The sequence below is a fragment of the Arthrobacter sp. TJ-170 genome, assembly GCF_058269305.1.
On the sequence record NZ_JBZCNL010000011.1, the window covers coordinates 1 to 55,903 of the forward strand.

Annotated in this window: 56 protein-coding genes and 1 pseudogene (1 of these 57 cut by a window edge); 37 read left to right on the plus strand and 20 right to left on the minus strand. The window is 63.4% G+C overall.

The window, feature by feature from the left end:
• The 4 genes from AC4D1W_RS15705 to AC4D1W_RS15720 all read right to left on the minus strand — a co-directional run.
• Positions 1-584 (minus strand): VOC family protein (locus tag AC4D1W_RS15705; protein WP_490899360.1); only part of this gene is annotated, 584 nt, incomplete at its 3' end.
• A gap of 34 nt (positions 585-618) precedes the next feature.
• Positions 619-2,160, minus strand: coding sequence for a 5-carboxymethyl-2-hydroxymuconate semialdehyde dehydrogenase (gene hpaE, locus AC4D1W_RS15710; protein ID WP_490899361.1), 1,542 nt, complete (start codon positions 2,158-2,160; stop codon positions 619-621).
• Positions 2,161-2,188: 28 nt separating this feature from the next.
• On the minus strand, positions 2,189-2,872 hold the full coding sequence (locus AC4D1W_RS15715; RefSeq protein ID WP_490899362.1) for a GntR family transcriptional regulator: 684 nt from the start codon (positions 2,870-2,872) through the stop codon (positions 2,189-2,191).
• A complete protein-coding gene (locus AC4D1W_RS15720) occupies positions 2,865-4,337 on the minus strand; it encodes a fumarylacetoacetate hydrolase family protein (protein ID WP_490899363.1) in 1,473 nt (490 codons plus the stop codon). Before AC4D1W_RS15720 ends, AC4D1W_RS15715 begins: the two co-directional genes overlap by 8 nt.
• Before the next feature lie 198 nt (positions 4,338-4,535).
• Between AC4D1W_RS15720 and AC4D1W_RS15725 the strand changes: the two genes are divergently transcribed.
• The 3 genes from AC4D1W_RS15725 (at position 4,536) to AC4D1W_RS15735 (ending at position 8,478) form a co-directional block, all read left to right on the plus strand.
• Positions 4,536-5,429, plus strand: a complete 894-nt coding sequence (locus AC4D1W_RS15725) for a VOC family protein (protein WP_490899364.1) — start codon at positions 4,536-4,538, stop codon at positions 5,427-5,429.
• Positions 5,430-5,711: 282 nt separating this feature from the next.
• Positions 5,712-6,977, plus strand: a complete 1,266-nt coding sequence (locus AC4D1W_RS15730; RefSeq protein ID WP_490899365.1) for an MFS transporter — start codon at positions 5,712-5,714, stop codon at positions 6,975-6,977.
• 193 nt (positions 6,978-7,170) lie between these two features.
• Positions 7,171-8,478, plus strand: a complete 1,308-nt coding sequence (locus AC4D1W_RS15735) for an NtaA/DmoA family FMN-dependent monooxygenase (RefSeq protein WP_490899366.1) — start codon at positions 7,171-7,173, stop codon at positions 8,476-8,478.
• A gap of 22 nt (positions 8,479-8,500) precedes the next feature.
• On the opposite strand, the gene AC4D1W_RS15740 is transcribed toward AC4D1W_RS15735, so the two are convergent.
• Positions 8,501-9,436 (minus strand): LysR family transcriptional regulator, encoded by a 936-nt coding sequence (locus tag AC4D1W_RS15740; protein WP_490899367.1) that lies wholly within the window; start codon positions 9,434-9,436, stop codon positions 8,501-8,503.
• Between the two features lie 147 nt (positions 9,437-9,583).
• Between AC4D1W_RS15740 and AC4D1W_RS15745 the strand changes: the two genes are divergently transcribed.
• Both AC4D1W_RS15745 and AC4D1W_RS15750 read left to right on the plus strand, forming a co-directional pair.
• Complete coding sequence (locus AC4D1W_RS15745; RefSeq protein WP_490899368.1) at positions 9,584-11,176, plus strand: FAD-binding oxidoreductase; 1,593 nt, start codon at positions 9,584-9,586, stop codon at positions 11,174-11,176.
• Positions 11,177-11,722: 546 nt separating this feature from the next.
• Positions 11,723-13,231: a 4-hydroxyphenylacetate 3-hydroxylase N-terminal domain-containing protein gene (locus AC4D1W_RS15750; protein ID WP_490899369.1), complete on the plus strand. Its 1,509-nt coding sequence runs from the start codon at positions 11,723-11,725 to the stop codon at positions 13,229-13,231.
• A gap of 309 nt (positions 13,232-13,540) precedes the next feature.
• Here AC4D1W_RS15750 and AC4D1W_RS15755 read toward each other — a convergent pair whose 3' ends face one another.
• Positions 13,541-15,169, minus strand: a complete 1,629-nt coding sequence (locus tag AC4D1W_RS15755) for an FAD-dependent monooxygenase (RefSeq protein ID WP_490899370.1) — start codon at positions 15,167-15,169, stop codon at positions 13,541-13,543.
• Between the two features lie 57 nt (positions 15,170-15,226).
• A complete protein-coding gene (locus AC4D1W_RS15760; RefSeq protein ID WP_490899371.1) occupies positions 15,227-16,078 on the minus strand; it encodes a fumarylacetoacetate hydrolase family protein in 852 nt (283 codons plus the stop codon).
• Between the two features lie 399 nt (positions 16,079-16,477).
• Here AC4D1W_RS15760 and AC4D1W_RS15765 point away from each other — a divergent pair, with 399 nt between their 5' ends.
• The 7 genes and pseudogenes from AC4D1W_RS15765 (at position 16,478) to AC4D1W_RS15795 (ending at position 24,299) form a co-directional block, all read left to right on the plus strand.
• Entirely contained in the window at positions 16,478-17,077 is a 600-nt protein-coding gene (locus tag AC4D1W_RS15765; protein ID WP_490899372.1) for an NUDIX domain-containing protein, read from the plus strand.
• Positions 17,078-17,283: 206 nt separating this feature from the next.
• On the plus strand, positions 17,284-19,938 hold the full coding sequence (locus AC4D1W_RS15770) for a trehalase-like domain-containing protein (RefSeq protein WP_490899373.1): 2,655 nt from the start codon (positions 17,284-17,286) through the stop codon (positions 19,936-19,938).
• 668 nt (positions 19,939-20,606) lie between these two features.
• Positions 20,607-20,971 (plus strand): annotated as a pseudogene (locus AC4D1W_RS15775) (carboxymuconolactone decarboxylase family protein); the annotation flags it as partial.
• Positions 20,889-22,109 (plus strand): thiolase family protein, encoded by a 1,221-nt coding sequence (locus tag AC4D1W_RS15780; RefSeq protein WP_490899374.1) that lies wholly within the window; start codon positions 20,889-20,891, stop codon positions 22,107-22,109. The pseudogene AC4D1W_RS15775 and the gene AC4D1W_RS15780, both read left to right, overlap by 83 nt.
• 3 nt (positions 22,110-22,112) lie before the next feature.
• A complete protein-coding gene (locus tag AC4D1W_RS15785) occupies positions 22,113-22,796 on the plus strand; it encodes a 3-oxoacid CoA-transferase subunit A (RefSeq protein ID WP_490899375.1) in 684 nt (227 codons plus the stop codon).
• 1 nt (position 22,797) lies between these two features.
• Positions 22,798-23,472 carry a 3-oxoacid CoA-transferase subunit B gene (locus tag AC4D1W_RS15790; RefSeq protein WP_490899376.1) on the plus strand — a complete coding sequence of 225 codons (675 nt, stop codon included), beginning with the start codon at positions 22,798-22,800 and terminating at the stop codon, positions 23,470-23,472.
• Positions 23,473-23,495: 23 nt separating this feature from the next.
• Complete coding sequence (locus AC4D1W_RS15795) at positions 23,496-24,299, plus strand: IclR family transcriptional regulator domain-containing protein (RefSeq protein WP_490899377.1); 804 nt, start codon at positions 23,496-23,498, stop codon at positions 24,297-24,299.
• A 544-nt stretch (positions 24,300-24,843) separates the two neighbouring features.
• Here the strand turns inward: AC4D1W_RS15795 and AC4D1W_RS15800 are convergent.
• Positions 24,844-25,185 carry a hypothetical protein gene (locus AC4D1W_RS15800; RefSeq protein ID WP_490899378.1) on the minus strand — a complete coding sequence of 114 codons (342 nt, stop codon included), beginning with the start codon at positions 25,183-25,185 and terminating at the stop codon, positions 24,844-24,846.
• A gap of 249 nt (positions 25,186-25,434) precedes the next feature.
• On the opposite strand from AC4D1W_RS15800, the gene AC4D1W_RS15805 reads away from it, so the two are divergent.
• The gene (locus AC4D1W_RS15805; RefSeq protein WP_490899379.1) at positions 25,435-26,064 is read left to right on the plus strand and encodes a TetR/AcrR family transcriptional regulator; all 630 of its coding nucleotides are present in this window, start codon (positions 25,435-25,437) and stop codon (positions 26,062-26,064) included.
• Between the two features lie 5 nt (positions 26,065-26,069).
• On the opposite strand, the gene AC4D1W_RS15810 is transcribed toward AC4D1W_RS15805, so the two are convergent.
• Positions 26,070-26,315, minus strand: a complete 246-nt coding sequence (locus tag AC4D1W_RS15810; RefSeq protein ID WP_490899380.1) for a hypothetical protein — start codon at positions 26,313-26,315, stop codon at positions 26,070-26,072.
• 105 nt (positions 26,316-26,420) lie between these two features.
• On the opposite strand from AC4D1W_RS15810, the gene AC4D1W_RS15815 reads away from it, so the two are divergent.
• From AC4D1W_RS15815 to AC4D1W_RS15850, 8 genes are all read left to right on the plus strand, one after another.
• On the plus strand, positions 26,421-27,758 hold the full coding sequence (locus tag AC4D1W_RS15815; RefSeq protein WP_490899381.1) for an MATE family efflux transporter: 1,338 nt from the start codon (positions 26,421-26,423) through the stop codon (positions 27,756-27,758).
• 43 nt (positions 27,759-27,801) lie between these two features.
• Positions 27,802-28,392: a hypothetical protein gene (locus AC4D1W_RS15820; RefSeq protein WP_490899382.1), complete on the plus strand. Its 591-nt coding sequence runs from the start codon at positions 27,802-27,804 to the stop codon at positions 28,390-28,392.
• Positions 28,393-28,431: 39 nt separating this feature from the next.
• Positions 28,432-28,767 carry a hypothetical protein gene (locus AC4D1W_RS15825; RefSeq protein ID WP_490892944.1) on the plus strand — a complete coding sequence of 112 codons (336 nt, stop codon included), beginning with the start codon at positions 28,432-28,434 and terminating at the stop codon, positions 28,765-28,767.
• A 15-nt stretch (positions 28,768-28,782) separates the two neighbouring features.
• A complete protein-coding gene (locus tag AC4D1W_RS15830) occupies positions 28,783-29,214 on the plus strand; it encodes a DUF1761 domain-containing protein (RefSeq protein WP_490899383.1) in 432 nt (143 codons plus the stop codon).
• Between the two features lie 187 nt (positions 29,215-29,401).
• Positions 29,402-30,460, plus strand: a complete 1,059-nt coding sequence (locus AC4D1W_RS15835; protein WP_490899384.1) for a TerC family protein — start codon at positions 29,402-29,404, stop codon at positions 30,458-30,460.
• 9 nt (positions 30,461-30,469) lie between these two features.
• Positions 30,470-30,838 carry a helix-turn-helix transcriptional regulator gene (locus AC4D1W_RS15840; RefSeq protein ID WP_490899385.1) on the plus strand — a complete coding sequence of 123 codons (369 nt, stop codon included), beginning with the start codon at positions 30,470-30,472 and terminating at the stop codon, positions 30,836-30,838.
• A gap of 21 nt (positions 30,839-30,859) precedes the next feature.
• Entirely contained in the window at positions 30,860-31,438 is a 579-nt protein-coding gene (locus AC4D1W_RS15845) for an HhH-GPD-type base excision DNA repair protein (protein ID WP_490899386.1), read from the plus strand.
• A gap of 105 nt (positions 31,439-31,543) precedes the next feature.
• Positions 31,544-32,521 carry an EamA family transporter gene (locus tag AC4D1W_RS15850; protein ID WP_490899387.1) on the plus strand — a complete coding sequence of 326 codons (978 nt, stop codon included), beginning with the start codon at positions 31,544-31,546 and terminating at the stop codon, positions 32,519-32,521.
• A 4-nt stretch (positions 32,522-32,525) separates the two neighbouring features.
• Here the strand turns inward: AC4D1W_RS15850 and AC4D1W_RS15855 are convergent, their stop codons facing one another.
• The 3 genes from AC4D1W_RS15855 to AC4D1W_RS15865 are packed head-to-tail and all read right to left on the minus strand — an operon-like array spanning position 32,526 to position 35,449.
• A complete protein-coding gene (locus tag AC4D1W_RS15855; protein WP_490899388.1) occupies positions 32,526-34,823 on the minus strand; it encodes a heavy metal translocating P-type ATPase in 2,298 nt (765 codons plus the stop codon).
• 48 nt (positions 34,824-34,871) lie between these two features.
• Complete coding sequence (locus AC4D1W_RS15860) at positions 34,872-35,096, minus strand: heavy-metal-associated domain-containing protein (RefSeq protein WP_490892951.1); 225 nt, start codon at positions 35,094-35,096, stop codon at positions 34,872-34,874.
• A gap of 35 nt (positions 35,097-35,131) precedes the next feature.
• Positions 35,132-35,449, minus strand: coding sequence for a metal-sensitive transcriptional regulator (locus AC4D1W_RS15865; RefSeq protein ID WP_490899389.1), 318 nt, complete (start codon positions 35,447-35,449; stop codon positions 35,132-35,134).
• Positions 35,450-35,580: 131 nt separating this feature from the next.
• Between AC4D1W_RS15865 and AC4D1W_RS15870 the strand changes: the two genes are divergently transcribed.
• Both AC4D1W_RS15870 and AC4D1W_RS15875 read left to right on the plus strand, forming a co-directional pair.
• Positions 35,581-36,234: a DUF305 domain-containing protein gene (locus AC4D1W_RS15870; RefSeq protein WP_490899390.1), complete on the plus strand. Its 654-nt coding sequence runs from the start codon at positions 35,581-35,583 to the stop codon at positions 36,232-36,234.
• Positions 36,235-36,294: 60 nt separating this feature from the next.
• Positions 36,295-36,939: a thioredoxin-like domain-containing protein gene (locus AC4D1W_RS15875; protein WP_490899391.1), complete on the plus strand. Its 645-nt coding sequence runs from the start codon at positions 36,295-36,297 to the stop codon at positions 36,937-36,939.
• Positions 36,940-37,007: 68 nt separating this feature from the next.
• On the opposite strand, the gene AC4D1W_RS15880 is transcribed toward AC4D1W_RS15875, so the two are convergent.
• Positions 37,008-38,552, minus strand: a complete 1,545-nt coding sequence (locus tag AC4D1W_RS15880; protein ID WP_490899392.1) for an MFS transporter — start codon at positions 38,550-38,552, stop codon at positions 37,008-37,010.
• 63 nt (positions 38,553-38,615) lie between these two features.
• Here AC4D1W_RS15880 and AC4D1W_RS15885 point away from each other — a divergent pair, with 63 nt between their 5' ends.
• From AC4D1W_RS15885 to AC4D1W_RS15900, 4 genes are read left to right on the plus strand one after another with little or no spacing between them, the layout of a single operon-like run.
• Positions 38,616-39,182, plus strand: coding sequence for a TetR/AcrR family transcriptional regulator (locus AC4D1W_RS15885; RefSeq protein WP_490899393.1), 567 nt, complete (start codon positions 38,616-38,618; stop codon positions 39,180-39,182).
• A gap of 51 nt (positions 39,183-39,233) precedes the next feature.
• Positions 39,234-39,770, plus strand: a complete 537-nt coding sequence (locus AC4D1W_RS15890) for a dihydrofolate reductase family protein (protein ID WP_490892957.1) — start codon at positions 39,234-39,236, stop codon at positions 39,768-39,770.
• A gap of 54 nt (positions 39,771-39,824) precedes the next feature.
• Positions 39,825-40,157, plus strand: a complete 333-nt coding sequence (locus AC4D1W_RS15895) for an ArsR/SmtB family transcription factor (protein WP_490892958.1) — start codon at positions 39,825-39,827, stop codon at positions 40,155-40,157.
• Between the two features lie 26 nt (positions 40,158-40,183).
• A complete protein-coding gene (locus tag AC4D1W_RS15900) occupies positions 40,184-40,684 on the plus strand; it encodes an SRPBCC family protein (RefSeq protein ID WP_490899394.1) in 501 nt (166 codons plus the stop codon).
• Between the two features lie 59 nt (positions 40,685-40,743).
• Here AC4D1W_RS15900 and AC4D1W_RS15905 read toward each other — a convergent pair whose 3' ends face one another.
• From AC4D1W_RS15905 to AC4D1W_RS15920, 4 genes are read right to left on the minus strand one after another with little or no spacing between them, the layout of a single operon-like run.
• Positions 40,744-41,136: a universal stress protein gene (locus AC4D1W_RS15905; RefSeq protein WP_490892960.1), complete on the minus strand. Its 393-nt coding sequence runs from the start codon at positions 41,134-41,136 to the stop codon at positions 40,744-40,746.
• On the minus strand, positions 41,133-42,692 hold the full coding sequence (locus AC4D1W_RS15910) for a tripartite tricarboxylate transporter permease (protein ID WP_490899395.1): 1,560 nt from the start codon (positions 42,690-42,692) through the stop codon (positions 41,133-41,135). The genes AC4D1W_RS15905 and AC4D1W_RS15910 overlap by 4 nt, the downstream gene beginning before the upstream one ends.
• A complete protein-coding gene (locus tag AC4D1W_RS15915) occupies positions 42,685-43,233 on the minus strand; it encodes a tripartite tricarboxylate transporter TctB family protein (RefSeq protein WP_490892962.1) in 549 nt (182 codons plus the stop codon). The genes AC4D1W_RS15910 and AC4D1W_RS15915 overlap by 8 nt, the downstream gene beginning before the upstream one ends.
• Before the next feature lie 5 nt (positions 43,234-43,238).
• Entirely contained in the window at positions 43,239-44,243 is a 1,005-nt protein-coding gene (locus AC4D1W_RS15920; protein WP_490899396.1) for a Bug family tripartite tricarboxylate transporter substrate binding protein, read from the minus strand.
• Between the two features lie 222 nt (positions 44,244-44,465).
• On the opposite strand from AC4D1W_RS15920, the gene AC4D1W_RS15925 reads away from it, so the two are divergent.
• The 5 genes from AC4D1W_RS15925 to AC4D1W_RS15945 all read left to right on the plus strand — a co-directional run bounded on the left by AC4D1W_RS15925 (position 44,466) and on the right by AC4D1W_RS15945 (position 48,589).
• Positions 44,466-46,085 carry an ATP-binding protein gene (locus AC4D1W_RS15925; protein ID WP_490899397.1) on the plus strand — a complete coding sequence of 540 codons (1,620 nt, stop codon included), beginning with the start codon at positions 44,466-44,468 and terminating at the stop codon, positions 46,083-46,085.
• The gene (locus AC4D1W_RS15930; protein WP_490892965.1) at positions 46,082-46,804 is read left to right on the plus strand and encodes a response regulator; all 723 of its coding nucleotides are present in this window, start codon (positions 46,082-46,084) and stop codon (positions 46,802-46,804) included. Before AC4D1W_RS15925 ends, AC4D1W_RS15930 begins: the two co-directional genes overlap by 4 nt.
• 109 nt (positions 46,805-46,913) lie before the next feature.
• Positions 46,914-47,159: a hypothetical protein gene (locus AC4D1W_RS15935; RefSeq protein ID WP_490899398.1), complete on the plus strand. Its 246-nt coding sequence runs from the start codon at positions 46,914-46,916 to the stop codon at positions 47,157-47,159.
• Positions 47,160-47,162: 3 nt separating this feature from the next.
• Positions 47,163-48,068, plus strand: coding sequence for an FHA domain-containing protein (locus tag AC4D1W_RS15940; protein ID WP_490899399.1), 906 nt, complete (start codon positions 47,163-47,165; stop codon positions 48,066-48,068).
• An 11-nt stretch (positions 48,069-48,079) separates the two neighbouring features.
• Positions 48,080-48,589 (plus strand): 2'-5' RNA ligase family protein, encoded by a 510-nt coding sequence (locus AC4D1W_RS15945; protein WP_490892968.1) that lies wholly within the window; start codon positions 48,080-48,082, stop codon positions 48,587-48,589.
• On the opposite strand, the gene AC4D1W_RS15950 is transcribed toward AC4D1W_RS15945, so the two are convergent.
• Positions 48,581-49,501: an AEC family transporter gene (locus tag AC4D1W_RS15950; protein ID WP_490892969.1), complete on the minus strand. Its 921-nt coding sequence runs from the start codon at positions 49,499-49,501 to the stop codon at positions 48,581-48,583. The genes AC4D1W_RS15945 and AC4D1W_RS15950 overlap by 9 nt on opposite strands.
• A gap of 27 nt (positions 49,502-49,528) precedes the next feature.
• Positions 49,529-50,968, minus strand: a complete 1,440-nt coding sequence (purB, locus tag AC4D1W_RS15955) for an adenylosuccinate lyase (RefSeq protein ID WP_490899410.1) — start codon at positions 50,966-50,968, stop codon at positions 49,529-49,531.
• 168 nt (positions 50,969-51,136) lie between these two features.
• On the opposite strand from purB, the gene AC4D1W_RS15960 reads away from it, so the two are divergent.
• Positions 51,137-51,433: a hypothetical protein gene (locus AC4D1W_RS15960; protein WP_490899400.1), complete on the plus strand. Its 297-nt coding sequence runs from the start codon at positions 51,137-51,139 to the stop codon at positions 51,431-51,433.
• Entirely contained in the window at positions 51,430-52,695 is a 1,266-nt protein-coding gene (locus AC4D1W_RS15965; protein ID WP_490899401.1) for a hypothetical protein, read from the plus strand. The genes AC4D1W_RS15960 and AC4D1W_RS15965 overlap by 4 nt, the downstream gene beginning before the upstream one ends.
• On the opposite strand, the gene AC4D1W_RS15970 is transcribed toward AC4D1W_RS15965, so the two are convergent.
• Positions 52,657-53,061: a phage holin family protein gene (locus tag AC4D1W_RS15970; RefSeq protein WP_490899402.1), complete on the minus strand. Its 405-nt coding sequence runs from the start codon at positions 53,059-53,061 to the stop codon at positions 52,657-52,659. The genes AC4D1W_RS15965 and AC4D1W_RS15970 overlap by 39 nt on opposite strands.
• Before the next feature lie 103 nt (positions 53,062-53,164).
• Between AC4D1W_RS15970 and AC4D1W_RS15975 the strand changes: the two genes are divergently transcribed.
• The 3 genes from AC4D1W_RS15975 to AC4D1W_RS15985 all read left to right on the plus strand — a co-directional run.
• Positions 53,165-54,304: a histidinol-phosphate transaminase gene (locus AC4D1W_RS15975; RefSeq protein ID WP_490899403.1), complete on the plus strand. Its 1,140-nt coding sequence runs from the start codon at positions 53,165-53,167 to the stop codon at positions 54,302-54,304.
• A 121-nt stretch (positions 54,305-54,425) separates the two neighbouring features.
• Entirely contained in the window at positions 54,426-55,598 is a 1,173-nt protein-coding gene (gene pdhA / locus AC4D1W_RS15980; RefSeq protein ID WP_490892974.1) for a pyruvate dehydrogenase (acetyl-transferring) E1 component subunit alpha, read from the plus strand.
• On the plus strand, positions 55,598-55,903 hold the 5' portion of the coding sequence (locus AC4D1W_RS15985) for an alpha-ketoacid dehydrogenase subunit beta (protein WP_490892975.1). It continues 669 nt past the right edge of the window; only the first 306 of its 975 coding nucleotides appear in the window; its start codon is at positions 55,598-55,600; the stop codon falls past the right edge of the window. The genes pdhA and AC4D1W_RS15985 overlap by 1 nt, the downstream gene beginning before the upstream one ends.

Sequence of the window (55,903 nt, forward strand, 5' to 3'; positions counted from 1 at the left end):
CGGTGCATCCACGCAGCGTAGGTGACGCCGTCGGAATCCTGGATGTCCTCGGAAACCCGGAAGCCCAGGTCCTCGAGGTACTTCCGGCCGCGGGGCACGTCCGGGGTGACCTGGTTGAAGTGGTCAAGGCGCACCAGCTCGCCGGCGGAGTAGAGGTCGTAGCGCTGGGTGAGGCGCTCGACGTGCTCCACCTCGTAGAAGAACTCGTAGGGGAAGCCCAGCGGATCCTCGACACGGACGGAATCGCCGATGCCCTTGGTGAAGCCTTCCTTACGGCGCTCGGTCCGGCAGCCGAGTTCCTGGTAGTAGGCCTCGGCGGCGTCCACCTCGGCGGGGGACTTCACCCGGTACGCGAAGGCCGCCACGGCGGCGACCGGCCCCTTGCGCAGCACCAGGTTGTGGTGGATGAACTCCTCAAGGGGGCGCAGGTAGATGTTGTTCTCGTCTTCCTCGGTGACGTGCAGGCCGAGGACGTCGACGTAGAAATCACGCGACTTGGCGAGGTCGGTGACCACAATCTCCATGTACGCGCAGCGGACAATGTCCGGAGCCGGGAGTGAAGGGGTAGGTACAAAGTTGGTCATGATGTTCTCTCTTCTTCAAAAGTTTCGGGAGGGGCTAGCCGTCGCTGGTTGCTGCAGCGTCATCGACGTTGCCGAACTTGGGCGAGTGGGCCTCGTTGAGGGTGATCTGTACCGACTGCTGAGTGGTGTAGAAGTCGACTGAGCGGTAACCGCCCTCGCGTCCGAGGCCGGAGGCCTTCACTCCACCGAACGGCGTGCGCAGGTCGCGCACGTTGTTCGAGTTCAGCCACACCATGCCGGACTCGATGGCGTGTGCGAAGTTGTGGGCCCGCTTCAGGTTCGAGGTCCAGACGTAGGCCGCCAGGCCATACCTGGTGTTGTTCGCGAGGGCGAGCGCTTCGTCGTCGTTCTCAAACGGGGTGATGGCGACAACGGGACCGAATATCTCCTCCTGGAAGATCCGTGCCTCAGGAGCGACGTCGGCAAAAACGGTCGGCGCGATGTAGTTGCCCTCCAGCAGGTGCCCGGGACGGCCGCCGCCAGCCAGAAGCCGGCCCTCGGACTTGCCAAGCTCGATGTAGCTCATGACCTTGTCGAAGTGGTTCGGGTGCACGAGTGAGCCGACCTCTGTTGCGGGATCGCTCGGGAGGCCCACCTTGACGTTCTTCGCGCGCTCGGCGAAGCAGGCCACGAAGTCGTCGTAGATGGCCCGCTCCACGAGCACGCGGGACCCGGCGGTGCAACGCTCGCCGTTCAGGCTGAACACACCAAAGACCGTGGCATCGAGGGCGGCCTCGATGTCAGCGTCGGCGAAGACGATGGCCGGGCTCTTACCGCCGAGCTCGAGCGAGAGGCTCTTGAACTGGGGAGCGGCTGCGGTTGAGATGGTGGCACCGGTCGAGCTGTCACCGGTGAAGGAAACGATCGGCACGTCGGGGTGCTTCACGAGATAGTCGCCCGCGACGCCGCCGGATCCAAAGACCAGGTTGAAGACTCCGTCGGGGAGGCCGGCCTCGCGAAAGATCTCGGGCCACAGCACGGCAGAGAGCGGGGTGTAGCTGGCTGGCTTCATGACGACGGTGTTGCCGGTCGCAATGGCCGGGGCGAGCTTCCACGACTCCTGCATGAAGGGGACGTTCCACGGCGTGATGAGGGCAGCGACGCCGATCGGCTTGCGGTTCACGTAGTTGATCTGGCGGCCGGGGACCTTGAATGCGTTGTCCTCCTGCCCGACGATGAGGTCGGCGAAGAAACGGAAGTTCTCAGCGGCGCGGCGCGCCTGGCCCTTCGCCTGCGTGATGGGAAGGCCGGAGTCGTAGCTTTCAAGGAGGGCCAGTTCGTCGTCACGAGATTCGACGATGTCGGCGATCTTGTGCAGCACGCGCGAGCGTTCGCGGGGCAGCATCTTCGACCACGGGCCCTCCTTGAAGGCCCGCTTGGCAGCGGCGACTGCGAGGTCGACGTCTTCCGGCTGGGCTGCCGCGGCTGTGGCGTAGTTGTTGTTGGATACCGGATCCAGCACATCGAACGTTTTGCCGGACACCGAGTCAACGAACTCTCCGTCGATGAAGTGCTGGAGATGCGTGGGCAGATTCGCTGGAATGTGGTGCTGGGTGGTTTCTACTGAGGTCGTCATCATTGAGGTCCTAACTGTTGTCGGCGTGCTAATTAGATTGGGCGAGATAGGCGTCCAGCGTGGCGGAGCGGTGGACTCGCGCGGTCTTTTCGATGGTGTCGGCGTCGGCGCCAGTTTCGATCAGCTGCAGCAACGCTTCGTGCTCGTTCACTGAGGCGTGGGCCCGGCCGGGGACGAAGCGGAAGGTGGAGGACCGCAGGGATGCCAGCCGGTTCCAGCCGCGGTGGACGAGGTCGAGGATGTGCGGGTTGGGGCAGTGTTCGAACAGGACGCCGTGGAAGTCCTGGTTAAGTGCGGTGAAGCGCACCGGGTCGAAGTGCTCGAGACAGTCCCGCATCTTCTCATTCACGGCACGTGCCCGGGCAATGGCCGCGTCATCGATCAGCGGTGCGGACAACGCAGTCGCCGCACCCTCCACAAGGCTGAGCGTTTGCATCGTGTGGAGGTACTCGGTGGGGTCGATTCCGGCCACGGTGGCGCCGACGTTGCGTTCGAACTTCACGAGCCCTTCAGCTTCCAGGCGCCGGATCGCTTCGCGCACCGGGACCACGCTGAAGCCGAGTTCCTTGGCAATGATGCTGAGGACCAGCCGGTAACCGGGGGTGTAGGCGCCCTCCACAATCCTGGTCTTCACCGCGTGGTAGGCCTGCTCGGACTTGCTGCTGGGAGCGGCGGTCACCTCGGGGAGGTCGGTCAGCACTGTCTCAGTCATCGGCTTGGTCTGCTTCCCATTCCTGGTACTTCGCCTGCCACTCTGCGTTCATCGGGTAGAGCCCGTCCACGCTGTGGCCTTGCCCGACCATTTCGAAGATGAAGGTCTCCTCCTTCTCCTGCCGGATGCAGTCCTCCACGAGCTCCTCGGCGATGGCCGGCGGGATCACCAGGATGCCGTCGGAGTCGGCCACGATGATGTCGCCGGGCTGCACTGTGGTTCCGCCGCACGCGATGGTGATGTCGGTGTCCCACGGGACGTGGCGGCGGCCGAGCACCGCGGGATGGGGGTTGGCAAAGTAGGTGGGCATGTCGAGGTCAGCGACGGCCGAGTAGTCGCGGACACCGCCGTCGGTGATGATCGCGGCCGCTCCCCGGACCTGGGCGCGCATGGCGAGGATGTCGCCCACTGTTCCTGTGCCCTTCTCGCCGCGTGCCTCCATGACGAGGATTTCGCCGTCGTTCACTGAATCAATGGCACGTTTCTGGGCGTTGAATCCGCCGCCGTGGGTCTTGAAAAGGTCTTCCCGATTGGGGACGTAACGCAGGGTGCGTGCCAGGCCGACCACGCGGCGGTCCGGGCGGGTGGCATGCAGGCCGTCGATGCTCACGTTGTTCAGTCCTCGCTTGCGCATCTGCGAAGACAGGGTGGCGGTGGCCACGGACTCCAGTTTGGCCTTCAACTCCGGGGAGAGGGTGGGCGCGGGTGCGGCCAGCCCGGCGGCCTCACGGGATCCGTACGCTTCCTCCCGCTGCAGGTCATCAACCTCAGGGCCGGCGCCGAAGTCAGCGAACGGCGTCGTGCCTTCCTCCACCCTGGTGACCAGGCGGCCGGTGGTGAGGTCTCCGGCGGAAACCTCCACTTCGAGGACGTCGCCCGGCTTGGCGACGGAGGCGCCGGCGGGGGTGCCGGTGAGGATGATGTCGCCCTCCTCGAGGGTGAGCAGCTGGGACAGGTCGGCCACCAGCCGGACAAACGGGAAGAGCAGGTCCTCCGTGGTGTCGTCCTGCACCAACTTGCTGTTGTGCCAGGTGCGGATGCGCAGTTTGGCGGGATCGACGGCATGTGCCGGGAGAAGCGCCGGGCCCACGGGGGTGAACCCGTCGCCGCCCTTGGACCGGAGGTTGGAACCCTTGTCAGCCCAGCGCAGGTCGTACACACCAAGGTCATTGCTGGCGGTCACAGCGGCCACATGGCTCCACGCGTCCTCGAGCCCAACCCGCCGGGCGGCCTTGCCAATTACCAGGGCGATCTCGCCCTCATAGCCGAGCAATTGGCACCCCGCGGGGCGTTCAACGCTTGAGGGAGCTTCCGCCGAACCGACCACCAGTGAGGACGAGGGTTTCAGAAAGTACGACGGCTGGGCCGGAGTGCGGCCCCGCTGCGCTGCACGGCTGGGGTAGTTGATGTGCACCGCAATAATCTTGCGCGTTGCGTGCAATACGTGGTCGATGACCTGTTCCAAGTGCTACTCCTCATCGAGTACGAAATCGTATACGAACTATGCAGGACGTTGGCGCCCAAGTCAAAGGAAGCTTACTCTGTTTCGACTTTTTTGTTTTTTCAGTAGATTATGGATTCTGACTCAGATAGTGTTTTCTGTTGATGATGAAGCGGGTATCACGCTATCCGTAAGAGCCGTGCGAACGAGTAGGAGACAAGGATGTCTTGGGGATTGATAAGCGCGATGGGCCACGTAAGCATTCAAACGACGGACCTCGCTAACTCGGTATTTGACGCGACCCAGATCCTTGGACTCCGTGAAACGGAACGAACCTCCGATGCCGTGTACCTCGCTGCCGGTAACGTCCACCACGAGCTGGTTTATGTCGAGTCCGATGTCAACGGCGTTGATGGTTTCGGCCTAGTTGCGGCGAATGGCGATGCGCTGCGGGAGATCCGGCGGCGTGTGGAGAACGAGAACATGACGATCCTCAGCAACAAGCCCCGCGGTGTTGGCATCGAAGACGGTTTTTCCTTCATCGGGCCCGAGGGCTTCTTGTTCGAAATCTACGTAGGCATGCAGGAGAACATCGCCCTCCAGCAGTCCTTCGGCCCGGACCGGTACGGCCACTTCAACTTCCACCCTCGGGACGTCGGTGGCATGATGCGTTTCCTTCGCCGGGTGCTGGATTTTCGCCTTTCGGACGTCATCGGTGACGACTTTGCCTATTTCATGCGCTGCAACCCTGACCACCACGGCATTGCCCTGGTCCGCGGCGAGGGAACCCTGCACCACCACGCATGGCAGACGCAAAGCATCTCCGATCTCGGAAAGCTCGGTGACCGGCTGAACAAACTGGGCCGGGAATTGATCTGGGGCCCGGTCCGACACGGTGCCGGCCACAATATCGCCGCATACTACGTGGAGACCTCCGGAGCCGTCGTGGAGCTTTACACGGACCTGGAACAGATCTATGATGACTCCCGCCCCCCGGTCGTGTGGGGCGAGGACGAAAATTGGTACAACATGTGGAGTGCGTACCGTCCCTTGGACTTCCGCAATTTCGGGCTCTCGCCCGTGGATCGCCGCTCCCTCAGCAGCCTCCACCGCTGAGCGTTTCGCCATTCCGGCTGTTCCAGCCTCCTCCTGGGCAGCTAAGCACTCTCGCCGGGCTTATGCTTTCTTGAGTAGCCTCACCCTGTGATTTGCGCCATGCTTACGTGAGCGGAGGAGGTTGCTTCGGGACATAACAACAACAATGCCGTCGGAACGAACGCTCTCAGCTTTCGAAAAGAGATCATGTTGCACCCGAGAACCACCCGGAAAAGCCAGATGACGGTGGACGTGTCTTCAGACAGCAAGGTACCTGCCGCCGACTCACTGAACACTAAAGACATGCGCCGCGTGCTGGGTTCCAGCCTCATCGGCAGCATCATCGAGTACTACGACTTCATCCTTTACGCCACGGCTGCGTCCCTGGTATTTGACCGGGTTTTCTTTGCCAACCTGGGCCCCGGCCTATCCTTGTTTGCCTCCTTTGCGACCCTTGCAGCCGGATACGTTGCCCGGCCTCTCGGTGGCATCGTCTTCGGTCACTTCGGCGATCGCCTCGGCCGGAAAAAGATGCTGGTGCTGTCGATGCTCATGATGGGCGGCGCCACCGTCCTTATCGGGCTCCTGCCCACCACAGCACAGATCGGCGTTGCGGCGCCTATCATGCTGGTCCTCCTGCGCGTCATCCAGGGCATTTCCGTTGGCGGAGAGTGGGGCGGCGCCACTTTGATGGCCCTGGAGCATGCCCCTGCGAACAAGCGCGGCCTCGCCGCAGCGTTCGCCAACGCCGGCGGACCGGCGGGCGGGCTGCTGGCGACGCTAGTGGTTTCCGCCGTTTCCGCGCTGACCGGGGACCAGTTCCTGGTCTGGGGCTGGCGGATACCGTTCCTGCTCAGTGCCTTCCTGATCCTCATCGGCATGGTCATCCGCCTCAGGGTGGCAGAGACGCCCGTCTTCCAGAAGCTCGAAGCGGAAGCCGTTAAAGTTAAGCACCCGCCTCTGCTTGAGGTGCTCCGGCATCATCCGCGTGTCGTCGTGGTCACCCTCGTGGCGACGTTGGGATTCTATGCCTGCCAGGGGCTGCTGACGGTGTGGGGCGTCTCCATGGCTGTTGGAAGCGGCGTGGACCGCTCCGGCGTCCTGAACTGGAAGGGAGTCGCCGCCGTGGTGACGGTGGCGGTCTGCTTTTACTCCGCCCGCCTGAGTGACCGGATTGGCCGGCGCGCTGTCCTTACCGGCGCAGGCGTGGCGGGCATCCTCCTCGCCTTCCCCCTCATCTTGCTGCTTACGAACGGGACCATGTGGGGGTTTGCCGTGGCAGTGGTGGTCGGCAATGGCTTGGTCCAGGGGGCCCTTGCCGGACCAATCGGCGCCTACATCTCCGAGCAGTTCCCCACCGGCGTCCGCTATACCGGGGCGTCCCTGTCCTACCAGGGCGCCTCAATGATCGGCGCCGGCTTCACCCCCATGATCGCCACGGGCCTGGTTCTCGCAGCCGGCGGCAGCGTATGGATGGTAGCCGTGTTCTGGATCGTCATCTTGGCAGCAGGTCTCGCCGCAGTGCGCCTCACGCGTGAGGGCTCGCGACTTAGGCTCAACGCGGTCTAAACATACGCAAGGAACGGCTTCCAGAGGCGCAACGTAATGCCGAGAGTGCTTCCGGCCTCACGCCCGACCAGCATTGTCAGTTTCCTTGAAGTTATTGTTCTGATACTTCTGCCTTTACGGTGGTACCGCTGACCGCCATGCTGGAGACAGCGAGGGCGCTCGGATTGGCGCGCATAACGAAAGGAACCAGGCAATGAAGCCTAAGAATCACATGGTGCTCACTACCTTCATGCTGCCAGCGGGCTATCACAAGGACAGCTGGCGGATGGAAGGAAGTCGGGCAGAAGAGCTGGGCAACCTGGACTTCGTGGCAGACCTTACAGCGATGGCCGAGGCCGCAAAACTCGACGCCGTCTTTTTCGGCGACATTGTGCACGCCAACACGGTGATGCGGGGCGACATCAAGATGAACGGGTTCTACGAACCCATGACCGTGCTCGCAGCCTTGGCGGCCAGGACAAAGAACATCGGCCTGATGGGCACCATGTCCACCTCCTTCTGCGAGCCGTACAACCTGGCCCGGCAGCTGTGCGGCCTGGACCACGTGTCCAATGGCAGGGCCGGCTGGAACATCGTCACGTCGTCGGACGGTTTTAGTAACTATGGCGTGGAGGACGTTCCGGACCCGGCGGTGCGTTACCGGCGGGCCACGGAGTTCGTGGACGTGGTGCAGCGTCTCTGGGACAGCTGGTCCGATGACGCAATCATCGTGGATAGGGAATCCGGTGAGTATGTGGACCGGAGCAAGCTCAAGGCCATCCGGCATAAGGGCGAATTTTTTGAAGTTGAAGGGCCCATCAACATGCCGCGGTCACCGCAGGGGCGCCCCGTGCTGGTCCAGGCGGGATCCTCAGGCCCCGGCATGGACCTGGGTTCCTCGGTGGCGGACGGGATTTACACCGCCCAGCCGTTCAAGGAACCATCCATCGAGTTTTACACCAAGTTCAAGAACATGGTGGCTGAGAAGGGCCGAAACCCCGACGACGTCAAGATCATTCCAGGCATCCTGCCCATTCTCGGCGACACGGAAAAGGAAGCGCAGGACCTTGCCAACGAGCTGGCCGGCTACGTGCACCTCGGTAACGGCCGCAAGCAGGTGGGTGCTGACCTCAAGATGGACCTGTCCGAGTTGGAGTTCGATGAGTCGATCCCAGCCGAGTGGTTTTCCGATGACCCCCGGCTGGGCAGCAGGTACCAGATCTACCGCAAGAAGAGCGTGGACATGGGCATGACGCTGCGCGAGCTGATCGTGGACCTGGCCCGGTCCACCGGACACCAGTGGATGGCCGGCACTCCCTCGCAGGTGGCTGACCGCATGGTTGACTGGTTCGAGTCGAAGGCTTGCGACGGTTTCAACCTCAACGCTCCCTTCAACCCGGGCGGATTCAAACTCATCTGCGACAAGCTCGTCCCGGAGCTTCAGGACCGCGGCTACTTCCGGTCCGAGTACGAGGGCACCACCCTGCGTGAGAACCTTGGGCTTTCGCGCCCCTCAGCGTAGAGGGCGGCGCGGGGCGGGCCGCTTAGGAGTCGGCAGACCCAAAACGTTCGACGGCCACATCCACCCAGGCCTGGGCGCGGGCATTCAACCGCATGCTACGCGTCCAGGCCAGCGACACAGTGGCCTGGGCACGGGTATGGGTCGGCGGCTCGGTAACCCGCTTGAGCACAACCTTTAGCTCCTCGTATGGCGCGTCCAGCATGGGTTGCTGGAAGAGCACGGCAACGCCACGGCCACTCGCTACCAGCGATCGGACTGTGGCGTAGCTTCGGGAGCGGTGCCGGATGTCCGGCGTCAGGCTGGCATCGCGGTACATGTCGAGGATGCGCGTAGAGATGGGTGGTGCGTCGAAGAAAATGAGCGGACTGGCGGCTACGTCCCTGAGCGCAACTACCTCCGCTTCGCGCTGGGGATGGTCTGCCGGAAGCAGGATGTACGGCTCCACGGATAGCAGCGGCGCCGTCTTGAGGGCAGGGGAAATGTCCATGTCGTAGACGAAGGCGGCGTCGATGGAACCGTTGAGCAGGTGCGCCTGCAGATCCTCGTGGTACCCCTCAATGAAGTCCACTTCCACGTGCGGGCACTGTTCCGCAAAGTCGGTCAGCATCGGCGGGATGATGGTGGGCCCCAGCGGCATGAAGCAGCCGACGGTCAGCGGACCTCGGATGTCTGTCCTGTCCCTCTTGGACAGCGACGCGATCTCATCCGCGAGATCAAGCAATTGCCGAGCCTGCCGGAATACAACGATGCCCGTCGATGTTAGGGTGAGCCCCTTGGACTTGCGCTTGATGCACAGCTGGGCCCCGACAATCCGCTCCAGTTCCGCGATGGACATGGAAATGGCAGACGGCGCCATGTGCAGCCGCCTTGCTGCCTCGCTCATCGTTCCCGTTTCGGCCGCCACCACAAAGTGCAGGGCCTGGCGCAACGTAATCGAAGGGTTCAGGGTGATGTTCATATTATCAATATTACTGACGACGAAGAGCGGAAACAGGCGATTTACTTGAGCAGTTCAGCTTGCCATCATAAAAAGAAACGGCGCCGATGACGGCATCCCGGCCATCGCCGCAGCGGCAGCACCCTCCCCGAAAGTGACGTAACGTAAATGGACGCCCAAGCCACATTCCTAGACCGAGCAGAAGCAATTGTCGGCCCCGGCCATGTTGTCCGTGCCACGCCTAAAGACGGCTACATCGACCCGTATCCCCTGAATCCCGGGCGGGCTAAGTGGCCTGGCGTGCGTCCCGGGAGCGTGGAGGAGGTCCAGGCCGTGGTCCGGCTCGCCAACGACACCGGCGTCCCACTCTGGTCCTTCTCCAAGGGCAAGAACCTGGGCTACGGGGGACCGGAACCCCGCAGCCGCGGCATGGTAGCGCTGGACCTGAGCCGCCTCAGCAGGATCATCGAAGTGAATGACCATCTCAACTACGCCGTTATCGAGCCCGGTGTCAGCTTCTTTGACCTCTTCGAACACATCCAGGAAAAGGGGCTGAAGCTCTGGATGTCCGTTCCCGCCCTCGGCTGGGGATCGATCCTTGGCAACGCCCTGGACCGCGGCTACGGCATGACCCCGATGGGCGACCATGTGCAATCCATTTGCGGTATGGAGGTGATCCTGCCGGACGGTGAGCTGGTACGTACAGGAATGTGGGCCATGGACGGAACGGAACTCGGGCCCATCTTCAAAGGCGGATTCGGCCCCACCCTGGACGGTATCTTCACCCAATCAAATCTCGGGATAGTCACCAAGATCGGCCTCTGGCTGATGCCTTGGCCGGACGTGTACATCAACGGCGACGTCGTGGTGGAGCGCGAGGAGGACATGCCCAAGCTGGTGGACATCCTGACCCAACTCCGGCGCGAGGACGTCATCCAGAACAACGCCCTCTGTGGCAACGTTGTTCGGGCGGCCACCATGAACGGCCCGCGGTCACGCTGGTACCAAGGGGAGGGGTCCATTCCGGACGACCGCCTGGAGGAGATGCGCCAGGAAATGGGCATTGGCCAGTGGAACGCAAAGTTCGCGATCTATGGCGACAAAGGGCTCGCCCAACGCAGGCTTGAGATCATTCGGGAGCGCTTCGCCGGGCTTGAAGGGTTCACCGTCAAAGCCAGGCTCTATGACGGTGATGAAGGCGTACAGGTCGCCTATGACGACATTGCGGACATGGACCGCACCCAAATGGCAGGAGTGCCCACCCTGAAGCCCTTGTCCACGGTGGCATGGGCGGCGGAAAACGGCGGGCACATTGACGCCGCCCCCATCATTCCCGCGCGCGGGGAGGAAGTGTGGGCGTTCTATCGGGAAGCCAAGGAACTGTACCGCCGGTTCGGCTTTGACCTGTACATCGGCTACCACCTCTACCCGCGCCATATGGTGCACGTGACCATGATTTTCTTCGAAAACGATAATCAAGAGCAGTTGGCGCGCGCACGGGCTCTCTACTCAGCGCTGCTGGCAGCGGCCCGCAGCCACGGGTACGCGCCCTACCGCAGCCATGTGGACTACATGGATGTCATCGCCGACGGCTTCGACTACAACAACAACGCCATCCGTCGGCTCCAGGAGACATTGAAGGACGTGCTGGATCCCAACGGCATTCTGGCGCCCGGAAAGCAGGGGGTCTGGCCCCGGCGGTACCGCGAGGTTGGCGCGGAGGCCCGGGACGGCGTCGCCGAATCGGCTGGCCCGCTTTAGGACGCCTGTCCTGAGCAGCTTCCGACAGGTGGGCGGCGACGGAAGCCATCACGGACAAGGGGCCGGACGCTGGTAAAGCAAACCAGCGTCCGACCCTTTTCGCCGTCAGGATCCCTACGTTATTTGGCTCGGCATCCCTGTGGCGGTCAGGCGCTGCTGATATTGACCGCGATTGGTGGGCCCGGGGCGCGTCCTCGTCCAGATCGTTGAGGAGAGCCCATCGCCGCGCAGCGGCGTATCCAAGCGTGTATATGGGATCGACTCCGGGATATCCCCCTTTACGCCGGGCTGTACCCGCCGAGTCGCCTTGACCTCGACGATTTGATCGCCCAAGAGATGCTGCTCGAGGAGATCGATGATGCCTACCGGCTCCAAGAGTCAGGTGCGATCGGCGACAGCCTTGTCACGTCGTTCTCCTCAGCTGTGCGCAGGGGATTGTCAATTCCTCGTCATGTATATAAAATTTGCTGCGAAATGCATTTTTCCATAACAATATGGTTTGATGCCTGTGTGCCACCACGGGCGCCAGCCGAGAAGGAGTTCGAAGTGACAGCACGCACCGGAGCAGAGTACAAGCGGGGCTTGGATGACGGCCGCGAGGTGTGGCTCGGATCGGAGCGCATCTCCGTCCTTGAGCACCCGGCCTTTAAGGGCTCGGTCGAAGGAATGGCCGGCTACTTCGACTACCAGCACAAGTACGCGGCAGATTGCCTGACCACCCGCCCGGAGACCGGCGAGGCCATGAACGTGAGCCACTCGCTGCCCAGAAACGCGGAAGACATCGACCGCCGCCACCGTGCCTTCGACCGCCTGGCCCGGTACTCCAATGGCATGCTCGGCCGCACGCCGGACTATGTCAACGTGGTCCTGGCCGGGCACGTGTCCCGCAAGGATATCTTCGACCGCTCCGGGGACGAGGTGTACCACCAGCGGCTCGCGGCGTACCAGCGCGAAGTCATCGAGAAGGACCTCGCCCTGACCCACACCATCGTGCACGCCGCGATCGACAAGAGCGTGGGCGAACTGCAGGGCATGAACGAGGAACTCACCTTGCGCGTAGTGGAACGGACCGAGCAGGGTCTGATCGTTAAGGGCGCTAAGATGCTCGCCACCCTCGGGCCGATCGCCGATGAGCTGTACGTCTACCCGGCAGTGCCCATCCAAAAGGGCTTCGAGGAATACGCAATCTCCTTTGCCATCCCGGTGGCCACCCCCGGCGTCGTCGCCATCTGCCGGGACCACTACGGGGTGGACGCTGCCCTGGAGGACAAACCCTTCTCCTCACGTTTCGACGAACAGGACGCTGTCATCATCTTCGACGACGTGCTGGTTCCATGGGACCGCGTGTTCATCGACGGCAACCTGGACGTCTACAACTCCATCAATGCAGGCACCGCCTCCGGCAACACCCAGCAGCAGACGGCCATCCGCGCGGCCGTGAAGCTCGAGTTCGCCTACGATTTGTGCACGCAGATTGCCAAGGTGACCGGGACCGAAGGCAAGCCCGACGTCGCCGCGATGCTCGGTGAAATCTACACCTACCTGCGGCTCACCCGGGCGGCCATCCATTCGGCGGAACTTCGGGCCTCGGACTGGGGCGGCGGAGCGTACTTCTGCCACGACGACATCAGCTCCCTGCGGGCCATCATGCCGGGCTGGATGATCCGGATCAACGACATCATCAAGTCCATGGGTTCACACAACCTGCTGGCAACACCCACCGGCGGTGCGTTCAACGATCCCCGGCTCGGCCCGCTGCTGGAGAAGTACCTCCCCGGTGCCAACGGCATCAGTGCCCAGGAACGTGCCCGCATCATGCGCACCGCTTGGGACTTCGCCGGCTCGGCGCTGGGCAGCCGGATCGAGCTCTACGAGCGCTTTTACCTGGGCAGCATCAGCCGCGCCCGCGCCCTGGACCACCGCAAGGCTCAGACAGCGGGGGAGACCGGCGCCTACCAGGCCATGTTCACGGAAATCGACGGTACCCCTGCTGCGCCGGAAGGTGTGCCTGCTGCGTCCACCTGCGACCGGGTCGCCGTCCGGGCGCGGGGATAGGTTCCGCCTGCAAGCAGCTGGCTAGCGACGTCATCGAGCGCCACGGCGGCGAGGTCTAAGCAACCGCTTCGCACCACGATGGCGGGGCCGCACCCAGGGATTCCGATCCTTGAGCGGTGGCTCCGCCGTCGTTCGCGTTATGGGGTGGGTGCTTTGTCCAATGAACTTCCCAATGGAGTAACAAGAGGTGTCGTTTTAAGGCTCAGAACGACACCTGCTGCTACCTGGTTGGGCTTGCGACGGCATAGGAGCGGGGATCCCCGATGGGCTCCCCGCTCTTTACTGTGTTGTCTGATTTGCTGATGTCTGTCAGCGGGTGACCGGTGCTCCTGATTCGGCGTTCAGCAGGAGCGGCAGCTCCGGCACGTAGACGGCCAGTGCTTCACACTCCGCCTGCTGCGTGTGCCGGGTGGTGACTGCTGCAACGTAGCGGTCGGGCCGCACCACAATGGTCATACCGCTGCCTGCGGCAGCCGCGAAAGCGCCGCTGGTGTCGGTGACGGTGGTGAGGCCGGTCAGCGCGAGGTGGCGGCCGCCGCCGTCGTCGTTTTTCTCGGCTCCGTTCCCATCAGTGCCCAGCCGCTTGACCTCAATGGGCGCACGGCGATCATGGGGAAAGTGCAGCAGTGCCCAGCCGGAACCGAGGACGGTATCCAGAGGGACGGCGTCGCCGGTGGACAGCATGACCTGCGGCTGGGACAGGGAACGGCCCACCAGCAAGGCTCCCCACTTTGGAATCTCAGTGATCGGGTGCGACACGCAGCCTTCAGTGAAGTACGGCTGTTTGAGGAACTTCATACCGGCGAGCCATGCCTTGGCAGCGGGAACGATGCCGGACGCGATGATGGCCGTGTCTCGGATGGCTGTGAGCGCCGGATTGACGTTCATCACCACTTTGCCGATCCTGTGGGAGAGGCGCACCATGTCCACAGCGTGCGGACGCCGCTCCGCCTGATAGGTGTCCATTAGGTCGTCGGTACCGGTGCCCCGGACGTTGGCTGCGATCTTCCAGGCGAGGTTGGCGACGTCGCGGATGCCGGCGTTAAGGGCCTGGCCAGCGAAGGGAGGCATCATGTGGGCGGCGTCCCCGGCGAGAAGGACGTGCCCCACGCGGTAGTTCAGGGCCACGCGCTGGTGGGCAACGTAGACGGCGGCGCGGCGGATATCCGCCGCGCCAATCGTCTGGTACGGCGCGATCATCTTGATGATGGCCTCGGGCGACGTGACCGCCGCAGTCTCCTCGCCAGGGAGGAGCATGAACTCGTACCGGCGGCGGCCGTGCACTCCGGGAACCACCACCACGGGGCGTGTCCCATTGCAGTGGAATTCGGAGAACCGCTCCGGTTCGCCCGGTGTGTTGATGATGTCCACAACGATCCATTTCTGGGTCTGGGTGGAACCCTCCATCGGGATACCGAGCTGTGAGCGGACCGGGCTGCGGCCGCCGTCGCACGCCACCACCCATTTGGAGCGGACGGTGTGCTTGCCGTCGTCGTCAATCAGTACCGTGTCCGCGTGCCCGGGGCCGTCCGTGATGCGGAACGCTTCGGTAGTGAAGCGGATGTCGATCAGCGGACGGCTCCGGGCAGCTTCAAGCAGCAGCGATTCCATGACGGGCTGGTCGAACTGTGACTTGCCGGGCTGGCCCAGCCGTGAGCTGGCCGGGTGGACCTCCGCCAGCAGCTGTTCCTTCCGGCCGAAGTAGCGGGCGCCGGTGTCCATGAGCATCTCCGGTGCCAGCCGGTCCAGAATGCCGATCTGCTGCATGACCCGCAGTGTCTCGTCGGTGACGCTGATGGCCCGCGGTTCGTCGCTTGTACCGGCACGGCGTTCAACGAGCAATACGCTGACGCCCTGGTCCGCCAGCAGGTTCGCCGCAGCGAGGCCGACGGGGCCAGCCCCGATGACCAGTACGTCGGTTTCGATGATTTTTTCCATGCCGATCAAAGTTCCGTTCCTTAGGTGGGTGCAGTCGGGGCGGCGGCAGTTGGTAGGTCAGGGAACGAGTTCCACGGTGTTTTTCAGGGTACCCAGACCGGTGATGTCGACCTCGACGACGTCCCCTTCGGAGAGCAGGCCGGACGGTTCCATAAACAGGCCCACTCCGCCGGGAGTGCCGGTGACAATCACGTCACCGGGGGAGAGCCTGGTGAAACCGGTGACGTAGGCGATCAGCTGCGGAATGGTGAAGTACAGGTCGGCCACCGAAGCCTTCTGGCGGATGTCGCCGTTGACGCGGGTTTCCAGGGTGAGCGCGTTGACGTCACCGAGGTCGGTGGCCGGAACGAGATAGGGTCCGAAGCCGCCGGTGCCGGGAAAGTTCTTGCCGGGAATCCACTGAGAGGCGGCGAGCTGCCAGTCACGGACGCTGAGGTCGTTGTAGGCGGCGTAGCCGGCAACGTAGTCAAAGGCGTCCTCTTCGGCGACGTGGAATGCTTCCTTGCCGATGACCAGTGCCATTTCGCCTTCGTAGTCGAACTTGGTGGTGGTCGCAGGCATCTGGGCTGGCTGCAGGTGGCCCATCTGCGAGTCCGCGAAGCGGGTGAAGATGGTGGGAGCCTTCTGTTCAGTCTTGCCGGATTCTTCCTGATGGCTGCGGTAGTTCACACCGATACAGATGATCTTGCCGGGATCGGTGATGGCAGGCAGGAACTGGATGTCTGTTTCTGCCTGGGAGGGTGCGCTTCGGAATGCCTCACCGACGGTGCCGAAGATGCCCTGCTCGATGGCGGCGCGGAGCGTGAGGGCAACGTTGGTTCCGCTGGGGCCCAGATCGTATGCCCGCCCGTCGGATATGATGCCCCAAGTGGGAGTGCCGTCGGCGGATACGAAGCTTGCGTAGTTCATGTGTGGTTCCTTTCGCGGCGCCTCAGCGCCCGGGGGAGCGATGCTGTTCCTCTCTGACGGCGGCCTCACCGACAAAGAAGAAAATGTACATCCTAACGGAGAATACATTATCCTGCTCCTAGGCATTATTTCTAGTGATGGTTCGCAAGATTGTCCGGCCACAGCTCAAGGTCCTCCCTGCGAGCCATCTCAAGAGACTCATCCCCGAAAACTGAGCGCTTTGGACCACCGCTTCGTGCATCCCGCCGATGGGTGGTCTCCGGTTATCGATGATTTGCTTTCCTAGCCGACACGGCGGCCGGCAGGAGTCACCTCTTTTGCGGCTTAGGAGGTGGGATCAATCATGCTTTGTGGAAAAAGGTGCCCGCCCCTCGAGAGCACGTAGTAAAGGACAGGAACATGGACGCCATCAATGCATCCTCTGGCATCACGGTTTCCTCTGGCGCTGCATGTGATATCGCCCCGGATCACGTCGTCATCGCCGCCGTCATCCAGTGGCGGGGCAGGATTGCCCTGTTCAGGAGAAGCCGCCGCCCTAGCCATGACAGTGGCCTTTGGCACTGCATCACCGGATTTCTGGAAGCCGGGGCAACACCGGAACAGCAGACTCTTGAAGAACTCTTTGAAGAAACGGGGCTGCGGGCCGTAGACCTCCAGGCGCTCCGTCAAGGACCGGACCTCGTGGTCACCGACGGCTTTGGGACCCCCTGGCTCGTTCACACTTTCACCGTCCTGACATCCCAAAGACGGCTGAAAATCAACTGGGAGCACGACTCCTACCGGTGGACCGATCCGCGCAAGGCGAAGCGCTTTACGAATCGCGTCACTTGGCTAGACAGCGTGCTCGACGCAACCGGTCATTACCCCGCGGCAGTCCCGGCACCTGAACCGGGACCATCTCCTGTGTCCGATGGTGAAGATTATTTCACCCTGAGTCGTCGCGGAGCCAACACGAGGCCGTCTGACCTTCCTCCTGTCGTCTTGAAAACTCCGCACTGAAGTTAGCCCCTGTCCTGCGTGCGGACCCGACCCTGGAGCTCCTGAGCCTGAACCCTTGACACCGGTACCTTCACAGAATCACGCTGGGACGATGGTCGGCCTTGAATCTTTCTGGAACCTGATCCCCGACGGGCGCAGGCATAACTCGGTTCTGGCCGGCGGCCACCTCAGCTGCCGGACCGGTGGCTGAGGGCTAGGAACGTTAGATGACCACGAATGGTGGCCAGTTGGCGGCCGGTCGGTCGGGGGCTCAATTCGGCTCGCCTTCCAACTCCTTGCCACAGGACCTGCTAAGAGATCTGATCCAGTCCGATCCCGCGGGAAATAAACTGTCACCGCAGCTGCTCAATGAGCTGAAGATACTGGCACGCACGCCGAACCTGCTGGTGGCCTGCAACTACGGCGGAACACTTTCTGCCGACGAGGGGACCTCCAAGGTGACCTTGCAGATGGGCAGTGCCTCGATTGCCCTGCGCGCCCTGGCGTCGCTGCCCAACACCCACGCGGCGGTAATTTCAGGCCGTTCCTTGCGGGATCTGGCTGCAGTGTCTCGGCTGCCGGCCGAAGTCCACCTGGTAGGTTCGCACGGTACTGAAGATGACATGAGTTTTCTCTACGACCAGCCTGCAACCACAACGCCAATCCTTCAGGAAGTCACTAACGCCCTGGCGGAAGTAGTGAGGGCTGAAAAGGACTTCAGAATCGAAAGGATCCAACGGAAACCCGCAGGGGTATCAGTACGCTTGATCGGGAAGCCGCTGGACGTCGCTGCAAGGGTGACCGCTAAAGCGGAACGCATTGCCCGGGATCGCGGGATGTATTTCATTGTGGACGGCTCCGTCCTGGATTTGTCCCTAGTGGAGCCTGCCAAGGGCCGAGCCCTCGAACGCCTGCGATCGCAGCTGGGCATCAGCGCCACCCTTTATGCCGGGGACGGCCCCAGCGACGAGGACGCCCTCACGACACTGCGAGGTCCGGACCTGGGCTTGCGGGTCGGACCCGGGACCGGGAACGGACACCGGCTGCCGGATCCGGATGCTTTCGCAATGGTCTTGGCCGTGCTGTTCGAGATGCGCCGAGCTTGGCTTTTCGGCGAAGATGCCGTGGGCCTGGAACGCCATTCGCTACTGGGGAGCGGTTCCTCCACGGCACTGGTTACTCCGGATGCAAAAATCTGCTGGATGACTCATCCGCTACCGGATTCCGGGTCCGTATTCGCGCACATTCTTGGCGGCGACGCGGCCGGGCATTTCAGCGTTGAGCCCGTGCAAGCATCACGGGTGCTCGGGCAACGCTATGTGGACAGCACGATGATCGTCGAGACACGCTGGGCGGACATAACCGTTACGGACTACCTGGAGCCCTCACCGGATGGTCTCACCAGCCTGGTACGGGTGCTTGCCGGCACGGGCGCAGCCAGGATCGTCTTTGCGCCACGCCCGGATTACACGAACGCCCCCTTCACCATGGAGGTCTGCGGCACTGACCTGCACGTGCTCGGCACCGCTGATCCCATAATCCTGCACGCCCCCGGGGTCAGTTTCACGGTCAGAACCGACGACCGCCATGCAACCGCCACTGCCGATGTGGATCTACACAGCGGGCCGGTCGTGCTGAACTTGCGCTGCGGGGACACCGGAATTTTTGTGCTCGATGCCGCTGGCGAGCCAGCGCGTCGGGCGGACGTCGCGGCAGGGTCCCGGGCCTGGGTGCGCAAGTTGAAGCTCCCTGGGGTCAAACCGTCACTGGTTAAACGTTCCGCGCTGGTGCTCCGAGCCATGGTGCACGAACCGACCGGCGGGGTTTTGGCGGCGCCCACCACCTCGCTGCCCGAGGGAATCGGCGGAATCCGCAATTGGGACTACCGGTACTGCTGGCTGCGTGACGGTTCCATGACCGTTAAAGCACTCGTGGATCTTGGTTCCACGGATGAGGCCGACGGGTTCCTGCGATGGCTAGGCCGAATTTTGGACCAGGCTCCAGGCCCCGAGTGGCTACATCCCCTCTACTCGGTAACTGGGAACTCCATGGCCAGCGAGGCAACCATTGAAAGCCTGCCAGGCTATGCCGGGTCGCGCCCGGTACGGATCGGCAATGCTGCAGACCACCAAGTGCAACTGGACGTCTTCGGCCCAGTTGCAGAGCTGATCCACAGGCTCAGTGAATACCACGGGCTTTTGACCGATTTCCAATGGCAGCTGCTGGAGCAGATGGCAGCGGCGGTCCTGGCCCGGTGGCACGAACCAGACCACGGAATCTGGGAAGCCCGGCGCCCACCGCGCCACCACGTTTACACCAAGGTAATGTGCTGGGTTACCTTGGACCGCGTCGTACGTACCGCCGAGCGTCATGGACGGGTCCTCGATCCGCTCTGGCGCACCACCGCTGCCACTATCCGCACCGAAGTCCTCCAACAAGGCTGGAACGAGGAATCCGCGTCGTACACCGTGGCTTACGGCAGCCCCGATTTGGACGCGGCAGTCTTGCATATCGGCCTCTCCGGCCTGCTGGACGTAACCGATGAAAGATTCCTAAAAACAGTAAATGCCGTCGAACGCGAGTTGCGCGTAGGACCCACCGTTTTCCGGTACCGCTACGACGATGGGCTGCCCGGATTGGAAGGCGGCTTCCACATCTGCACGACCTGGCTAATCGAGGCCTATCTCGCGGTCGGCCGCACCGATGACGCCGAAGTACTGTTCGGCCAGCTTGTTAACCTCATCGGCCCCACAGGGCTGATGCCCGAAGAATACGACCCTACAACCGAAACGCACCTGGGCAACCACCCTCAGGCATACTCCCACCTGGGCCTGATCCGCTGCGCACAACTGCTAGACCGGCACCAAAGCCGCGAGAGCTGAACCCACTCCGCAACCCCTGATGCATCGCCATTCGACGAAGCTGCCCGCCATGCAGAACGAAGCGGTCAGCGCCCCACCAGGTGGCGTCTCGAGCGCGGAGGCAGTTATGCAGTTGAGGGAAGCGCCGCCTGGCCGTGTTGGGGCTGATGCCTCCGAGCAGCCACGCTGCTGCGAATGGATGGCTCTCGAGGCGGCTGGGGGTTGGCAACTCCTGCAGGCCTGGAGGTTCGTGGTCACCTAGAACGGCTGGTGCGGGGTGATGTGGCGGGGGAATGCCAGATGCTGAGGGCCCCTTCCGGTGACGGTTACGGGGACGTCCTGCCGAAGTCGGGCCGATGATTGACTATCAAACCTGGAGGTTCGGGCTCGAGGGGTATTATTTTTGGTTACTTAGTTGGCGGACGCGCGGCTGGGCGATTAGCCGGATTGCCGGGATGCCCCCTTTTACCAACAAGCTGAAAACTCGAACGCGATAGTGGAACGTACACGTTCGTATGCCGAACAAACGTGCAAGCTACGAACATCTGCTGTAGTGTAAACACCAATAGCGAATCAGCTGCCGTGACGCGGATTTCCCGCGCCGTTACCAAAGGAGCTGCACGCAATAGACAACGAATTGAGTCCTACCTAGTAGTGGTTTAAGAGGGCTGTCCTACCTCTTGGAGTTGGACGACATTAACGAGGATTTCCAGCATATGACCACGCGGATCCGTGGCATCTGGACCCGGACCTGCCCCGGCAGAAGCGTTCCGCCGTGACCATCAAAGCCATGGCGGCGCACGGCCACTGGGAAGAGCTTGTCGTGCACATCAGCGCTGCCCTCACCAACGGCCTGAGCCTGGAGGAGAGTAAGGAAATCCTGCTGCAGGCCGCCATCTACTGCGGATTTCCGCCCGCCAACACCGCCTTCAAGACTGCAAAGCAGGTCTTCGAGAAATGGATACAACCTCATGAACCAGGCTTTTGTATACGACGCCGTGCGCACCCCTTTCGGGAAGTTCGGATCCGGCCTCGCCGGTGTCCGTCCGGATGACCTCGCTGCGCATGTGATCAGGGAGTCCGTGAAGCGGGCACCGGCGCTGGAGCCGGAGCGGATTGATGAGGTGGTGTTCGGTAACGCCAACGGCGCCGGTGAGGAGAACCGGAACATCGCCCGGATGGGGACTTTGCTGGCCGGGTTGCCGGTGTCGATTCCGGGGACCACGGTCAACCGGCTGTGCGGCTCATCCCTGGATGCCGCGATTATCGCTTCGCGCCAGATCAACGCCGGTGACGCGGAGCTGATGCTGGTGGGCGGTGCCGAGTCGATGTCCCGCGCGCCCTGGGTGCTGCCCAAGACGGAGAAGCCGTACCCTGCCGGGGACATGATTCTGGCGTCCACGACGCTGGGCTGGCGGCTGGTGAACAAGGCGATGCCGAAGGAGTGGACCATCTCGCTTGGTGAGGCCACCGAGCGTCTGCGCGAGAAGTATGGTGTCACCCGGGAGGCCCAGGACCAGTTCGCTGCGGATTCGCATAACCTGTCTGCAGCCGCGTGGGATGAAGGGTTCTACGACAACCTGGTGGCCCCGGTTCCCAGTACTGATTTGGTGCGGGATGAGGGCATCCGCCCGGGTTCCACGGCCGAGAAGCTCGCGGCGTTGAAGACGGTGTTCCGTTCAGAGCCAGAGGGCGCCGAGGTGGGTGGCACGGTCACCGCCGGGAATGCTTCCCCGCTGTCCGACGGCGCCTCCGCGGCTTGGATAGGATCCGACAGCGCCGCCGGGCTGCTGGGGCTGGAGCCGCTGGCCCGCATCGCCGGGCGCGGCGCGCACGGCAATGACCCCCAGTACTTCGGGTTTGCCCCGGTGGAGGCGGCGAACAAAGCCCTGGCGAAGGCGGGCATCGGCTGGGACCAGGTGGGCGCCGTCGAACTTAACGAGGCTTTTGCCGCCCAGTCCCTTGCCTGTATCAGCGCGTGGGGCATCGATCCCTTGATCGTGAACCGGCACGGCGGCGCCATCGCGATGGGCCACCCGCTGGGCGCCTCCGGAACCCGGATCCTGGGCACCCTCGCCCGGTCCCTGCAGGCCTCGGGCGAACGCTGGGGCGTCGCAGCAATCTGCATCGGCGTGGGCCAGGGCCTTGCCGTCGTGCTTGAAAACGTTACTGCTTCCAAGGGAAAGGCCTGAGTCATGCTGAACTTCGTCGATACGGTCACTGAGGCCGTGGCCGGGATCAAGGACGGCTCCACCGTGATGATCGGCGGGTTCGGCAACGCCGGCCAGCCGTTCGAGCTGATTGACGCGCTGATGGACTGCGGTGCCAGGGACCTGACGGTGGTGAACAACAACGCCGGCCAGGGTGACCAGGGCCTGGCCCTGCTGATCAAGGAAGGCCGGGTGAAGAAGATGATCTGTTCCTTCCCGCGGCAGTCCGATTCCTGGCACTTCGACGCCAAGTACAAGGCCGGCGAGATCGAACTGGAACTCGTCCCGCAGGGCAACCTGGCCGAGCGCATCCGCGCCGCCGCGGCCGGGATCGGCGGGTTCTTCACGCCCACCGGCTACGGGACCATGCTCGCCGAGGGCAAGGAGACCCGGATGATCGACGGCCGCGGCCAGGTCTTCGAGACCCCCATCCACGCCGACGTCGCCCTGATCAAGGCCCTCAAGGCCGACGGCAAGGGCAACCTCGTCTACCGCAAGACGGCCCGGAACTTCGGCCCGATCATGGCCGCCGCTGCCAGGCACACCATCGTCCAGGTGTCCGAGATCGTTCCCACCGGCGGGCTGGACCCGGAAAACATCGTCACCCCCGGCATCTACGTCAACAGCATTGTCCGCGTAGCCGGTGGAACCACAGAGAAGGCAGCCTGAGATGAGCATTGCAACATCCTTCAAGACCTCGGAGACGGCCATGGGCCGTGACGATCTGGCCCGTCTGGTGGCCCGGGACATCGCCCCGGGCTCCTTCGTGAATCTGGGGATCGGCCAGCCCACCCTGGTGTCGAACTACCTCACCGCGGAGCAGAACATCACGCTCCACACGGAGAACGGGATGCTCGGGATGGGACCCGAAGCCAAGGGCGACGATATCGACGGCGACCTCATCAACGCCGGCAAGATCCCCGTCACCGAACTCCCCGGCGCGTCTTACTTCCACCATGCGGATTCCTTCGCGATTATGCGCGGCGGGCACCTGGACATCTGCGTGCTCGGCGCGTTCCAGGTTTCCGCCACCGGTGACCTGGCCAACTGGCACACCGGCGCTCCCGGGGCGATTCCCGCCGTCGGCGGTGCCATGGACCTGGCCACCGGTGCCAAAGACGTCTTCGTGATGATGACCCTGCTGACCCGCGAAGGCGCCTCCAAGATCGTCGACACCTGCACCTACCCGCTCACCGGTGTCGGCTGCGTCACGCGCGTGTACACGGACAAGGCTGTCTTCCTGACCGGCCCGGACGGTGTCACCGTCCGTGAAACCTTCGGCTGCACCCTCGAGGAACTCCTGGAACTGGTCCCCGTCCCGCTCCAGGCTGCCGGGGCTGCCTGAGGACGGCAATAGGATTGGTAACCATGACCGAGGCAGCAGCAGCGGGTGTTCCGCAAGCCAGCGACCAGTACGTACAGTCGCTGGCGCGCGGGCTGGCCGTCATCCGGGCGTTCGATACTGACCACCCGGTCATGACCCTGTCGGAAGTCGCAGGCCGGACCGATTTGACGCGGGCTACGGCGCGGCGGTTCCTGCACACGCTGGTGGAGCTGGGTTACGTGCGGAACGACGGCAAGAAGTTTGCGCTGACCGCCAAGGTTCTCCAGCTCGGTTACGCCTACCTGTCCGGACTTTCGCTGCCTCAGCTCGCGCAGCCGCACCTCGAGGAGCTCTCGCTGAAGCTGGGCGAATCCACGTCCGCCGCTGTGCTGGACGGTACGGACATCGCCTATATCGCCCGGGTTACTACCCGCCGCATCATGAACGTCGGCATCACGGTGGGCACCCGTTTCCCGGCGTATGCCACCTCCATGGGCAGGGTGCTCCTGGCCGGGCTGCCGCACGCAGACCTGAAAGCGTACTTGGCGGCCGCCGACATTAAACCGCTCACCCCGCGCGCGCTGAGAACCGGCCCCGAGCTGCTGGCCGTCCTGGACACCGTCCGAGCCCAGGGCTGGTGCCTGCTGGACCAGGAGTTGGAGCTCGGACTGATGTCAGTAGCCGCACCGGTCTACGACGGGCCCAAAGTGGTGGCCGCTGTGAACGTATCACTCCAGGCGCAGTCCGTTGCGGCGCAGCCTGACCCAGATGCCTATCTCGACTCCGTAGCCCAGGAGATTGTGGCCACGGCCAAGCTGATTTCGGCGGATCTAACAGCCCGCCGCTAGCGCGCTTTCTGAAGGTAGAAGGTTGGTTGTAGGTGTCGCGGCTACCGTGACTGTGGCGTTACCCGGCCAACGGATTGGCCGAGCTTGTGACGCGCGAAAATAGTCATTTTCGTCGTGGAACGGGAGTTCTCGCACCTGTTTCTACTCCCCGAGCTCTAAACGAAACGCCGATAGCTGTGACCGTGGACGGCGATTCGTGATCGGAATCGACGAGAGGCCGTCTACATCGGGCTGGGTCGTTGTCAGGTTCTAATCGGAGGTGCCGACGTAGGTGAGCGCCGGCGAAATCACTTCTTCCGATTAGAACTCAAACCGATAGTTGGATTCCCGCTTAGCCGTTCCGTAACCGGACTCAGCCCTTTCAATCACTGCTGAGGGCTCTTTCTAGCAGAGCCGCTTCGAAGAGGCTTAGCTGCGGAAGCTGTTCGAGGTTAAGTGATCGTAGGCCCTCACAGAAGTTCGTCACGGTCGTTCCGAGGGTGAACCTAGTGAAGGAGCTTCGTGGTCACCTGGGGGGAGATTCCGAACTCCTCAGCCACTAGAGCTAAAGGAGGACGGAACTCGCTAGAGGCTTGAGCAGCGAACGGCTCGTAGTTCCCTGGCTGAATCCCCTTTGCGGAAGGACTTCCTCCGCAATGAGGTCGAAGGCCCTCAACCTTGCTGGCAGATTACAGTCGATCCAGAATCTGAGGAAGTCGAATGTTTCCTCCACTACCTTGTCTAGCGCCTCGTCGGTCTCCGCTTTCTGACTGACCTTCGCAATGAATCTAGCTGTGTCGCCGTCAACTTGGGATAGGTAGCTGACAAGAAAGGCCAATTGCTTCCCGTTTCTCGCCATATGGTTAGTTCGTCCGGCAGGAGCGAGGTGGTTCCACATCAGTTCCATGACGGGGAGAGTCTCCTCGTAGGATGGCGGATTACACCCGGGGAAGAACGTCCGCGATGAGCCGCTGGAGTTCGTGATCGTTCTGCCCGGCCGCGTCGCGGAGCAAGGCGAAGAATGATTCAGCCAATAAGTCGGTACCGGTGAGAGCGTGGACCCGATGTATCGGCTCACCGTGGCACAATTTGTGCACAGTGTTCACATTCGGTCTGACCTGCGCACTTCAGGCTTCGGCAACCGTGAGGAGGCGGCGTGACGCATCGGAAACGCACCACTTACCGTCACGGTGACCTTCATCGCGCACTCGTTGCCGCTGGAACTGATCTTGCCCGCGAGGGCGGGCCGTCCGCCGTCGTGCTTCGCGAGGTCACACGCCGCGCAGGGGTCACACCGAACGCCGCCTACCGGCATTTCGCGGACAAGCGTGCACTTCTTCACGCGGTGTCGATGGCGGCGCAGGCCGAGCTTGCCCGTTCGATCGAGGATGAGCAGTCGAAGATTGACCAGAACGACGACGGTACCGCCGTCGCGAGGGCACGCCTGCGCGCGGTCGGTGCGGGTTACATGCGTTTCGCGCAGACGCAACCGGGTCTATTCCGGACGGCGTTCGCGGAGCATGTGGACCTTCGCGATGCTGCCACCGCGGACTCGGCGGGGGAGAGCGGGCTGACTCCGTTTCAGCTGTTGTCCGCGGCGCTGGACGGCTTGGTCGAAGCGGGTGTCCTCCCGGCGGAGCGGCGTATGGGGGCTGAATTCCTGGCGTGGTCGTCAGTGCACGGGTTTGCGATGCTGGTCATCGACGGGCCGCTCCGGGGGCTTGACGTGGAGCAGCGGACCTTCGCTGCACAGCGTCTGCTGGAGATGGTCGAAAAGGGCCTATGACCCGGTCAGTCCCACCTTTGCGCAGCTGCTCGCGTCCGAGTCCGGTACCGGAGCACGTGCCCCCGCGCGAACAGTATGATGGCGGTCACCACCAGTACGGCGCCAATGGCCAGCAGCATCGGTGAACCCGGATCGACGGGCTCACCTCGAACCGATGCGCCCGCAAAGTCGGACAGGCCCTGCGGGATGAAGAGGGTGCTGAGAAAGATGAGCACCCCACCAACGATGAAGTGCTTTACTCCATTTTTCACGGACGTCCCATCTGTAGCGAACAGGTATCCAGCCTACCGAGTTACAGCCGACGACGGCGTCACGGCCCACCTCCTTTTGTCGGATGCGACGCCTAGGCTGGTTTCGTGACAACCACCGTTCCCGACCGTCGTCAGCTTGGCCGCTCCATCCTCCGCCTGGCTGTGCCTGCTCTCGGCGCGCTCATCGCCGAACCGCTCTTTCTCCTGGCTGACTCCGCAATTGTGGGTCACCTCGGAGTGAATGAACTGGCAGGCATGGGGTTGGCTTCGACCGTGCTTCAGACCGCCGTCGGGCTCATGGTTTTCCTCGCCTACTCGACCACACCCGCGGTGGCCCGCTTTCTCGGGGCCGGCCGGATGCAGGATGCGCTCGCAGCAGGGCGCGACGGCGTTGGCCTGGCTCTTCTGCTCGGTATAGTCCTGTCGATTCTGGGCTGGATTTTCGCGCCGGCGCTCGCCGCCGGAATGGGCGCGGAGGGTCAGGTGCACCAGTTCGCCGTCGACTACCTCCGGTTCTCGATGCCCGGACTGACCGCCATGCTGATCGTCCTGGCTGCAACAGGTGTGCTGAGGGGGCTGCAGGACACCCGCACACCCCTGGTTGTTGCGGCAGTCGGGTTCGGAGCGAACATTGTCCTCAACTTCCTGCTGGTCTACGGAGCAGGGCTGTCTGTCGCCGGATCTGCGCTGGGCACCAGCATCGTGCAATGGGGCATGGCCATTGTCTACCTGATCATGATCTACCGTTTCTCGCGCAATAATTCGGTGGCTCTGCGGCCGACCTGGCGGGGAGTCCGCGCCACGGCCCGGGTCGGTTCGTGGCTCATGCTGCGGACAGCCAGCCTCCGCTTCGCAATCCTCGCGACGGTGGTGGTCGCGACGGCACAGGGGCCCGTTTCACTTGCAGCACACCAACTGGTGATGACCATCTTCACCTTCCTCGCGTTCGCGCTGGACGCGCTCGCCATCGCAGCACAGGCACTCATCGGGAAGGAACTCGGTGCCGGGAACCGCGCGCTGGCGCACGCCCTGACACGAACAATGATCCGGTGGGGTGTCGCATTCGGTGTCCTCACCGGGCTGTTGCTAGCGGCAGCCGCACCATTCCTAGACTGGATCTTCACCACGGACGAATCTGTGCAAACCGCCTTCACGGTCGGCCTCTGGGTGCTCGCAGCGGCACAACCCATCTGCGGGTATGTCTTCGTTCTGGACGGCGTGCTCATCGGTGCAGGGGACGCGAAGTACCTGGCGCTCGCCGGCGTCGTGAACCTTGTCCTGTACATTCCACTGCTCGCACTGGTGTTCGGCGCTGATCTGACGGGTGAGGCGGGCATCGTCTGGCTGTGGGCGGCATTCGGCGTCGGTTACATGGCGGCGCGTGCGCTAACCCTTGGGTGGCGCGTCCGGAACGACCGCTGGATGGTTACCGGTGCGGCCTAGGACTAAACTTGCAACGTCCCACATGCCCGCAGGAAGGCCGGAAATGAGCGCCGAAACGGCAGGCAAGCCCGCGCTGCCCGGGCTCTGGCGCGCCTTTCTGCTGCATGCCGGTGTAGCCGGCGCATTCGGACTGCTCACAATTTTCTGGGGACTGCCGTCGGTTCACGTGATGTCCGTCGCAGGGGGACTCTACTTCCTCGGGCTGGCCGTCGCGGTTCACCTCACAGAACAAAGTCTTCGTAAGCAGGACGCGATGCCTGCCTGGCTCACCCGAACGGTGCCGGTATTCCTCGCAGTGGTCGGGCTGCTGAATCTGTGGGTCCATACCGACAGCATGTTCGCCCAGACCGGAGCGCTTGCCCTGGTCCTCCTGGGCGTGGTGTACCTCATCGTGTGGGTCAGAAACCGCGGGAAGCACATGGCTGCCCGCGACTTCCTCCTGACCGGGATCGTGACGGCGCTGACCGGTCTTCTCCTGCCGCTGTTCCAGGCGCTGGGGGCGCACGCACTGCTCGGTGTGGCAGGTGGCGGTGCGGTGATCACCGCCGTCGTCCTCGCTCTCGCGGCGCTCAGCTACCGGCATGATTCCCGCCAGGTCTCCGGCGCGGCAACCCCCGCGAAGCCCGTAAACTAGCTTTCTACTATTCGTAGAAAACATTGAGGAGAAGGAACCGTGTCCAAGCAGGTCAAGGGCGTCAAGGGTCCTCTCATTTTCTCTGCCGTTCTTGCTGCCATCGCCGGAATTGCGACCATGGTTTTCGCCACCGGTGGGGGCACACGCGAACTTCGCGTCGACCTGGGGCTGACCGCCGCGGGCATTGCCTTCATCGTCTCCCTCGTAATCAGCGCGCTGCTGCTCATGACGGAGAAGCCCAACGACGAGCATCTCGGAAAGGGTACGGGGATCAATCGCTCGTCCTCCAAGATGCGGCGCGGGGCAGCAAACCTTGACGAGCACGGCAACCCCCGTGGCTTCAGGCCTGGAGCCACCGACGACGACGCCCGCTAACGCAAGGAGCGCACCATGACTGTTCCGGAGATCAACGTCCTCGCCGTCATCATCGCCACGCTCTCCACCATGGTGATCGGCACTATCTGGTACACCCCCAAGGTCTTCGGGAACTACTGGATGCGAACAGCGAAAGTGAACCCGAGCGGAGACGCGAAGGACGCCGTCAAGCCGATCCTCATCACCCTCGTGGTCAGTTTCATCAGCGCCTCGGTCCTCGCGGGCAGCGCTGCCATCGCCCAAGATTTCTACGGCGGCAACTTCCTGGTCAATACCCTTATCACCGCGGTCATCCTGTGGGCGGGGTTCACCGCGTCACGGTTCATCACACATGATGCCTTCGAGGGGCGCCCCGCCGGACTTACTGTCCTCAACATCGCCCACGAGCTGGTTACCTTCGTGGTGATGGCACTGATCATCGGCCTCTTCGGGATCAGTGCGGCCTGACTTCCGGCGCCGCCTGCGGGAGGTTGCTCCTAAAAGGTGAACTATGGTTCACTTGTTCTAACGGAGGGGAGTATCCCCCTATCAGTCCATCGTCATTACGGCGGCCCGAGTGCTTCCCGGTGGACGGGCCGGCAGTCCGGCGGGAAAGACCTCCAGTTGGTAGTAACTGACTGGAAGCAGGTACCCCATGAACGTGCCCTTGTGGCTCTGGTTGGCCGTCATCGGCCTCATTCTTTTGATGCTGACCGTCGATCTGGTGGCGCATCGTCGTGCACATGTTATCTCCGTCCGCGAAGCCGCCATTTGGTCGCTTGTCTGGGTCATCATGGGTGTGGCGTTCGGCGGCGTGGTGTGGCTCAATTACGGCGCCGAGTTCGGCCAGCAATACTTCGCTGGTTATGTCATCGAGAAGTCGCTCGCCGTGGACAACGTTTTCGTCTGGGCCATCATCTTCGCCTTCTTCGGTGTGCCCCGTCAGTACCAACACCGTGTCCTCTTCCTGGGCGTTCTCGGAGCTCTCATCTTCCGGGGGATTTTTATCGCTGCCGGGGCGGTGATTATCGCAAGTGCCGAATGGGTGCTCTACGTGTTCGCGGTATTCCTGATCTTCACCGGCTACAAGATGCTCAGGCAGCGCAAAGAGCACATCGACCCGGAGAAGTCGCGGACTCTGAAACTCTTCCGGCGTTACGTTCCCATGACCGATACCTTCTACGGTCAGCGCCTTCTCGTGCGGAAAAACGGACTTCTTCTCGCAACGCCGTTGCTCGCTGTCCTGGTGATGGTGGAGGTCACCGACATCGTCTTCGCGGTCGATTCGATCCCCGCGATCTTCGCCGTGACCGATGAGGTGTTCCTCGTGTTCACCGCCAACGCCTTCGCAATTCTCGGTCTGCGCGCCATGTACTTCCTCCTCGCAGACCTGATCCACCGATTCATCTATCTGAAGGTCGGACTGGCTCTGGTGCTGGTGTGGGTCGGCATCAAGATGGTGCTCAAGGTCGACCTTTATTACATTCCTACCCCGATCTCCCTGGCAGTAATCCTCACGATCCTCGCCGTCTCGGTTGCGGCCAGCCTTCTTGCGACTCGTGGGCAGAAGCGCCAGGTGCTCCCGACGCCGACGACTCCTCCATTCCGTGAGGCCACACCTGAAGAGATGGATGACCTCCAGCCGCTTTGGCGTAAGAATGGCGTGGTGGCCGGTGTGGGTGCCGGCAAGGGGGACACAGGCACAGACAACTAAGGAGGCGGCATGTCGGGTGCCGTGGAGGGCCCGGCAGCAGGCCAGGAACCGGAGGACACGAGGGGGGACGAAAGTCGCCCCTCGTGGACCATCCTCACCAACCATGGGCACGTTCTGCTGGCGGTTGCATACGATCCGAACATGCTCGTTGAAGATATCGCCAAACGTGTGGGCATCACACGGCGCGCAACCCTCCACATCCTGAAGGACCTCGAGGAGGCCGGGTACATCCAGCGCGTGAAAGAGGGGCGTCGGACGCACTACCTTGTGGAGGGGAACCGCCCATTCAGGCACCCCGCTGAATCAGACCACGACGTCGGGGCGCTGCTGAAGATCTTCGCCAGGGAAGTCCCCGGGAACGGCCACCCGGACCACTGAAGTGCTCGTTAGCATGGACCTATGGCTCCAAACGTAAACATCACCGGTGACAGCGAGGCGGATCAACTGCTGTCCGACGATCCGCTTGCCCTCCTGGTCGGCATGCTCCTCGACCAGCAGGTCGCAATGGAAACGGCATTCGCCGGACCGGCCAAGATCAAGGACCGGCTGGGCACCTTCGCTGCCGCCGCCATCGCAGATCACGACGCCGACGGTTTCGGTGAGTTGTGCCGTACCCCTCCCGCGGTGCACCGCTACCCCGGAAACATGGCGGGACGGATTCAGTCGCTGTGCCGCACCGTGGTCGACGAGTGGGACGGTGATGCGTCGGCGATCTGGACCCGCGGTGAACCCGACGGTCCGGAGGTTCTGCGGAGGCTGAAGGGCCTGCCCGGCTTCGGTGACCAGAAGGCGAAAATCTTCCTCGCGCTGCTCGGGAAACGCTATGGCTTCACCGGACAGGGCTGGCAGGAATCGGCCGGCGCCTACGGTGAAGAAGGAAGCTTCCGGTCCGTTGCGGACATCGTGGACCCGGAGTCCCTCACGAAGGTGCGCGAGACCAAACGGGCAGCAAAGGCCGCCGCGAAGCAGAAAGCCTGACCCCACTCTATGAGTTATGACCGTAACCCGTCTTGACTCATAACGCGTCGGAGCTTAACGTCATCACTGTAAGACCATTTTGGTTATGACGTTATGAGGAGTCCCATGAGAAGCGGTACCGCTACCGGACTGTGGCTCGCGCTTCTGTCGGCTGCCTGCTTCGGCGTCTCCGGCCCGTTCGCGAAGTCACTGCTGGAAATCGGTTGGAGCCCGGGAGCCGCCGTTGGAATCCGCATCGGCGGCGCTGCCCTCGTGTTGCTCATCCCCGTCGCCATCGGCCTCCGCGGACGCTGGGGCACCCTCCGACGTAATGCGCTCACGCTCATCATCTACGGGGTGACCGCTATAGCGCTGTGCCAGTTCTTCTACTTCAGTGCGGTGCAGCGCATGTCCGTCGGTGTCTCCCTGCTCCTCGAGTACCTCGCACCCGTGCTCATTGTGGGCTGGCTGTGGGCCCGTTCCCGTCGGGGGCCGAGCAGGCTGACCATCAGCGGGTCCATCGCGGCCATGCTGGGCCTGCTCCTCGTTCTCGACCTCACCGGGGACCAGCGGCTGGACCCCATCGGCGTGCTCTATGGACTCGCAGCCGCTGTCTGTCTCGCCGTGTTCTTCGTGATGTCAGCTAAGGCCGACGACGATCTCCCACCCCTCATCATGGCCGGCGGAGGCATGGTGGTCGGCGCGCTGACAATCTTGGTTCTCGGGCTCGTGGGCGTGATGCCCTTCACGTTCGAGTTCCGCGACGTTACCCTCGCCGGCTGGCAGACTCACTGGCTCGTTCCGGTTCTGGCGCTTGTCCTGATCGCCACGGTGCTCGCCTACGTCACTGGCATCTTCGCCGCTCGTGGCCTCGGCTCGAAGGTCGCATCCTTTGTCGGGCTTACGGAGGTCATGTTCGCAGTCCTGGCGTCCTGGCTGATCCTGGGCGAGCTTCCCTCTCCGATCCAGTTGCTTGGCGGGGCGCTCATTGTGGGGGGAGTGGTCCTCGTCCGCATCGACGAACTGCGCCAACCGGCGGACCCCGCGGATCCGCTCGACCAGCCGAACGCCGTCGAACCCGTGCCCTCCGCTCGGCGCAACTGAGGGATTACTTGCCGAACCGGCGCAGCCGTAGCGAGTTGGCCACCACCAGCACGGAGCTTGCTGCCATGGCGCCGCCGGCGATCATCGGGTTCAGCAGGCCCAGCGCGGCAACCGGAATGCCGATCGTGTTGTAGAAGAACGCCCAGAACAGGTTGCTCTTGATGGTGCCGAGCGTCTTGCGTGAGAGCTCGATCGCCTGAGCCACCTGGTCGAGGCTGTTGCCCATCACGGTGAGGTCGGCGGCTTCAATTGCAACGTCGGTACCTGACCCCATCGCGATACCGAGGTCCGCCTGCGCCAACGCAGCGGCGTCATTAACGCCGTCGCCGGCCATCGCCACGGTGGCTCCTTCCGATTGGAGCCGTTTCACGGCGTCGACCTTGCCTTGGGGGAGGACATCAGCCATCACGTCCTCGGGCGCGATTCCCACTTCCGCGGCGATCTTCCGTGCGACCGGGGCGTTGTCACCGGTGAGCAGCATCGGCCGAAGACCCAGCTCCTTCAGCCTCGCAATGGCTGCGGCTGAAGACTCCTTGACGGTGTCCTGGAGGCTGATCAGCCCCACAACCTCGCCATCGACCGCGACCCAGATCGCAGTGGAACCGGCCTCCTGCTCCGCAGCGAGGGCCGAACGGTGCGCGTCGGTGATGACGACGTCGTTCTCTTCAAGCCAACCGGCACGCCCGGCCAGCACCACCGAGCCGCGAACCGTGCCGCGCACGCCGCCACCGGCGGCGCTCACGAAATCACTGACCTTCGGGTGCCCCGGCGCGGCCGCGGCGATGGCCTGGGCGATCGGGTGCTCACTGGCTGACTCCACGGCCGCCGCAAGCGCCAGCACGTCCTCACGGCCACGAGAACCAAGTACGACGACGTCCGTCACCGACAACCGGCCGCTGGTCACTGTTCCGGTCTTGTCCAGGACGATGGTGTCCACCGTTCGGGTGTCTTCAAGAACCTGCGGCCCGCGGATAAGAATGCCGAGCTGGGCTCCCCGACCTGTACCGGTGAGCAGCGCCGTCGGGGTTGCAAGGCCGAGCGCACACGGGCAGGCAATCACCAGGACGGCGACGGCGGCGGTGAATGCGGCCTGCACGTCTCCCGTTAGGACCATCCAGGCAATGAAGGTGAGTACAGCGATGACCAGGACCACCGGCACAAACACGGCGCTGACCCGGTCAGCAAGCCGGGCGATGGGTGCCTTGCCGCTTTGTGCCTGGCTGACCAGCCGCCCCATCTGGGCGAGGGTGGTCTCGCTTCCCACCCGGGTTGCGCGGACAATCAGGCGCCCGGAAGTGTTGATCGTGGCACCGGTAACCGTGCTTTCCGGCCCAACCTCGACCGGAAGCGATTCCCCGGTGATCAGAGAGGTGTCGACAGTGCTGCGGCCGTCAACAACGAAGCCGTCGGTGGGAATCTTCTCGCCGGGTCGGACAACGAACTCGTCACCATGCACCAACGACGACGCCGGCACCTTTACTTCGACGCGTTCGCCGTTGCGGTCGCGCAGCACGGTCGCGTCCTTGGCACCTAGGTCCAGGAGCGACTTCAGTGCATCACCCGCCCGCTGCTTGGCGTTGGCTTCGAAATAACGCCCGAGCAGAAGGAAGGTCACGATTACGGTGGCCACTTCGAAGTAAAGCCCGTGATCGCCCATGTCCATTCCGACGTGCGCAGTGACCATGGGGTCGGCGAGGAGTTGCACGAGTGAGAAGAGGTAGGCCGCCGTAACGCCGATGGACACGAGTGTGTCCATGGTGGAGGAGAAGTGCCGGGCGTTAATGGCCGCGGCTTTGTGGAAGGACCAGGCCGACCAGGTGACTACCGGCGTGCTGAGCGCCAGCACCACCCAGCCCCAGTGCGGGAACTGAAGTGGCGGAATCATCGAAATGAGGAACACCGGCACGGTGAGGATGGCGGCTGCGATCAGACGCGGCCGCAGTTGAGCGGCCGTCCCGCCGTGCGTCAGGTGGTCGGGGCTGCCGTCGTGCCCAGCGGGCACCAACCCGGCAGCGGCCGGTTCGCCTTCCGACGACGGCCCCGGTTGGTGCTCCTGCTTCTTCAACTGCGCGGTGTACCCGGTGGCGTTGACGGTCTTGACGATGTCCTCGTCCGAGATGTGCGCGGGTGCCGTGACCACCGCAGATTCCAACGGCAGGTTCACGCTCGCCTCAACACCGTCCAGCTTGCCGAGCTTCCGCTCCACCCTGCCCACGCAGGAGGCACAGGTCATGCCCTGGATATCCAGTTCAACGGTCCGGGTGGCGCCTGCTGTCTCTGCAACGTCCGGTTCGGTGGTCATGATGGTCCTTCCGGGCCGGCTGGGCACCGGCCGCCTGTAGGCGTGTTGCTACGCGTCGTTGGAGACGACGACGTAACCGGCTTCAGCTACTGCTTCGCCGATCTGCTCGGGGTCGATGTCGCTCTCGGAGTTGACGACTGCGGTGGAAATTCCGCCCTTGTTCAGGTCCACGGTGACGCTCTGGACGCCGTCGATCGCCGAGATTTCCTCGGTGACGGAGTCGACGCAGTGGCCGCAGGTCATGCCCGAGATGCTGACGGTGGTGGTGCTCATGATTGTTCTCCTTGTGTTGGCTTGCAGGGTTCCGGTTACCGCAACAGGCGACTGATCGCTGCTGAGGCTTCCTGCACTTTTTCGTTGACTGCCCGGGGGTCTCCGGAGGTCTGTGACTCGTTGGCGGCGCCGACAACGCAGTGAGCAATGTGCTCCTCGAGGAGCCCGATGCTGACAGCATGCAAGGCCTTGTTCACGGCCGAGACCTGGGTGAGGACGTCGATGCAGTACTTGTCCTCCTCCACCATCCGCGCGATCCCGCGCACTTGTCCTTCGATGCGCTTGAGCCGGCGGAGGTAGGCCTCCTTGTCGGCGGTGTAGCCGTGGTGCTGTTCACTGGTTTCCTGCGTCATGATTCCTCCCGGGTCGCACATTCAATTTATACCCTTAGGGGGTATAGGTCAAGTACCCCTGGGGGGTATGCAGGTGGGAACGATCGCTGCGGTGCCCTACGTTAGATAGCAAGACACGAAAGGCAACCTTCATGACCCTCAACCTTGAGGCGTGGCAGAAGCGCGTCCTCCTCCTCTTCGGCCTCGTCGCCGTGGCCGGTCTGTTTGCGCTCGCCTTCACCGCCGGGAGAGTGGCAGCGGCACCGCAGAACCCGGGCAATAACAGCGCGGACGCAGGATTCGCCCGCGACATGCAGATCCACCACGCCCAGGCTGTGGAGATGTCACGCATCGTCCGCGACAGGACTGACGACGTCGTCCTGCGCACCATCGCGTATGACATCGCGATGACACAGCAGCACCAGATCGGCCAGATGTACGCGTGGCTGCAGGAGTGGGGTCTGCCCCAGAGCACCGATGCGGACCGCATGGCCTGGATGGCCGGCAGCGGCCACGCCCACACCGGAGAGGGCCTCCAGGGCGACGCCGGTACGGTCGCCCCTGACGGCCTGATGCCCGGTATGGCGACGCCCGAAGAGCTGCAGGCACTGTCGGAAGCGTCCGGCGAGGACGCTGAACGGCTCTATCTGGAGCTCATGATCGACCATCATGAGGCAGGAGCCGATATGGCACGCGCGGGTGCGGACCTGGCCCAGGAGCCGAGGGTCCGCGAGCTGGCGCAGAAGATGGCGGAAGGGCAGGTCATCGAAATTGTGGAGATGGAAAAGCTCCTGGCGCAGCGCTAGGTCTGCTGCCCGGTACATTTAGACCCGAACCCCTTGAAAGTTACAGAAGGAATCAGCGCGTTGAACAAGAAGCGAGCTCAGGAGAATATTGACCGCCAGGCGCGGTTGGCTGCACTCCAGTCACAGCAGCGGGCCAGCGAACGGAAGCGGAACAGCTTGATTTTCGGCGGGATCGCGCTGGTGATTGTCGCCATCATCGTCGCCGTCACAATCGTGATCGTGCAGCAGGTCCAGGAGAACAACCGGATCGATGAGCTCGCCGGACAGGACATCGATGGCGTTGAGACCATCGAGGTGACCTCGTTCGAGCATGTGCAGGGCACGGTCGAGTATGAGCAGGCTCCTCCGGTGGGCGGTGACCACAGTCCGCTCTGGACGAACTGCGGCATCTACACGGAGCCGATTCCGAATGAGAACACGGTCCACTCTCTGGAGCACGGCGCCGTGTGGATCACGTACCAGCCGGACCTGCCGCAGTCGGAGATCGACGCGCTCACGGATCTGGTGGGTGACCGGGGCTACGTCCTCCTGAGCCCGTACGAGGGTCAGGAGTCGCCGGTCATGGCCAGTGCGTGGGGCCTGCAGCTCGGCGTCGATTCAGCTGAGGATGAGCGCCTTGCCGCCTTCCTTGCAAAGTATGTCCAGGGCGAGCAGACCCGCGAGCCGGGTGCATCCTGCGACGGAGCACTGGACCCCTCCGCCTAGACCTCGTTGAGTTGGCAGGATACGCCGCGTTTCCTTCGGGATTCGCGGCGTGTCCTGCTTAATGAACCCTATGCGGATGTTGGTTTGCGCAGGCTCCAGAAAGCCAGCGCCGCAGCGGCGACCATGAGCACCGCACCGATACCGGCAGTGACCACCACGCCGCTGTCGAAGGCATGAAACGCTGATTCGAGCAGGAGGGAGCCGGTTTCGGCAGGCAGCTCCGACGCAACGTTGATAGCGCCGCCCAGCGTTTCCGTCGCCGTCGTGCCCTGCCCTGCGCTCAGTCCGGGGGGGAGCACGAGGTGCTCCTGGTAGGAAGCCAGCAGGATGCTGCCGAGGAGCGCGGTCCCGAAGACGGAACCAACCTCGTAGGCTGTCTCGGAAATCGCCGAAGCGGCACCGGCTTTGGCGGCCGGGACACTGGACAGGATGAGGTCGTTCGACACCGTCTCCGATGCTCCCACTCCCGCGCCGAGCAGGACGAAGGCTGCCAGCAACGCCGCGATTGATCCGCCCTCGCTGGTCAGGGCAACAAACGCATAGGCTGCCGCCGAGAGCAGCAAAGCCGTCGGTACCACCCGGTGTGGTGGGACCCGCCGCACCAGGGGCACAACTGTCAGCCCGGCAATGATCGTCATGACCAGGCCCGGCACCAGCACAACGCCTGCCTCGAGCGGGCTGAGGCCTAGTACCAGCTGTAGGTGCTGGGATACGAAGTAGAGGAACCCCACCAGCGAAAAGATCGCGAGCAGGTTCACCAGCACCGCGCCGGTGAACGGCCGAACCGTGAAGAGCCGCACGTCGAGCATCGGGTTCTCGCGCGTCAGCTGACGCCGGACAAAGCCCGTTCCCGCGGCAAGACCAATGACGACGGCGGCCGCGACTACCGCCGCCGACCCCCCTTTGGCGAAGGTCTTGATGGCGAAAACGATGGGCAGCATTGTTCCCACGGAGAGCACAATGCTGACGTAATCCACGCGGCCGGGATTCGGATCTGCCGACTCCGGGACAAGGAGCGGCGTGACGGCGAGCAGAACCAGCAGTACGGGGACCGCCAGCAGGAAGACCGAGCCCCACCAAAAATGCTCCAGGAGCGCCCCACCCACCAGTGGACCCAGTGCCGCACCGGCCGAAAAGCCCGCAGCCCACACCGCGACGGCAAGGCGGCGCTGATTGCGGTCAAGGAAGATGTTCCGGATCAGCGACAGCGTGGAAGGCATCAGCATGGCTCCGAAAACGCCCAGCCCTACACGGGCCGCGACGAGGAGTTCCGCGGTGGGTGCGAAGGCGGCGGCAACCGAGAATACGGCAAAGCCGGTGGCGCCGATCATGAGGAGCCGGCGTCGTCCGAAGCGGTCTCCGAAGCTGCCCATCGCGACGAGCAGGCCGGCGAGCACCAGCGGATAACTGTCGATGATCCACAGCAACGTTGTGCCGCTGGTGTTGAAGGCCAGCGAGATTTCCGGCATGGCAAAGCTCAGAACGGTGTTGTCCACCGCCACCAACAGGACCGGCAGCATGAGGGCCGCGAGCGCGCCCCACTCACGGCGGCCGGCCAGAGGGGTGCTGACAACCGGGGAGTTCGCAGCCGAGACAGACATGTACTGAGTCATGGATCAAAGCTATACCGTCCAGCCGGTACAGTAAAGCCTGAAGGCTTCAGTATGATGAACGTCATGGCCAGTGCCCGGGAGCGGATCCTCGACAGCTTCGAAAGCATTCTCATTAGCGACGGCGAGCGGAGCGCCACGATGGAATCGGTCGCTGCAGCCGCTGACGTCTCCAAGGGCGGCCTGCTCTACCACTTCCCCTCCAAGGAAGCCCTGGTTGATGGACTGGCTGAGCGTCTGGAAGGGCTGGTTGCCCGTGACCGCGAGGCTATGGCCGCCGATCCCGAGGGCCCGGCGCGTTACTACGTGCGCACCTCCATGTATGAGAACAGCCCGCTGGATCGGGCGCTTGTTGCCATGGCGCGGTTGGCGCAGCAGGGACACCCGAAGGCGCAGGCAACCTTCGCGCTCATCCAGGAGCAGTGGCTCGGTGCCCTTGAGGCCGAGCTGGGAAGCCGGGCCGTTGCCCGTGCGGTCAAGCTCCTCGGGGACGGGCTGTATTACGACGCCGCGTTCTTCGCCGGTGCGGGCTCTGAGCAGCAGAGCGGCGAAGAGCTGAAGGAGGTCCTCGCCATCGTGGACCTGATCGTCCGCGAGGGTGCACAGGCGCAGGGCGGGGCACAGTCGAGTTAATCCTCGACGCCCCCTATCCACTTCGGCGAGCACTGGGTCTACGATGCTTCCATGGCTGAGCGACAGTGGTCCGGACACGTCTTCATCGGAATGAGCGTCGACGGCATGATCGCCAGGGCCGATGATGATCTGGACTGGCTGATGGGCGCCGCGGGCGAAGCGGAGGATCCCGAAGCGTCAGGCTTCCTTGAGTTCATGGCCTCGGTGGATCACCTGGTGATGGGGAGGAGCACGTACGACATCGTCGAGGCGATGGGGGAGTGGTTCTACGGCGATACACCGGTGTACGTGTTGAGCACTACGCTCCAGACAGATGATCCCCGCATCCGGATTGCGCGCTCACTGGATGAGGTCACGGCAATGCTCGACGACGACGGTGCGCGCAACGTGTACGTCGACGGTGGCAGGACAGTGCGCACGTTCCTCGCGGCGGGCTTGATCAAGACGCTCACGCTCACGCGGGTCCCCCTGCTCATTGGAGAAGGTAAGCCGCTGTTTGGTGCCCTCCCAGCCGATGTGCGCCTGCAACTCGATGAGGTCAAGGCCCTTGACGGCGGTGCGGTGCAGACACGCTACACCGTCCTCTAGGAACACCGGCAAAACCCTTGACTCAGTCACCATTGGGGAATAATCTACAACCAAATGGTTGTAGATCAGCTTTCGGAATCTGAAGTGGACCGGTTGTTCCACGCTCTCGCGGACAGTACCCGGCGCAGCATTGTTGTCCGCGCCATCAGCGAGGAGCATTCGGTTTCAGCCATGGCTGCGCACTACGCCATGAGCTTCGCGGCGGTGCAGAAGCATGTAGCGGTGCTGGAACAGGCAGCGCTCATCACCAAGGAGAAGCGCGGAAGGGAGCAGATTGTGCGCGCCAACCGGGAAACAGTCAGGAAGGCACGGCAACTGCTGGACGAGTACGAAAATATCTGGCGGCAACGCGTCGACCGGATTGCGGACATCCTCGCCGAGGGCTAGAAGTCAAGATCAGGAAGGGCAGCACCATGGCTGTAATCAGCACGGAAAAGGACCTCGAGGCACTCAGCCTCACGGTCGTTGCAGAGTTTGACGCCGCCGTCGAACGCGTTTGGCAGATATGGGAGGATCCGCGCCAGCTTGAGCGCTGGTGGGGCCCGCCCACCTGGCCGGCGACTTTCGACAAGCATGAGTTCCGCGAAGGCGGCTCAGCCAGCTACTACATGACCGGGCCCGACGGAGAGAAGAGCCGGGGCTGGTGGAAGTTCACCGCCATTGAATCACCCAGCCGCCTTGAATTCGACGACGGCTTCGCTGATGAGGCGGGTGCGCCGGTCGAGGCGATGGGCGAGACTCACGCCGTCATCACCCTGGAGGAAGTTGAAGCAGGCCGCACGCGCATGACCGTGGCATCCCGCTTCGAGAGCGTGGACCAGCTCCAGCAGATGCTCGACATGGGCATGGAGGAAGGACTGCAGCAGGCGATTGGCCAGATCGACGAGATTCTCGCCGAGCGGGCCAGCGTCTGACCAAAAAGCAATGGCCTCGGCGGGTTGTTGAACCCGCCGAGGCCATCACATGACAGCCGTCAGGCCTTTACCGCCAGCACGTTGCACGCGGCGCCCAACAGGATCGACTGGGCAGTGGAGCCCATGATCAGCTTGCCCACCGGCGTGCGGTGGCGCAGCCCGATGACGATGAGCTCGGCAGCGTTGCGTTCGGCAGCTTCGAGCACGTCTTCGGCAGCGGTGTCCTTGGAAGTTCCGTGGTGGAGGGTGAAGTCCACACCGGATGCCTGCAGCGTGCGCTGGAGGCGGGACATGTCGTCGTCGTCGGCGAAGGCGGGGTCCACCAGCCGGTCAGCGCGGGTGGTGTTGACCACCACCAGCTTCGCACCGCGCTGCTTCGCCTCTTCGACAGCGGCCTTCGCCGCGGCATCGCCCAGCGCGTTCGGCACGTAGCCGAGTACAACGGCACTCATCTTCCGCCTTCTTTCTGGTCAACTGCTGCGACCGTGGTTTCTTCGAGGACCTCGGACTCCATGGCCTTCTGCCTCTTCTTCAGCCAGAAGGAGAGGACGAAGATAACAATGAGCACCACGTAGATGGCCGCAGCGATCGGCGTGCTCACGAGGGCGATCGGGTCGCCCTGCGAGATCGCCAGGGAGCGCCGCAGCTGGTCCTCAAATATCGGTCCGAGGATCAGGCCGACCACCATCGGTGCGATCGGGTAGCCGTAGCGGCGCATGAAGAATCCGATCACGCCAACCACCAGCAGGACGAAGACGTCCACGGGGGTGAAGTTCACCGAGAAAGCGCCCATGGCGGCGAAGACCAGGATCCCGGAGTAGAGGTAGGGCCGTGGGATCTGCAGGATCTTCACCCAGATGCCCACGAGTGGCAGGTTCAGGACCAGCAGCATCAGGTTGCCGACGTAGAGGCTCGCGATCAGCGCCCACACCAGTGCACCCTCAACTTCGAACAGCAGGGGTCCGGGCTGGATGTTGTAACGCTGGAACGCAACGAGCATCATGGCCGCGGTGGCCGTCGTCGGAATACCAAGGGTCAAGAGTGGGACCAGCACGCCGGCAGCTGCCGCGTTGTTGGCCGATTCCGGCCCCGCGACTCCCTCGATTGCTCCCTTGCCGAACTGCTTCTTGTGCTCGCCCTTTGCGAGCTTCCGCTCCGAAGCGTAGGACAGGAAGGTTGCGACGTCGGCGCCGCCGGCTGGAATGGTTCCCACCGGGAAGCCGATGAAGGTTCCTCGGAGCCAGGGCTTCCAGGATCGCTTCCAGTCTTCCTTGCGCATCCAGTTTGTCCAGCGTCCGGCGACAGGAATCACCTTCACGGGTCCGTGGCGGAGCCGTGAAGCTACATAGAGTGCCTCACCGACCGCGAAGAGCGCCACTGCAACAAGCACGACGTCGATACCGTCCGCCAGGAACGGGTTGCCGAAGGTGTAGCGCTGCTGGGCGGTCAGTGCATCGACGCCGATCAGCGCGATGAAAAGGCCCAGCGCCAGGGATGCGAGACCGCGCAGCACGGAGGCTCCAAGCAGGGCGCCGACGGTCAGGAATGCAACGATCATCAGCGCGACGTACTCGGTGGGTCCGATCTGTACGGCGAATTCGGCGACGTAAGGTGCGACGAAGCTGAGCAGCACGGTGGCCACGGTTCCGGCTATGAAGGAGCCGATCGCCGCCGTCGCCAGCGCCGCAGCACCCCGGCCCGCCTTGGCCATCTTGTTGCCCTCCAGGGCGGTCACAATGGAGGCGGATTCACCTGGCGTGTTCAGGAGGATCGAAGTAGTTGACCCGCCATACATACCGCCGTAGTAGATGCCCGCGAAGACGATAATCGCCGCCGTGGGTTCGAGGCTGTAGGTGATGGGCATGAGCAGCGCCACTGTCATGGCGGGGCCGATGCCGGGCAGGACACCTACTGCAGTACCTACCAGTACGCCTCCCAGCGCGTACAGCAGGTAGATGGGCTGCATCGCAACGCTGAAGCCTTCGAGCAGTGCAAAGAAGTTATCCATTGAAGATTGCCACCCCTTCCAGGAGGAACCCAGGCGGCAGCGAGACTCCGAGGAGGCCTGCGAACACAAACTGGAGGATCAGGGCGAGTACGACGGCGATAATCGCGTTGCGCCACCACGGTTTGGCACCGAGGGACCACGCGGCACCGAAGAACAGCACGGCTGCCGCTACCGGCCAGCCGAGGGGGACGATGAGTGCAATGTGGATCGCGAGAAACCCCACGAGTTTGCCGACGGTCAGCCAGTCGGTCTTCACGCTGGGGTCAATGTCCTCGCCCTCCTCGGCGGCTCCGGTGTGCCCGCGCAGCAGCTGAATGATCAGCCCGATGCCGATGGCCACCATGATGCCGGAGACGATGAAGGGGAAAACGCGGGGACCGACAACACCGGCTGAGGGAGGAATCGGGATTCCTGCCCCGGCGACGAATCCAACGATGCCGACGCAAACAATGAGTCCTGCGAAGACCAGTTCTCCGAGGGGCCGAGCGGGCGCGGTATCAGTACCGCGCCCGCTCGATGCCGCGTTGATTGAAGAGCTCATCGTCGTTACAGCAGGCCGATCTCGGTCAGCGTGGTCTTGACGGTGGCGATGTCTTCCTCGAGGAAGGCCTCGAACTCCTCGCCGGCAAGGAAAGCGTCAGACCAGGCGTTGGTTTCGAGCGTGGTCTGCCACTCTTCGGTCTCCGACATCTTGGTCACGAGCTCCGTCAGCTCTTCGGCCTTGGCCTCGTCGATGCTGCCCGGTGCCACGACGCCGCGCCAGTTGGTCAGCACCAGGTCGATGCCCTCGTCGGTCAGGGTGGGGACGTCCGGCAGCAGGGCGGCGGGCTCGTCACCGGAGACTGCCAGCGCGCGCACCTTCCCGGCCTTTACCTGTTCGGCGTACTCGCCGACGCCGGAGATTCCGGCAGAAACCTTGTTGCCGAGCAGCGCCGCGAGGGACTCGCCGCCACCGGAGTAGGGGATGTAGTTGAGGTTCTCCGGGCTGATGCCGGCTTCCTTGAGCATCTGGCCCGCGAGGATGTGGTCTGCACCGCCGGCTGATCCGCCGGTGATGGAAACGCCCTGGCCGTCCTTCTCGATGGCGGACAGCAGATCATCGACTGTCTGGAACGGCGAGTCGGCCGGTACGACGACGATCAGCGGCTCTTCCGTCAACCGTGCGATCGGGGTGGTGTCCTCGATGCGGGTCTCGGCGGCGTTGGTTTCGACGGCACCGACCATCACGTAGCCCATGACCATCAGCGTGTTCGGGTCCTTCTCTGTGGCTAGCTGTGCAAGGCCGTTGGTGCCTCCGGCGCCGCCGACGTTGACAACTGACGCGTTATCTACGAGGTCGGTCTCCTGCAGGTCCTTCTGCATGGCACGGCCCGTCTGGTCCCATCCGCCGCCCGGGTCAGCGGGGACGATGATGTTGAGCCGGTCAATCCCGGCTTCTGCTTCTGCGCCGCCGCCTCCGGACGTGGTGCCGCATGCCGACAGTGCAAGGACAGATGCGACGCCGATCGCGCCGACAGCCGACAAGCGCTTCTTTGTGCTCTCGAGCTTCATTGGGTTTTCCTTCCATCAGTGTGATGCGCCTCACCACACGTTCAGGTCCAGCGTAGGAAGGGAAAAGTGGCGTGGGAACCATACGGTCACAACGTGCGTAGTGGTCTTTATGGTCATGGTCAGAGTCGCAGGTCCGACCATGCCCACAGGTCCGGTCTCAGCCATGATCCCGAGGCAGGCTCATACACCCAATCATGCGAGAATGGAAGGATGATCCGCACGATGTCGCTTAGATCACAACTGTTTTTTCTGCAGTTGTTGATTGTGCTGATCATTGTGCTGGTTGCCGGAACGGTCGCCGTCCGGATGCAGGAGCAGCAGATCCGTGACGCTTACCAGGGCCGCATGGTCGGGGTGGCGCAGTCCATGGCGCAGCTGCCGTCGGTGGTGGGCGCGTTCGACGACGAGGATCCCAGCTCGGTGATCCAGCCGATCGCTGAACTCACCAGGCAGGCGACCGGGGTCACCTACGTGGTGGTGACTGACGACGTCGGAATACGGTATTCGCACCCGAATCCGGACATGATCGGCCAGATGGTCTCGACTGATCCGTCCGTCCCACTCTCCGGCGAAACTTACATCGGCACACAGACCGGAACGCTGGGCGAGTCATGGCGGGTGAAAGTGCCCATCCGGAGCGAGGACGGCACTGTGATCGGGACCGCGTCGGTCGGCACCCTCGAGTCGACCCTCGCCGCTGACCTGCAGGAAGACATGCCGGTGCTCCTCGCCTGGCTGATCTTTGCCGCGCTGGCCGGTACGGCGGGTTCAATCTGGATCTCCAGGCTCATCTGGCGCCGTATTTACCGACTGGAACCGGAAGAGATTGCCGCGCTGCTTGAAACTCGCGACGCAATGCTCCATGGCATCGGTGAAGGCGTTGTGGCGGTTGACGAACGTGGCCGGCTGGCCGTGCTCAATGACGAGGCCAGAAGGTTGCTCGACCTTGGTGATGAAGCGATTGGAAGGTCGGCAAGCTCCGTTTTGGACCCCGCGCTCTCGAGCATGTTCGGATCAGCCGGTGACGCCGATGAAACCGTTCTCGTGGGAGAACGGGTGCTGCTCGCACGCTCGAGTGACGCCGTCGTCGACGGCCGGCGGGTGGGCAGCGTGCTGATCCTGCGTGACCGCACGGAACTGCACCAGTTGCTGCTGGATCTCGACGGAGCGCGGGATGTTACCCAGGCACTGCGAAGCCAGGCACACGAGTTCGCGAACAAGATGCATGTCATCTCGGGCCTGCTTGAACTGGGCCATACGGATAAGGCGGTCGACTTTATCTCGCGGTCCGGGCACGGCGGCTCGGTGGTTTCGGGAGACGTTTCGCCCGGCGTCAGCGATCCGGACACGGCCAGTCTCCTGATGGCCAAGACCACGATCTGCGCGGAGAAGGGCATCATGCTGATCGTCGACGAGACGTCGACCTTCGAGCCGGATGGCACCACCGACCCGGTCACAGTCCTGGGGAACCTCGTCGACAATGCGGTCGACGCCGTCGGCTCCAACGGAACCATTCACGTTCAGCTGACCTCCCATGCCGGAGGCTGCTCCATTGCGGTGTCCGACGACGGCCCTGGCATTCCGGAAGAACTGCGCTCTGACGTGTTTGCCTCCGGTTTCTCGACGAAGGACGCGGCGGGCTCCGGCTCCCGCGGATTCGGGCTCGCGCTCGTGCACAGGGTGGCCGAGCGCCGCTCCGGCTCAGTCACGGTCACGGAGTCGGTGCTGGGCGGTGCGCACATTGAGGTGAGGCTCGGCCCCGCGCCTCAGCCGTCGGCCCACGCTGACCCGCAGCCAACAGAGCTGCATCCCGCGCGCACTACCGGAATGCTGACTCCATGAGCCTCATCCGAACGCTGGTCGTCGACGACGATCAGGAAATCGCCGGTGTGCACTCAGGTTTCCTGCTGGCGCACGGAGGCTTCGACGTCGTCGGCGTTGCCAACTCCGGTGGTGAGGCGCTCGAGAAGGTGCGCGACCTGAAACCCGAGCTGATGCTGCTCGACATCCACCTGCCGGACATGTCGGGCATCGAGGTGCTTCGGGCGGCCCGGAACCTGCCCGGGGACCCGGTGGACATCATCGCCATCACCGCGGCACGGGAGCTGGAAACGGTCCGCGCCGCAATGGCCGGCGGCGTGCTCCACTACCTCGTCAAGCCTTTCAACTCAAAGGTGCTGATGCAGCGCCTTGATGACTATGTGCGGCACCGGGCAAGCATCATGGAACACAGCTCCGTCTCGGCCGGGCCGCTGGATCAGGAACGCATCGACAGGCTGCTTGCCGCCACGCCGACGAAGGCATCGTCCACGGTATCCCCGGTGCTCACGGTGTCACTGCCGAAAGGCCTGTCCCAGCCCACGCTCGAGGCAGTGATCGGCGCGCTCCGCTCTTCCGGATCGGGATTCTCAGCGTCCGAGGTTGCGGCGCAGTTGGGTCTCGCCCGGGTGAGCGCGCGGAGATACCTGGAGTACCTCGTCACGAAGGGCAACGCCCGCATTGTGCCCAAGTACGGTGCGGCGGGCAGGCCCGAGAAGTTCTACGTCTGGACCCGAAACTAGTCCGCAGCAACGGGTTCACAGCGGCCCGGGAAGCGATTAGGCTCGGGGTTGTCAGGTCAGGCGGGTAGAGGGCGCCGGGCAGAGCCGAATAAACGCAAGGAAATTCGCCATGTCTGAAAACACCTCTGTTGATAACAACCGCAGCATCCGTGACTGGGCCGACCTCGCCGAGGAAATGTGGTCCTACCTCACCGGCAAGGGTGCCGCGGTCAATTACAGCTTCATCGACATGACCATCGAAGTCCCACGGGACATCGGACCGGATGCGCCCCGCGCAACCTGGAAGCTGAACGGAACCGTCCGGGTCACCACCAGCGATAATGACGCCGCAGGCTCTGACAAGCACCGGAGCTAGCCAGTGTCACAGCGGGTACGCCTCGATATAGATCTCGCCTTCTCGCTCGCGGATACCGACGACGACGACGGCGCCACCGAAGAGAAACACGGCACCGTCAGCGCAGCCGGCTCCGAGGTGACCATTTACTGTGAGGATCCCTCGATAGCAGGTTTCGGCGGCCTTCCGTCACTGAACAGCGTGCGTGAGTTGGCAGCAAGCCTCGCCGACGAAGGCCTCACCGTGACGATCGCCGGCCCCGCGGGAACGCTGGTCAGCATTGGCAAGGTCGAGACGTCGATGGCCCAGCGTCTGATGACGCGGTCACCTCACATCCGTGCCGGGTCCCTCGCAGCGTTGGCGCCTTTGATCCGTGGAGGGAGCCGGAAGATCAACACTCCGCTGCTGCCGCCGTCGACCCCGTTTCCTCTGGTACCCACCGTGAACCGGCGCATCCGGCGTCAGGTGACCACTACCCACCACACGCCGGGCAGCGGACGTCCACGCCTCATCTTCGTGCAGGATTCCGACACCTGGAACGGGCAGGTTCCGCGTGAGGTGAATCTGGCTCAGGAGAAGATCGTCATCGGCAGCTCGCCTGACGCGGACCTGGTGCTTGAAGGGTTGCTTCCGGTCCACGCCACAGTGGAGCACAACGCTGATGACGAGTACGTACTCGTGCCGCACGGCCCCGTCCGTGGCAGCGTTCAGCCCGATGCTCCCTCAATCCTGAGGACCGGTGCACGCGTACAGCTCGGTGATTGGTGCCTCGCCTACTTCCGTGAGGAGTACGCCGATCATGGGCGTCCCTTCGGCGGCCGCAGCGGAGGCGAGCTGGCCTACCAGCGGCCGCAGTTCGACCCGCGGACGGGCGCGGTGGAGGAGGACGGCTCCGTCGGTATCGGCGATTACCGGCAAAACCCGCGCTGACCATGGACAGCGTGGAGCTCCTCCTTGATCTGCGCGGGGAGGAGCTTCTGCACCGGGACTGGGAGGCACTCAAGCAGGCAGGCCTTCCATCCCAGGCCAGGCACACCGCCGCGTCCAACCGTCCGCACATCACGCTGCTGGCTGCACCGCACATTCCTGCTGAGCACGACGGCGCCCTGGCGGCGCTCGTCGAGGTGTTGCCCCTTCCCATCCACATTGCCGGCCTTGTCACCTTCCGCACCGGTCGCGGGCAGGTGCTGGCGCACCTCGGCGTCGTCAGTGCGGCACTTCTCGAGCTTCACCGGGTGGTGCACGGCGTTCTGCGGGAGGTCCCGCAAGTCGCCGGTAATTGCCTCCCGGACCGCTGGGTCCCGCACATCACGCTCGCCCGGGGAATGAACTCCGCGCAGGTCGCCCAGGCAATGGACCTCCTGCCTGGCGACCACGGACTGCTCCCGCTCACCGCCCTGCGGCGCTGGGACAGCCACGAAAAAACGACGACCCTGCTGGGCTCAGGCTAGAAGTGCGGTCACGAGGATGAGCGACGGTACGGCAAGTGCCGAAGTGAGCACGACGACGTCGCGCGCGATCGGGATGCCCCGGTTGTAGCGGCTGGCGAAGAGGAAGGTGTTTTGCGCTGTGGGCAGCGTCGCCATCACAACTGCTCCGAAGAGCAGCTCGGATTCGAGACCGAATGCGAAGCGGGCCAGCAGATAGGCGATCACCGGCATGAACGCCGTCTTGATGAGGGTGGCAACGATGACTTCCGTGCGCACTTCCCGCGCGCCCAGCGGGCGGGTCCCACGCAGGGACATTCCGAAAGCCAGCAGGACCAGCGGCACCGCCGCGCCGCCCAGCAGGACGAGGGGCTCGTAGACCGGATCCGGGATGTCCACCCCAGTGAGCGCGACCAGCACTCCCAGGACCGATGCGATGATCATCGGGTTCCGGATGGGTTGAGAGGCGATGCGGCCGAAGGATGCCTTTCCGCCTGAGGCGATGTCCAGGAAGGCAAGGTAGAAGGGGACAAGAATGAGAAGCTGCACCAGAAGAACCGGCGCCACGGGCGTGGCGTCACCCAGCGCGTAGACGGCAATGGGGATACCGATGTTGTTCGCGTTCACGAAAGAACCGCTCATCGCGCCGACGGCCGTCTCCGCAGCACGCCGTCGGAACCAGATTCGGCTCAGCAGAACGTAGAGCAGGGCAGACGAAACCGAGGCGAGGAACGCCACCGGTGCGTAGGCGGAGAAGACCTCTTCCAGGTCCGCCGTCGCAAGGATCGTGAAGAGCAGTGCCGGGTTGGTGATGAAGAATGCCGTCCGGCTGAGCACCGGACCTGCGTCCCGGCCCGCAAGCTCGTACCTGCCTGCGAGGTAACCAATAAAGATGACGGCGCCCACGATGGCAAAGCCAATCAACACGCCCGCCATCGCAGGACCTCTCTGGTTCTGGGCTGGTTAGCGGAGGTGGTCTACGAGGGTGTCGGCGATGCCTGTGTAGGTTCCCGGGGTGAGTGCAAGCAGTCGTTCCTGGGCTTCGGGAGAAAGGCCGAGTTCCAGGACAAACTCACGCATCCGCTCAGCATCAACCCGGTGCCCGCGGGTGAGATCCTTCAACCGCTCATAGGGATCTTCCATGCCCGGCGTCCCGGCGATCGCTTCGGCGCGCATGACCATCTGAATGGCTTCACCGAGGACCTCCCAGTTGCTGTCGAGGTCCGCAGCCAGGACAGATTCGGCGACGTCCAGCCGTTCAAGGCCCTTGGACACGTTGGAGATGGCCAGCAGCGAGTGTCCGAAGGCTACGCCGATGTTGCGCTGCGAGGAGGAATCGGTCAGGTCACGCTGCCACCGCGAGGTGACAAGGGTCGACGCCAGGACGTCCAGCAGCGAGCAGGAGATTTCGAGGTTGGCTTCAGCGTTCTCGAAGCGGATGGGGTTCACCTTGTGCGGCATGGTCGAGGAGCCGGTAGCTCCCGCCACCGGCACCTGTGCAAAGTAACCGATCGAGATGTAGCTCCACACATCCGTGCAGAAGTTGTGCAGGATGCGGTTGAAGCGGGCCACGTCGGCGTAGAGCTCCGCCTGCCAGTCGTGGGATTCGATCTGGGTGGTCAATGGGTTCCAGGTAAGCCCGAGGCCCTCGACGAAGTCGCGTGCAACGGTCTGCCAGTCGGTTTCCGGTACGGAGGCGACGTGTGCGGCGAAGGTTCCCGTTGCGCCGTTGATCTTGCCGAGGTACTCCGTGCGGCGGATGCGCTGAAGCTGCCGTTCCAGGCGGTGCGCGACGACGGCGAGCTCCTTGCCCAGCGTGGTGGGCGTGGCGGGCTGCCCGTGTGTCCGGGAGAGCATGGGGACGGACCGCGATTCCTCGGCCATCGCCTTCACCTGGTCCACGAGGGATGACGCGGCGGGAAGCCAGATCTGCTCCACCGCGCCCTTCACTCCCAGGGCGTAGGAGAGGTTGTTGATGTCCTCGGAGGTGCAGCCGAAGTGAACGAGCGGCTTCAGGCGGCTGATGCCGATGCCTTCGAGCCGGCTGCCGATGAAATACTCCACTGCCTTCACGTCGTGGACGGTGACCCGCTCGATCTCTGCAAGCTCACCGACGGCGCTGCCGTCAAAGGTGGTGACAATCTCCCGCAGTGCTGCTTCCTGTTCACTGCTGAGCGCCTGCGTTCCGGGGAGGACGCTATTGCGCGTCAGGTGGATCAGCCACTCCACTTCCACGTGCACGCGATCCCGGTTCAGCGCCGCTTCGGAGAGGTAGTCGACCAGCGGGGCAACTGCTGGACGGTACCTGCCGTCCAGGGGTCCCAGCGCGATCGGGATCTGGCTCTCACCCTGGTGGATGGATACGGACGCAAGGTTGACCCGGGAGGAAGGAGTGTGCGGCATGCCTCCAATCATTCCACGATCGGCGGCATCCACCCGCTGCATGACAACTCCTCCACTCGAGCGGGATCGGGGCGGGATATCAACATAGGCGCACGTGCCCGACGCCGGCCCGTGCCTGCCGCCTACCGTTTTGGGCAGGCACAACCGCTGATTGAGGAGGGACCGGGCATGTATCCCAGTACCACGCCGGCACTACCGCGCGAGCAGGATTCTCATCAGGCTGTGCGGGACCTCGCCAGAGCGCTTCGGATCGAGGCGGAAGCCGTGGAATCGGTGCGTGAGCGTCTCCGGGGAGCCGAAGGTATCAGTTGGCACTCGCCTGCGGGGCAGAACTTCCGGGCGTACCTGGCTGAAAGGGCTAAGACTGTGACGGTCACGGCTGCACATCTGCGTGAAGTGGCTCTCGCGCTTGATGCCTACGGCGTGGCACTGGCCAGTACCGAGGGGAAGGGCGCCCTCGCATGACAGCTCCTGATCCAGACCTCAAGCCGATCGTTACGCCCGCCGATACAGAGGGGGTGGCGAGGGTGATCGGCGGAGTCGGCGGTATCCGTTTCCAATGGGATGAGTTGGACAAAGGCGCGCAGATCGTCAGCGATGCCGCAGCGGAACTGCAACGAATATGGGTAAGTATCAAGTGGATCGAGCTGCGCCTGTCGGCGGTCCGATCGCTCAGCGACCTGCTTGCCGCCGGTACCTCCGCCGCAGCGGGCGCAACAGCCACCGAGGGGATCCATGCGGGTCTTCAGCGGCTCTCGGAGGATAGCTCCGCCCTGGATGGAACAGCAGACAGGATCAGAAGAAGCCGCCTGACGTATGAGCTTGCTGAAATCAGCACCAGGGATCACATCAGCCATGCCGTTGCAGAAGTTCTCCCATCGGTGCCCTACCGGTCCACACCCGTGACGTTGACGCACACGAGAACTGACTCGATTCAGTTGCAGGGGACTGTGGATGGTCTGTTGTCGCGGGTGTCCAAAGCCCGGGATGAGCCCGGATCGTCCTTCGAGGTCCTGGAAGTGGCAGGCCAATCCGGACCGACCTATGTCGTTGTAATCCCCGGAACGGAGTGGACAGATGCGGGCCAGCCCTTCAATGGGGATGGAATCGCCGAATCGAAATTCGAGGACAGCAGGCATGTCAATGAAGCGGTGGCGGGCGCTCTTGAAGGAGTGGGCGCAGAGGCGGGCGCCAACGTCGTGCTGGTCGGTTACAGCCAGGGAGGAATGCACGCGGTAAATCTCGCGAACAGCGGGCGGGTGCATGAAACGTATTCGGTTGATCTGGTTGTTACGGCAGGATCTCCCATCACCGAGGAGGACGTTCCGCAGAGCACCACCTTTCTCCACCTTGCCCACGAGGATGATCACATCCCGACGTGGAACTTCGCCCCCGTCACGGACCGGCCGAACCAGGTATCAGTCATGCTTGATCATCCGGTCGAGTTGGCCCCGGGCGAGGTCTTCGGCCTCGGTCCCGCCCACAAGATCAGGAGTTACCGGGAGGGTGCGCGGGCGGTTGACCTGAGCTCGCATCCGTCCATCGCACCGATCACGGCTGCGCTCAGCACGGCTGTGGCGGGAACGTCAGCCAAGCGCCACGTTTTCCAGATCACCAGGGCGCCTTTCTCCGGTCCTCAGTCAGCTCCGGCAGGCACACGCTCCAGCAACCATCAGGCCAAGGCAGGCTCAGCGCCTGGTGCCGGTGATCGTTCCCGCGACAAGTGAGACCAGGCTGATGATGATCGCCCCGAGGATCGCGGTCCAGAAGAAGTCGTCCACCACGAAGTTGATCGGGGTGAATGAGGTGAGCCACGAGGTGAGCATGAGCATCCCGGCGTTGATGATGATCGTGAAGAGGCCGAGAGTGAGGATGGTCAGGGGAAGCGAGAGCAGCGATACCACTGGTCGAACCAGGGCGTTCACAATGCCGAACACCAGACCGACGAAGAGGAAGGAGAGCACGCTTTCGACTGTTTCGTCACTGGATACTTCGACGGCGGCTTCTGAGCCCAATTCGATGCCGGGTAACAGCCATGCCGCCACCCACAGGGCAAGAGCGTTGATGAAGACTCTCACAATGAACCTGAGCATGGACTTATGCTGTCACACCCGGTCAGCCTGATCCGCTGCCTGACCAAGGTTTCCAGTGCCGGCCGTCGCCCGCTGACCAAGCCTCGCCAGTACGCTTGTGCACATGAGTGCACCCGAAAACCACACCGACGTTGCTGCGGAAGAGGTCACCCGCATCCACCCGCGCAGCGTACTTGGTCGACTGCCCCGTTACGCCGCCGGGAAACCCCCGGTGGTCATCGAAGGGCTGGAGAGCTACAAGCTTTCGTCGAATGAGAACCCACTGCCGCCCCTCCCCGCGGTACTGGAGGCCATTGCCCAGCAGACCCAGGTCAACCGCTACCCCGACCCGATGACCACAACCCTGCGCACCGAGCTCGGTGCCTTCCTGGGAGTGCCGCCCGAGGACATCGTCACCGGCGCCGGAAGCCTCGGCGCACTCAACCAGATCCTCGCCGCATTCGCAGGGCAAAACGACTACGACGCACCCGACGAAGTCATCTACCCCTGGCGGTCCTTCGAGGCGTACCCGATCTGCGTGGGGCTGGCAGGCGCCACAAGCGTGCAGGTTCCCCTGCTCCCGGACTCAACCCACGACCTCGATGCCATGGCCGCAGCCATCAACGAGCGCACCCGCGTCATTCTCCTGTGTACGCCAAACAACCCAACCGGCCCCGCACTCAGCGAGCAGGAAGTGAGGAGTTTCCTTGCCCGAGTGCCGACCAATGTCGTCGTCGTGCTGGATGAGGCCTATGTGGAATTCGTTCGAAAGACCGACGCCGTAGAGGGACTCCCGCTCTACCGCGACTATCCCAACGTCGTCGTCCTCCGCACGTTCTCCAAGGCGCACGGCCTCGCGGGGCTACGGGTGGGGTACTCCATCTCCCAGCCCACTCTCACCGAGCACCTTCGCGTCAGCGCCACGCCCTTCGCGGTATCCCAGATCGCCGAGCACGCCGCCGTCACTTCACTGCGCCACATCGACGAGGTCCGGGAGCGAGTGCAGAGCATAGTTGACGAGCGCTCTCGGGTGGTCGGCGGATTGAGGGACCTCGGATGGCAGATCCCGGAAGCAGAAGGAAATTTCATCTGGCTTGCACTGGGGGAGAACACTCCGGAGTTCGCTGCGCTCGCAGAACAGCAAGCCCTCTCAGTGAGGGCATTCGGCACAGAGGGGATACGGGTCAGCATCGGAGAACCCGAGGCAAACTCCCGCTTTCTCGAGCTCTGTGCAACCTACACAGGGGGCCCAGGCGTTTCCTAGCACTTCACAAATAGGTGGTGGGCGCCGTCGTCGCTACTCTAGTAGACTGCGCATGCACTCTAGTGCATGAACCAGCAAAACATATACTACCCACGGAATATTACCTGCGAGGAACCAGAGTATGGCAACACCCCGCCTGCCTGCAGCCGAGTTCGATGCAGAGGAGCAGCTCGACGCGCACCACCTCCCCGAGTCCCCCCGGGACCCCTCTGGAATGGTGCAGATGCTCACGCCCGAGGGCGAGCTGAAGAATCCGGACTTCAGGGGCTATGCCCCGGCCGAGGACGAGCTTGCCGCGCTCTACCGGGAGATGTATCTGATCCGACGGTTCGATCAGGAAGCCACCGCCCTGCAGCGGCAGGGTGAGCTTGCACTCTGGGTGCCGATGCGCGGCCAGGAGGCAGCCCAAATCGGCTCCGCCCAAGCCATGCAGGCGCAGGATTACGCATTCCCCACCTACCGCGAGCACGGTGTCGCCGTCTCCCGGGGGGTGGCCCACACAGACTTGCTCAAGCTGTTCAGGGGCGTCACGAACGGCGGTTGGAACCCGAAGGACTCCAACTTCCACCTGTACACGCTGGTGCTCGCAGCGCAGTGCCTGCACGCTGTTGGCTACGCCATGGGGATGCAGCGTGATCAGGTCGCGGAGCCGTCCGCGCCGAAAGCAGCCACCGTGGCCTACTTCGGCGACGGGGCCAGCTCCGAGGGCGACGTCCACGAATCCATGGTCTTCGCCGCCTCCTTCAATGCCCCGGTGATCTTCTTCTGCCAGAACAACCACTGGGCCATCTCAGTGCCCACCGAGGTCCAGTCACGGGTTCCGCTGGCACACCGCGCCCACGGATACGGTTTCCCGGGCATCCGGGTGGACGGCAACGATGTCCTCGCGGTGCAGGCAGTGACCCGCTGGGCCCTGGACCGCGCACGCAACGGCGGAGGTCCGGTTCTGATCGAAGCGTTTACCTACCGGATGAGCGCGCACACCACCGCTGATGACCCCACCAAGTACCGTCTTGCCGCAGAGGAAGAGCAGTGGGTGGCACGTGACCCGCTGACCCGGGTGGAACTCCGCCTGCGCGCCACCGGTACCGGAGATGACTTCTTCGAGCAGCTGGAGGAGGAAGCGAAGGCGCTTGCCGCGAAGCTGCGCGCCGGGGTCCTGTCCATGGAAGCGCCGGGCCTGGAGCATCGGTTCGCTACCACCTATGCGGAAGCGCACCCGCTCATCCAGGAAGAACTGCAGGTTTGGCGGGACTACGAAGCCGGGTTCGACGTCGAGGAAGGTGCTCGCTGATGGCTGTGATGACCATAGCAAAGGCCATCAACGAGGGACTGCGGGCCGCGTTGAGCGCACACCCGACCGCCCTCCTCATGGGCGAGGACATCGGGGACCTCGGCGGCGTCTACCGGGTCACCGAGGGCCTCAAGGCCCAGTTCGGGCCGGACCGCGTGGTGGATACGCCCCTCGCCGAGTCGGGGATCATCGGCACCGCCATCGGGCTCGCCCTCCGCGGGTACCGGCCCATCTGTGAGATCCAGTTCGACGGATTCGTCTTCCCGGCGTTCAACCAGATCACCACACAGCTGGCAAAAATCCAT

Bases quoted from the DNA above. Each gene is read 5' to 3' on its own strand.
- hpaE (WP_490899361.1), bottom strand. From the start codon at position 2,160: ATGACGACCTCAGTAGAAACCACCCAGCACCACATTCCAGCGAATCTG.
- AC4D1W_RS15715 (WP_490899362.1), bottom strand. From the start codon at position 2,872: ATGACTGAGACAGTGCTGACCGACCTCCCCGAGGTGACCGCCGCTCCC.
- AC4D1W_RS15725 (WP_490899364.1), top strand. From the start codon at position 4,536: ATGTCTTGGGGATTGATAAGCGCGATGGGCCACGTAAGCATTCAAACG.
- AC4D1W_RS15730 (WP_490899365.1), top strand. From the start codon at position 5,712: ATGCGCCGCGTGCTGGGTTCCAGCCTCATCGGCAGCATCATCGAGTAC.
- AC4D1W_RS15735 (WP_490899366.1), top strand. From the start codon at position 7,171: ATGAAGCCTAAGAATCACATGGTGCTCACTACCTTCATGCTGCCAGCG.
- AC4D1W_RS15740 (WP_490899367.1), bottom strand. From the start codon at position 9,436: ATGAACATCACCCTGAACCCTTCGATTACGTTGCGCCAGGCCCTGCAC.
- AC4D1W_RS15745 (WP_490899368.1), top strand. From the start codon at position 9,584: ATGGACGCCCAAGCCACATTCCTAGACCGAGCAGAAGCAATTGTCGGC.
- AC4D1W_RS15755 (WP_490899370.1), bottom strand. From the start codon at position 15,169: ATGGAAAAAATCATCGAAACCGACGTACTGGTCATCGGGGCTGGCCCC.
- AC4D1W_RS15760 (WP_490899371.1), bottom strand. From the start codon at position 16,078: ATGAACTACGCAAGCTTCGTATCCGCCGACGGCACTCCCACTTGGGGC.
- AC4D1W_RS15765 (WP_490899372.1), top strand. From the start codon at position 16,478: ATGGACGCCATCAATGCATCCTCTGGCATCACGGTTTCCTCTGGCGCT.
- AC4D1W_RS15770 (WP_490899373.1), top strand. From the start codon at position 17,284: ATGACCACGAATGGTGGCCAGTTGGCGGCCGGTCGGTCGGGGGCTCAA.
- AC4D1W_RS15780 (WP_490899374.1), top strand. From the start codon at position 20,889: ATGAACCAGGCTTTTGTATACGACGCCGTGCGCACCCCTTTCGGGAAG.
- AC4D1W_RS15785 (WP_490899375.1), top strand. From the start codon at position 22,113: ATGCTGAACTTCGTCGATACGGTCACTGAGGCCGTGGCCGGGATCAAG.
- AC4D1W_RS15790 (WP_490899376.1), top strand. From the start codon at position 22,798: ATGAGCATTGCAACATCCTTCAAGACCTCGGAGACGGCCATGGGCCGT.
- AC4D1W_RS15795 (WP_490899377.1), top strand. From the start codon at position 23,496: ATGACCGAGGCAGCAGCAGCGGGTGTTCCGCAAGCCAGCGACCAGTAC.
- AC4D1W_RS15800 (WP_490899378.1), bottom strand. From the start codon at position 25,185: ATGGAACTGATGTGGAACCACCTCGCTCCTGCCGGACGAACTAACCAT.
- AC4D1W_RS15820 (WP_490899382.1), top strand. From the start codon at position 27,802: ATGAGCGCCGAAACGGCAGGCAAGCCCGCGCTGCCCGGGCTCTGGCGC.
- AC4D1W_RS15830 (WP_490899383.1), top strand. From the start codon at position 28,783: ATGACTGTTCCGGAGATCAACGTCCTCGCCGTCATCATCGCCACGCTC.
- AC4D1W_RS15835 (WP_490899384.1), top strand. From the start codon at position 29,402: ATGAACGTGCCCTTGTGGCTCTGGTTGGCCGTCATCGGCCTCATTCTT.
- AC4D1W_RS15840 (WP_490899385.1), top strand. From the start codon at position 30,470: ATGTCGGGTGCCGTGGAGGGCCCGGCAGCAGGCCAGGAACCGGAGGAC.
- AC4D1W_RS15845 (WP_490899386.1), top strand. From the start codon at position 30,860: ATGGCTCCAAACGTAAACATCACCGGTGACAGCGAGGCGGATCAACTG.
- AC4D1W_RS15850 (WP_490899387.1), top strand. From the start codon at position 31,544: ATGAGAAGCGGTACCGCTACCGGACTGTGGCTCGCGCTTCTGTCGGCT.
- AC4D1W_RS15855 (WP_490899388.1), bottom strand. From the start codon at position 34,823: ATGACCACCGAACCGGACGTTGCAGAGACAGCAGGCGCCACCCGGACC.
- AC4D1W_RS15860 (WP_490892951.1), bottom strand. From the start codon at position 35,096: ATGAGCACCACCACCGTCAGCATCTCGGGCATGACCTGCGGCCACTGC.
- AC4D1W_RS15865 (WP_490899389.1), bottom strand. From the start codon at position 35,449: ATGACGCAGGAAACCAGTGAACAGCACCACGGCTACACCGCCGACAAG.
- AC4D1W_RS15870 (WP_490899390.1), top strand. From the start codon at position 35,581: ATGACCCTCAACCTTGAGGCGTGGCAGAAGCGCGTCCTCCTCCTCTTC.
- AC4D1W_RS15880 (WP_490899392.1), bottom strand. From the start codon at position 38,552: ATGACTCAGTACATGTCTGTCTCGGCTGCGAACTCCCCGGTTGTCAGC.
- AC4D1W_RS15885 (WP_490899393.1), top strand. From the start codon at position 38,616: ATGGCCAGTGCCCGGGAGCGGATCCTCGACAGCTTCGAAAGCATTCTC.
- AC4D1W_RS15890 (WP_490892957.1), top strand. From the start codon at position 39,234: ATGGCTGAGCGACAGTGGTCCGGACACGTCTTCATCGGAATGAGCGTC.
- AC4D1W_RS15895 (WP_490892958.1), top strand. From the start codon at position 39,825: ATGGTTGTAGATCAGCTTTCGGAATCTGAAGTGGACCGGTTGTTCCAC.
- AC4D1W_RS15900 (WP_490899394.1), top strand. From the start codon at position 40,184: ATGGCTGTAATCAGCACGGAAAAGGACCTCGAGGCACTCAGCCTCACG.
- AC4D1W_RS15905 (WP_490892960.1), bottom strand. From the start codon at position 41,136: ATGAGTGCCGTTGTACTCGGCTACGTGCCGAACGCGCTGGGCGATGCC.
- AC4D1W_RS15910 (WP_490899395.1), bottom strand. From the start codon at position 42,692: ATGGATAACTTCTTTGCACTGCTCGAAGGCTTCAGCGTTGCGATGCAG.
- AC4D1W_RS15915 (WP_490892962.1), bottom strand. From the start codon at position 43,233: ATGAGCTCTTCAATCAACGCGGCATCGAGCGGGCGCGGTACTGATACC.
- AC4D1W_RS15920 (WP_490899396.1), bottom strand. From the start codon at position 44,243: ATGAAGCTCGAGAGCACAAAGAAGCGCTTGTCGGCTGTCGGCGCGATC.
- AC4D1W_RS15925 (WP_490899397.1), top strand. From the start codon at position 44,466: ATGTCGCTTAGATCACAACTGTTTTTTCTGCAGTTGTTGATTGTGCTG.
- AC4D1W_RS15930 (WP_490892965.1), top strand. From the start codon at position 46,082: ATGAGCCTCATCCGAACGCTGGTCGTCGACGACGATCAGGAAATCGCC.
- AC4D1W_RS15935 (WP_490899398.1), top strand. From the start codon at position 46,914: ATGTCTGAAAACACCTCTGTTGATAACAACCGCAGCATCCGTGACTGG.
- AC4D1W_RS15950 (WP_490892969.1), bottom strand. From the start codon at position 49,501: ATGGCGGGCGTGTTGATTGGCTTTGCCATCGTGGGCGCCGTCATCTTT.
- purB (WP_490899410.1), bottom strand. From the start codon at position 50,968: ATGCCGCACACTCCTTCCTCCCGGGTCAACCTTGCGTCCGTATCCATC.
- AC4D1W_RS15960 (WP_490899400.1), top strand. From the start codon at position 51,137: ATGTATCCCAGTACCACGCCGGCACTACCGCGCGAGCAGGATTCTCAT.
- AC4D1W_RS15965 (WP_490899401.1), top strand. From the start codon at position 51,430: ATGACAGCTCCTGATCCAGACCTCAAGCCGATCGTTACGCCCGCCGAT.
- AC4D1W_RS15970 (WP_490899402.1), bottom strand. From the start codon at position 53,061: ATGCTCAGGTTCATTGTGAGAGTCTTCATCAACGCTCTTGCCCTGTGG.
- AC4D1W_RS15975 (WP_490899403.1), top strand. From the start codon at position 53,165: ATGAGTGCACCCGAAAACCACACCGACGTTGCTGCGGAAGAGGTCACC.
- pdhA (WP_490892974.1), top strand. From the start codon at position 54,426: ATGGCAACACCCCGCCTGCCTGCAGCCGAGTTCGATGCAGAGGAGCAG.